Annotated in this window: 52 protein-coding genes, 2 tRNA genes, 1 other RNA gene and 1 pseudogene (2 of these 56 only partly in view); 30 read left to right on the top strand and 26 right to left on the bottom strand. The window is 49.8% G+C overall.

The genetic code is table 11. The annotated features are described in order from the left end of the window. The 3 genes from gloA to FEK42_RS04140 form a co-directional block, all read left to right on the top strand. A protein-coding gene (gene gloA / locus FEK42_RS04150; RefSeq protein ID WP_001237796.1) for a lactoylglutathione lyase crosses the window boundary here: on the top strand, positions 1-8 show its end. It extends 400 nt beyond the left edge of the window; 8 of the gene's 408 nt are visible here — the last part of the coding sequence; its start codon lies beyond the left edge, outside the window; it ends in the stop codon at positions 6-8. Positions 9-110: 102 nt separating this feature from the next. Next, positions 111-758 (top strand): ribonuclease T, encoded by a 648-nt coding sequence (gene rnt / locus FEK42_RS04145; protein ID WP_001282281.1) that lies wholly within the window; start codon positions 111-113, stop codon positions 756-758. 92 nt (positions 759-850) lie between these two features. Then, entirely contained in the window at positions 851-5,455 is a 4,605-nt protein-coding gene (locus tag FEK42_RS04140; RefSeq protein ID WP_138211745.1) for an ATP-dependent helicase, read from the top strand. A gap of 48 nt (positions 5,456-5,503) precedes the next feature. Here the strand turns inward: FEK42_RS04140 and grxD are convergent, their stop codons facing one another. After that, complete coding sequence (gene grxD / locus FEK42_RS04135; protein WP_000108172.1) at positions 5,504-5,851, bottom strand: monothiol glutaredoxin 4; 348 nt, start codon at positions 5,849-5,851, stop codon at positions 5,504-5,506. 335 nt (positions 5,852-6,186) lie between these two features. On the opposite strand from grxD, the gene mepH reads away from it, so the two are divergent. Both mepH and sodB read left to right on the top strand, forming a co-directional pair. Then, complete coding sequence (gene mepH, locus FEK42_RS04130; protein WP_130208194.1) at positions 6,187-7,017, top strand: peptidoglycan DD-endopeptidase MepH; 831 nt, start codon at positions 6,187-6,189, stop codon at positions 7,015-7,017. 127 nt (positions 7,018-7,144) lie between these two features. Next, a complete protein-coding gene (gene sodB, locus FEK42_RS04125) occupies positions 7,145-7,726 on the top strand; it encodes a superoxide dismutase [Fe] (protein WP_130208196.1) in 582 nt (193 codons plus the stop codon). 145 nt (positions 7,727-7,871) lie between these two features. Here sodB and FEK42_RS04120 read toward each other — a convergent pair whose 3' ends face one another. Together FEK42_RS04120 and cydH are read right to left on the bottom strand one after the other, a co-directional pair. Continuing rightward, positions 7,872-9,041, bottom strand: coding sequence for an MFS transporter (locus FEK42_RS04120; RefSeq protein WP_135492675.1), 1,170 nt, complete (start codon positions 9,039-9,041; stop codon positions 7,872-7,874). A 165-nt stretch (positions 9,042-9,206) separates the two neighbouring features. Further along, complete coding sequence (gene cydH / locus FEK42_RS04115) at positions 9,207-9,296, bottom strand: cytochrome bd-I accessory subunit CydH (protein WP_000102278.1); 90 nt, start codon at positions 9,294-9,296, stop codon at positions 9,207-9,209. Between the two features lie 298 nt (positions 9,297-9,594). Between cydH and purR the strand changes: the two genes are divergently transcribed. Next, on the top strand, positions 9,595-10,620 hold the full coding sequence (purR, locus tag FEK42_RS04110) for an HTH-type transcriptional repressor PurR (protein ID WP_000190978.1): 1,026 nt from the start codon (positions 9,595-9,597) through the stop codon (positions 10,618-10,620). On the opposite strand, the gene punR is transcribed toward purR, so the two are convergent. Beyond that, positions 10,617-11,549, bottom strand: coding sequence for a DNA-binding transcriptional activator PunR (gene punR / locus FEK42_RS04105; protein ID WP_130218967.1), 933 nt, complete (start codon positions 11,547-11,549; stop codon positions 10,617-10,619). The genes purR and punR overlap by 4 nt on opposite strands. A gap of 112 nt (positions 11,550-11,661) precedes the next feature. Here punR and punC point away from each other — a divergent pair, with 112 nt between their 5' ends. Further along, the gene (gene punC / locus FEK42_RS04100; RefSeq protein WP_130208202.1) at positions 11,662-12,873 is read left to right on the top strand and encodes a purine nucleoside transporter PunC; all 1,212 of its coding nucleotides are present in this window, start codon (positions 11,662-11,664) and stop codon (positions 12,871-12,873) included. 288 nt (positions 12,874-13,161) lie between these two features. Beyond that, positions 13,162-14,310 carry a cyclopropane fatty acyl phospholipid synthase gene (cfa, locus tag FEK42_RS04095; protein WP_130208204.1) on the top strand — a complete coding sequence of 383 codons (1,149 nt, stop codon included), beginning with the start codon at positions 13,162-13,164 and terminating at the stop codon, positions 14,308-14,310. 51 nt (positions 14,311-14,361) lie between these two features. Here cfa and FEK42_RS04090 read toward each other — a convergent pair whose 3' ends face one another. Then, positions 14,362-14,979: a riboflavin synthase gene (locus FEK42_RS04090; RefSeq protein ID WP_064530047.1), complete on the bottom strand. Its 618-nt coding sequence runs from the start codon at positions 14,977-14,979 to the stop codon at positions 14,362-14,364. A gap of 215 nt (positions 14,980-15,194) precedes the next feature. On the opposite strand from FEK42_RS04090, the gene mdtK reads away from it, so the two are divergent. Continuing rightward, entirely contained in the window at positions 15,195-16,568 is a 1,374-nt protein-coding gene (gene mdtK / locus FEK42_RS04085; protein ID WP_130208206.1) for a multidrug efflux MATE transporter MdtK, read from the top strand. 38 nt (positions 16,569-16,606) lie between these two features. On the opposite strand, the gene FEK42_RS04080 is transcribed toward mdtK, so the two are convergent. Beyond that, a complete protein-coding gene (locus tag FEK42_RS04080) occupies positions 16,607-17,863 on the bottom strand; it encodes an AIDA repeat-containing protein (RefSeq protein WP_138211744.1) in 1,257 nt (418 codons plus the stop codon). Between the two features lie 308 nt (positions 17,864-18,171). Here FEK42_RS04080 and FEK42_RS04075 point away from each other — a divergent pair. The 4 genes from FEK42_RS04075 to FEK42_RS04060 all read left to right on the top strand — a co-directional run bounded on the left by FEK42_RS04075 (position 18,172) and on the right by FEK42_RS04060 (position 20,478). After that, positions 18,172-18,248 (top strand) — tRNA-Val (locus tag FEK42_RS04075). A gap of 4 nt (positions 18,249-18,252) precedes the next feature. Continuing rightward, positions 18,253-18,329, top strand: a tRNA-Val gene (locus FEK42_RS04070). Positions 18,330-18,442: 113 nt separating this feature from the next. Then, positions 18,443-18,748, top strand: coding sequence for a monooxygenase (locus tag FEK42_RS04065; protein ID WP_130208210.1), 306 nt, complete (start codon positions 18,443-18,445; stop codon positions 18,746-18,748). Between the two features lie 125 nt (positions 18,749-18,873). Next, the gene (locus tag FEK42_RS04060; RefSeq protein WP_138211743.1) at positions 18,874-20,478 is read left to right on the top strand and encodes an FAD-NAD(P)-binding protein; all 1,605 of its coding nucleotides are present in this window, start codon (positions 18,874-18,876) and stop codon (positions 20,476-20,478) included. 10 nt (positions 20,479-20,488) lie between these two features. On the opposite strand, the gene ydhT is transcribed toward FEK42_RS04060, so the two are convergent. The 7 genes from ydhT to fumD form a co-directional block, all read right to left on the bottom strand. Next, complete coding sequence (ydhT, locus tag FEK42_RS04055; protein ID WP_135406792.1) at positions 20,489-21,301, bottom strand: protein YdhT; 813 nt, start codon at positions 21,299-21,301, stop codon at positions 20,489-20,491. A 3-nt stretch (positions 21,302-21,304) separates the two neighbouring features. Next, complete coding sequence (gene phsC / locus FEK42_RS04050; RefSeq protein WP_135492677.1) at positions 21,305-22,090, bottom strand: thiosulfate reductase cytochrome B subunit; 786 nt, start codon at positions 22,088-22,090, stop codon at positions 21,305-21,307. After that, the gene (locus tag FEK42_RS04045) at positions 22,087-22,755 is read right to left on the bottom strand and encodes a 4Fe-4S dicluster domain-containing protein (RefSeq protein WP_130208218.1); all 669 of its coding nucleotides are present in this window, start codon (positions 22,753-22,755) and stop codon (positions 22,087-22,089) included. Before FEK42_RS04045 ends, phsC begins: the two co-directional genes overlap by 4 nt. A 63-nt stretch (positions 22,756-22,818) precedes the next feature. Beyond that, positions 22,819-23,469 carry a YdhW family putative oxidoreductase system protein gene (locus tag FEK42_RS04040; protein ID WP_130259827.1) on the bottom strand — a complete coding sequence of 217 codons (651 nt, stop codon included), beginning with the start codon at positions 23,467-23,469 and terminating at the stop codon, positions 22,819-22,821. Positions 23,470-23,481: 12 nt separating this feature from the next. Next, positions 23,482-25,584, bottom strand: coding sequence for an aldehyde ferredoxin oxidoreductase (locus FEK42_RS04035; RefSeq protein ID WP_130208222.1), 2,103 nt, complete (start codon positions 25,582-25,584; stop codon positions 23,482-23,484). A gap of 20 nt (positions 25,585-25,604) precedes the next feature. Beyond that, positions 25,605-26,231: a ferredoxin-like protein gene (locus FEK42_RS04030; RefSeq protein WP_130208224.1), complete on the bottom strand. Its 627-nt coding sequence runs from the start codon at positions 26,229-26,231 to the stop codon at positions 25,605-25,607. A gap of 459 nt (positions 26,232-26,690) precedes the next feature. Continuing rightward, positions 26,691-26,900 carry a fumarate hydratase FumD gene (gene fumD / locus FEK42_RS04025; protein ID WP_000528337.1) on the bottom strand — a complete coding sequence of 70 codons (210 nt, stop codon included), beginning with the start codon at positions 26,898-26,900 and terminating at the stop codon, positions 26,691-26,693. Positions 26,901-27,250: 350 nt separating this feature from the next. On the opposite strand from fumD, the gene FEK42_RS23175 reads away from it, so the two are divergent. The 3 genes from FEK42_RS23175 to lpp all read left to right on the top strand — a co-directional run bounded on the left by FEK42_RS23175 (position 27,251) and on the right by lpp (position 29,412). Beyond that, the gene (locus FEK42_RS23175; RefSeq protein WP_242664678.1) at positions 27,251-27,445 is read left to right on the top strand and encodes a hypothetical protein; all 195 of its coding nucleotides are present in this window, start codon (positions 27,251-27,253) and stop codon (positions 27,443-27,445) included. A 7-nt stretch (positions 27,446-27,452) separates the two neighbouring features. Continuing rightward, positions 27,453-28,865 carry a pyruvate kinase PykF gene (pykF, locus tag FEK42_RS04020; RefSeq protein ID WP_064530058.1) on the top strand — a complete coding sequence of 471 codons (1,413 nt, stop codon included), beginning with the start codon at positions 27,453-27,455 and terminating at the stop codon, positions 28,863-28,865. Positions 28,866-29,175: 310 nt separating this feature from the next. Beyond that, on the top strand, positions 29,176-29,412 hold the full coding sequence (lpp, locus tag FEK42_RS04015; RefSeq protein WP_000648420.1) for a murein lipoprotein Lpp: 237 nt from the start codon (positions 29,176-29,178) through the stop codon (positions 29,410-29,412). A gap of 63 nt (positions 29,413-29,475) precedes the next feature. On the opposite strand, the gene ldtE is transcribed toward lpp, so the two are convergent. The 10 genes from ldtE to FEK42_RS03965 all read right to left on the bottom strand — a co-directional run bounded on the left by ldtE (position 29,476) and on the right by FEK42_RS03965 (position 40,445). After that, on the bottom strand, positions 29,476-30,480 hold the full coding sequence (gene ldtE, locus FEK42_RS04010) for a L,D-transpeptidase LdtE (RefSeq protein ID WP_135409990.1): 1,005 nt from the start codon (positions 30,478-30,480) through the stop codon (positions 29,476-29,478). 148 nt (positions 30,481-30,628) lie between these two features. Beyond that, the gene (sufE, locus tag FEK42_RS04005) at positions 30,629-31,045 is read right to left on the bottom strand and encodes a cysteine desulfuration protein SufE (protein ID WP_130208228.1); all 417 of its coding nucleotides are present in this window, start codon (positions 31,043-31,045) and stop codon (positions 30,629-30,631) included. A 12-nt stretch (positions 31,046-31,057) separates the two neighbouring features. Beyond that, positions 31,058-32,278 carry a cysteine desulfurase SufS gene (gene sufS / locus FEK42_RS04000; protein ID WP_131161188.1) on the bottom strand — a complete coding sequence of 407 codons (1,221 nt, stop codon included), beginning with the start codon at positions 32,276-32,278 and terminating at the stop codon, positions 31,058-31,060. Continuing rightward, positions 32,275-33,546 (bottom strand): Fe-S cluster assembly protein SufD, encoded by a 1,272-nt coding sequence (gene sufD / locus FEK42_RS03995; protein WP_135492678.1) that lies wholly within the window; start codon positions 33,544-33,546, stop codon positions 32,275-32,277. The genes sufS and sufD overlap by 4 nt, the downstream gene beginning before the upstream one ends. Then, entirely contained in the window at positions 33,521-34,267 is a 747-nt protein-coding gene (sufC, locus tag FEK42_RS03990; RefSeq protein ID WP_000948872.1) for a Fe-S cluster assembly ATPase SufC, read from the bottom strand. Before sufC ends, sufD begins: the two co-directional genes overlap by 26 nt. 9 nt (positions 34,268-34,276) lie before the next feature. Then, positions 34,277-35,764: a Fe-S cluster assembly protein SufB gene (sufB, locus tag FEK42_RS03985; RefSeq protein WP_001389790.1), complete on the bottom strand. Its 1,488-nt coding sequence runs from the start codon at positions 35,762-35,764 to the stop codon at positions 34,277-34,279. 8 nt (positions 35,765-35,772) lie between these two features. After that, the gene (gene sufA, locus FEK42_RS03980; protein ID WP_130208234.1) at positions 35,773-36,141 is read right to left on the bottom strand and encodes a Fe-S cluster assembly scaffold SufA; all 369 of its coding nucleotides are present in this window, start codon (positions 36,139-36,141) and stop codon (positions 35,773-35,775) included. Between the two features lie 553 nt (positions 36,142-36,694). Further along, positions 36,695-36,883, bottom strand: a complete 189-nt coding sequence (locus FEK42_RS03975) for a YdiH family protein (protein ID WP_088376204.1) — start codon at positions 36,881-36,883, stop codon at positions 36,695-36,697. A 98-nt stretch (positions 36,884-36,981) separates the two neighbouring features. Further along, complete coding sequence (gene menI / locus FEK42_RS03970; RefSeq protein WP_130208236.1) at positions 36,982-37,392, bottom strand: 1,4-dihydroxy-2-naphthoyl-CoA hydrolase; 411 nt, start codon at positions 37,390-37,392, stop codon at positions 36,982-36,984. Next, on the bottom strand, positions 37,389-40,445 hold the full coding sequence (locus tag FEK42_RS03965; protein ID WP_138211742.1) for an FAD-binding and (Fe-S)-binding domain-containing protein: 3,057 nt from the start codon (positions 40,443-40,445) through the stop codon (positions 37,389-37,391). The genes menI and FEK42_RS03965 overlap by 4 nt, the downstream gene beginning before the upstream one ends. A 388-nt stretch (positions 40,446-40,833) precedes the next feature. On the opposite strand from FEK42_RS03965, the gene ydiK reads away from it, so the two are divergent. The 9 genes and pseudogenes from ydiK (at position 40,834) to FEK42_RS03920 (ending at position 50,108) form a co-directional block, all read left to right on the top strand. Then, positions 40,834-41,946 carry an AI-2E family transporter YdiK gene (ydiK, locus tag FEK42_RS03960; protein WP_135492679.1) on the top strand — a complete coding sequence of 371 codons (1,113 nt, stop codon included), beginning with the start codon at positions 40,834-40,836 and terminating at the stop codon, positions 41,944-41,946. Positions 41,947-42,132: 186 nt separating this feature from the next. After that, an RNA gene (gene rprA / locus FEK42_RS03955) (antisense sRNA RprA) lies at positions 42,133-42,240 on the top strand. Between the two features lie 134 nt (positions 42,241-42,374). Next, entirely contained in the window at positions 42,375-42,731 is a 357-nt protein-coding gene (locus tag FEK42_RS03950) for a YdiL family protein (RefSeq protein ID WP_130208240.1), read from the top strand. Positions 42,732-42,828: 97 nt separating this feature from the next. Continuing rightward, positions 42,829-44,043, top strand: coding sequence for an MFS transporter (locus FEK42_RS03945; protein ID WP_130208242.1), 1,215 nt, complete (start codon positions 42,829-42,831; stop codon positions 44,041-44,043). Positions 44,044-44,269: 226 nt separating this feature from the next. After that, positions 44,270-45,536 (top strand): annotated as a pseudogene (locus FEK42_RS03940) (MFS transporter). A gap of 11 nt (positions 45,537-45,547) precedes the next feature. Further along, positions 45,548-46,414, top strand: a complete 867-nt coding sequence (ydiB, locus tag FEK42_RS03935; RefSeq protein WP_130208246.1) for a quinate/shikimate dehydrogenase — start codon at positions 45,548-45,550, stop codon at positions 46,412-46,414. A 30-nt stretch (positions 46,415-46,444) separates the two neighbouring features. Continuing rightward, positions 46,445-47,203: a type I 3-dehydroquinate dehydratase gene (gene aroD, locus FEK42_RS03930; protein ID WP_130218927.1), complete on the top strand. Its 759-nt coding sequence runs from the start codon at positions 46,445-46,447 to the stop codon at positions 47,201-47,203. Between the two features lie 144 nt (positions 47,204-47,347). Continuing rightward, positions 47,348-48,943, top strand: coding sequence for an acyl CoA:acetate/3-ketoacid CoA transferase (locus FEK42_RS03925; RefSeq protein WP_135492681.1), 1,596 nt, complete (start codon positions 47,348-47,350; stop codon positions 48,941-48,943). A 13-nt stretch (positions 48,944-48,956) separates the two neighbouring features. Beyond that, positions 48,957-50,108 carry an acyl-CoA dehydrogenase gene (locus FEK42_RS03920; protein WP_000347861.1) on the top strand — a complete coding sequence of 384 codons (1,152 nt, stop codon included), beginning with the start codon at positions 48,957-48,959 and terminating at the stop codon, positions 50,106-50,108. Positions 50,109-50,151: 43 nt separating this feature from the next. Here the strand turns inward: FEK42_RS03920 and FEK42_RS03915 are convergent, their stop codons facing one another. Further along, the gene (locus tag FEK42_RS03915) at positions 50,152-51,063 is read right to left on the bottom strand and encodes an AraC family transcriptional regulator (protein ID WP_130208252.1); all 912 of its coding nucleotides are present in this window, start codon (positions 51,061-51,063) and stop codon (positions 50,152-50,154) included. A 315-nt stretch (positions 51,064-51,378) separates the two neighbouring features. Here FEK42_RS03915 and FEK42_RS03910 point away from each other — a divergent pair, with 315 nt between their 5' ends. From FEK42_RS03910 to fadK, 5 genes are read left to right on the top strand one after another with little or no spacing between them, the layout of a single operon-like run. After that, positions 51,379-52,143 carry an electron transfer flavoprotein gene (locus tag FEK42_RS03910; protein WP_135491400.1) on the top strand — a complete coding sequence of 255 codons (765 nt, stop codon included), beginning with the start codon at positions 51,379-51,381 and terminating at the stop codon, positions 52,141-52,143. A gap of 19 nt (positions 52,144-52,162) precedes the next feature. Next, a complete protein-coding gene (locus FEK42_RS03905; RefSeq protein WP_135492682.1) occupies positions 52,163-53,101 on the top strand; it encodes an electron transfer flavoprotein subunit alpha in 939 nt (312 codons plus the stop codon). Between the two features lie 54 nt (positions 53,102-53,155). Beyond that, positions 53,156-54,445 (top strand): FAD-dependent oxidoreductase, encoded by a 1,290-nt coding sequence (locus FEK42_RS03900; protein ID WP_138211741.1) that lies wholly within the window; start codon positions 53,156-53,158, stop codon positions 54,443-54,445. Then, positions 54,442-54,735 carry a ferredoxin family protein gene (locus FEK42_RS03895; protein WP_000081086.1) on the top strand — a complete coding sequence of 98 codons (294 nt, stop codon included), beginning with the start codon at positions 54,442-54,444 and terminating at the stop codon, positions 54,733-54,735. The genes FEK42_RS03900 and FEK42_RS03895 overlap by 4 nt, the downstream gene beginning before the upstream one ends. 56 nt (positions 54,736-54,791) lie before the next feature. Continuing rightward, positions 54,792-56,432: a medium-chain fatty-acid--CoA ligase gene (fadK, locus tag FEK42_RS03890; protein ID WP_135492683.1), complete on the top strand. Its 1,641-nt coding sequence runs from the start codon at positions 54,792-54,794 to the stop codon at positions 56,430-56,432. A gap of 50 nt (positions 56,433-56,482) precedes the next feature. Here the strand turns inward: fadK and FEK42_RS03885 are convergent, their stop codons facing one another. After that, positions 56,483-57,226, bottom strand: a complete 744-nt coding sequence (locus FEK42_RS03885; protein WP_130218913.1) for an SDR family oxidoreductase — start codon at positions 57,224-57,226, stop codon at positions 56,483-56,485. 12 nt (positions 57,227-57,238) lie between these two features. Continuing rightward, on the bottom strand, positions 57,239-57,671 hold the 3' portion of the coding sequence (locus tag FEK42_RS03880) for a YhcH/YjgK/YiaL family protein (RefSeq protein ID WP_135492684.1). Its footprint extends 47 nt past the window's final position; the window shows 433 of its 480 coding nt (coding positions 48-480); its start codon lies beyond the right edge, outside the window; the stop codon is at positions 57,239-57,241.

Raw genomic sequence — 57,671 nt, 5'->3', positions numbered from 1 at the left:
GCAACTAATCTCCTGCCGGGCGCGAACTCATCGCGCCCGCATCTTTACTGCATCGACAACTAATATTTGTCATAATGCGCGCTGCAATTTATCCGTATTAAGAGAATCAGATGTCCGATAACGCTCAACTTACCGGTCTGTGCGACCGTTTTCGTGGTTTTTATCCTGTTGTGATCGATGTTGAAACAGCCGGATTTAACGCCAAAACCGATGCGCTGCTTGAGATTGCCGCCATCACCCTGAAAATGGATGAACAAGGCTGGCTGATGCCGGACACCACATTACATTTCCACGTCGAACCATTTGTCGGCGCAAATTTGCAGCCAGAGGCTCTCGCCTTCAACGGCATTGACCCGAACGATCCCGATCGCGGCGCGGTCAGCGAATACGAGGCGCTGCACGAAATTTTTAAAGTTGTACGTAAAGGCATTAAAGCGAGCGGCTGTAACCGTGCCATTATGGTGGCGCACAACGCCAATTTTGATCACAGCTTTATGATGGCCGCCGCAGAACGCGCCTCACTGAAACGTAACCCATTCCACCCTTTCGCCACTTTTGACACCGCGGCACTGGCCGGGCTGGCACTCGGACAAACCGTATTATCAAAAGCCTGCCAGACCGCGGGTATGGACTTCGACAGCACCCAGGCGCACTCCGCGCTGTACGACACCGAACGCACTGCTGTGCTGTTTTGTGAAATCGTCAATCGCTGGAAACGTCTGGGAGGCTGGCCGCTGCCTGCCGCCGAAGAGGTGTAATCGAGTCGATGCCTGATGACATGCAATGATTCAGGCATCTATAGTGAGGCTATTCCACGCATCATGCATGATATTCACGGGGAATAGCGTTAATGGCAGATAATCCAACCCCTTCATCGCCCCTGCCGGACGTGTTTTCACCGGCGACCCGCGACTGGTTTCTTCGCGCCTTTAAACAGCCGACCGCTGTCCAGTCGCAAACCTGGCATGTGGCGGCACGAGGTGAACATGCGCTGGTGATTGCACCGACTGGCTCAGGGAAAACGCTGGCAGCATTTCTCTACGCACTGGATCAGCTCATCCGCGAAGGTGGCGAGCATGCCAGCGAGGCGCATAAACGCAAAACCTCACGCATCCTCTACATTTCACCAATTAAAGCCTTAGGCACCGACGTTCAGCACAATTTGCAGATCCCGTTACAAGGCATTGCAGAGGAACGGCGGCGGCGCGGCGAAACGGAAGTCAACCTCCGCGTGGGCATCCGGACTGGCGATACGCCCGCGCAGGAACGCAGCAAACTGACCCGCAATCCGCCGGATATTCTGATAACCACGCCCGAATCACTCTATCTGATGCTGACCTCCCGCGCGCGCGAAACGCTACGCGGCGTCGAAACGGTAATTATTGATGAAGTCCACGCGGTAGCGGGCAGTAAACGTGGTGCGCATCTGGCGTTAAGTCTGGAGCGGCTCGATGCGCTGCTACCCACCTCAGCACAGCGAATTGGCCTTTCTGCCACTGTACGCTCAGCCAGCGATGTGGCGGAATTTCTGGGGGGCGATCGCCCGGTTACGGTGGTCAACCCGCCCGCAATGCGCCATCCGCAAATCCGTATTGTCGTTCCTGTCGCCAACATGGATGATGTCTCATCGGTCGCCAGCGGCACCGGGGAAGACAGCCATGCGGGCAGAGAAGGCTCAATCTGGCCGTATATTGAAACCGGCATTCTTGATGAAGTGTTGCGCCATCGCTCGACCATCGTCTTCACCAATTCTCGCGGCCTGGCGGAAAAACTGACGGCACGGCTGAATGAGCTTTACGCCGCACGCTTACAGCGCTCCCCGGCCATCGCCATAGACGCCACTCATTTCGAGTCTACCTCCGGCGCAACCTCTAACCACGTACAAAGTAGCGACGTTTTCATTGCCCGCTCGCACCACGGTTCCGTCTCTAAAGAACAACGGGCGTTAACCGAACAAGCACTGAAATCAGGCGAATTGCGCTGTGTGGTCGCGACTTCCAGTCTCGAACTGGGGATTGATATGGGCGCGGTGGATCTGGTGATTCAGGTGGCGACGCCGCTTTCTGTCGCCAGCGGGCTACAGCGCATTGGTCGCGCCGGACATCAGGTTGGCGGTGTATCTAAAGGGCTGTTTTTCCCCCGTACCCGGCGTGATTTAGTCGATTCCGCCGTCATTGTCGAGTGTATGTTTGCAGGCAGGCTGGAAAACCTGACGCCACCACATAATCCACTCGACGTCCTTGCGCAGCAAACCGTTGCCGCCGCGGCGATGGATGCATTACAGGTAGACGAATGGTACTCCCGCGTACGCCGTGCCGCACCGTGGAAAGATCTGCCAAGACGAGTTTTTGACGCCACGCTGGATATGCTTTCCGGGCGCTATCCTTCTGGTGATTTTTCCGCTTTCCGCCCAAAGCTGGTCTGGAATCGGGAAAGCAGAATATTAACTGCGCGCCCAGGTGCACAACTGTTAGCGGTCACCAGCGGCGGCACCATTCCGGATCGTGGCATGTACAGTGTGTTATTACCCGAAGGTGAAGAACAGTCCGGTTCGCGGCGGGTGGGCGAACTGGATGAAGAGATGGTGTATGAATCGCGAGTGAATGACATCATCACTCTCGGCGCTACCTCATGGCGGATCCAACAAATCACCCGCGATCAGGTCATTGTGACACCTGCACCAGGTCGCTCTGCCCGACTTCCCTTCTGGCGTGGCGAAGGTAATGGACGCCCCGCTGAATTGGGGGAAATGATCGGCGATTATCTCCATTTGCTGGCGGATGGAGCGTTCTTTTCCGGAAATATCCCGCCGTGGCTGGCAGAAGAAAATACACTCGCCAATATTCAGGGGCTGATTGACGAACAGCGTAACGCTACGGGCGTTGTCCCTGGAAGCCGCCACCTGGTTCTCGAACGCTGCCGTGATGAAATTGGCGACTGGCGCATTATTTTACACTCTCCCTATGGAAGACGAGTGCATGAACCGTGGGCGCTGGCGATTGCCGGACGACTGCATGCGCTATGGGGCGCTGATGCCTCGGTAGTCGCCAGCGATGACGGTATTGTCGCCCGCATTCCAGATACCGACGGCAAATTGCCTGACGCCGCGATATTTTTGTTTGAACCGGAAAAGTTGCTGCAAATTGTCCGCGAGGCGGTGGGCAGCTCAGCGCTTTTCGCAGCCCGTTTTCGCGAATGCGCCGCGCGGGCATTATTAATGCCTGGCCGAACACCGGGCCATCGCACCCCGCTCTGGCAACAACGGCTGCGTGCCAGCCAGTTACTGGAAATCGCCCAGGGATATCCGGATTTTCCTGTCATTCTCGAAACTCTGCGTGAATGCCTGCAGGATGTGTATGACCTTCCCGCGCTGGAACGTTTGATGCGTCGCCTGAACGGTGGCGAAATTCAAATATCCGATGTAACGACCGCTACGCCCTCGCCTTTCGCCGCCAGTTTATTGTTCGGTTATGTGGCGGAATTTATGTATCAGAGCGACGCCCCGCTGGCAGAACGGCGAGCTTCAGTGCTGTCTCTGGACAGCGAATTGTTGCGCAATCTACTCGGTCAGGTTGATCCTGGTGAGTTACTCGACCCGCAGGTCATTCGTCAGGTGGAAGAAGAGTTACAGCGACTGGCCCCTGGCAGAAAAGCGAAAGGTGAAGAAGGTCTTTTCGACCTGTTGCGCGAACTGGGGCCAATGACCGTTGAGGATCTGGCGCAACGGCATACAGGCAGTCGAGAAGAGATTGAGACATATGTAGAAAATCTTCTGGCGGAAAAAAGAATCTTCCCGGTGATCATGGCAGCTCAGGAGCATCTGGCCTGTATGGACGATGCGGCCAAATTACGCGATGCTCTCGGAGTGCAACTGCCGGACTCGCTGCCTGATATTTACTTGCACCGTGTCAATTACCCGCTTCGCGATCTCTTTCTGCGCTATCTCCGGGCTCATGCTCTGGTCACGGCTGAACAACTGGCTCATGAGTTTAGCCTCGGTATTGCCATTGTCGAAGAGCAACTTCATCAATTGCGCGAACAGGGGCTGGTGATGAATTTGCAACAAGACATCTGGGTGAGCGATGAAGTTTTTCGTCGTTTGCGTTTACGTTCCCTGCAGGCTGCCAGAGAAGCTACGCGTCCGGTACCCGCCATTGCCTATGCACGATTGCTGCTGGAACATCAGGGCGTGCTCCCCGCCACCGATGGTAGCCCGGCGCTCTTTGCCTCAACATCGCCAGGCGTTTATGAAGGCGTGGATGGCGTCATGCGAGTTATCGAACAGCTTGCTGGTGTCGGTTTACCCGCCTCACTGTGGGAAAGCCAGATCCTGCCCGCCCGCGTACGCGATTACTCGCCAGAAATGCTCGATGAACTGCTGGCAACCGGTACGGTTATCTGGTCGGGGCAAAAAAAGCTCGGTGAGGATGACGGTCTGGTGGCACTGCATTTACGGGAATTTGCCGCCGAATCGTTCATTCCCGCAGAACAGGATCAGGCGAAACGTTCAGCGCTTCAGCTGGCAATTATCGCGGTTCTGACTGACGGGGGCGCCTGGTTTGCGCAACAAATCAGCCAACGAACAGGCGAGATAATCGGCGAGCCAGTAGAGCCTTCAGCCCTGCAAGAGGCTCTTTGGGAACTGGCCTGGCAAGGCGTCATCACCTGTGATATTTGGGCACCGTTGCGCGCCCTCACCCGAAGCAGTCCGATCACTCGCCGCAGTAGCCGGGCTCGTCGTGGACGTCCGGTTTATGCACCGTCAGCTATGCCGTCGGTATCTTACAACACACCAAAGCTGGCTGGACGCTGGTCGTTATTGCAGGTGGAGCCACTAAACGATACCGAAAGGATGCTGGCGCTGGCGGAAAATATGCTCGACCGCTACGGAATCATCAGCCGTCAGGCGGTGATTGCTGAAAATATTCCTGGCGGATTTCCGTCGATGCAAACGCTTTGCCGTAGTATGGAAGATTCCGGGCGAATTATGCGGGGTCGATTTGTTGAAGGTTTGGGTGGTGCACAATTTGCTGATCGCCAGACCATTGACCGTCTGCGCGACCTGGCGCCCCATGCCACGCAGACGCGACAATATATGCCCGTGGCCCTTAGTGCCAACGATCCGGCCAATTTGTGGGGGAATCTACTACCCTGGCCTGCACATCCGGCGACGCTGGTTCCGACTCGTCGGGCAGGCGCGCTGGTGGTCATTTCTGGCGGCAAATTATTGATTTATCTGGCGCAAGGTGGCAAAAAAATGCTGGTCTGGCAGGAAAAAGATGAATTATTACCACCGGAGGTTTTCCTGGCGCTAACCACCGCGTTGCGGCGAGAACCACGGCTACGCTTTACGTTGACAGAAGTTAATGACCAACCGGTCCGGCAAACGCCGATGTTTACGCTACTGCGTGAAGCGGGATTTTCAAGTTCGCCACAAGGGCTGGATTGGGGATAAAAAGCACTGACGGATGCCGGTTAGCATCCGTCAGTATTGCGAAACGGATTATTCAGCATCCGGCTCTTCAGACTTGTATTTAGCAGCAGTTTCTTTGATCAGCTGCTGCAGTTCGCCACGCTGATACATTTCAATCACGATATCACAACCGCCTACCAGCTCGCCGTCAACCCACAGTTGCGGGAAAGTCGGCCAGTTAGCATATTTCGGCAGTTCCGCACGAATGTCCGGATTTTGCAGGATATCAACGTAGGCAAAACGTTCGCCACAAGCGGCAAGCGCCTGGACTGCCTGAGCAGAAAAACCGCAGCTCGGCAGTTTCGGTGAACCTTTCATGTACAGCAGGATCGGGTTTTCAGCAATCTGGCGTTGGATTTTTTCGATAGTGGTGCTCATTGTCTTGCTTCCTCAAACTTCTTTACGGCAGTAATCTGACATTGTAGCGGGTCAGTGCGGCATCGGAAAATAACATTTTCATCATGCTTTTGCTATTTTATCCCTTTGCTCTATTTGTTGCATTTCAAATATTCGTTTCTACTCTGCCACGCTGCAAGCTGGCGCATTTGCGACCATTTTTAGCTTTCACTGCTGCTTTTTTTTTGCGCTCGCCGACGAAACGTATTTTTTAACAATAAAAGCTATTAACTTTCCCTTCTTCTATGCATTAGAATCATCAAGTTTTGTAAATCAGACGCAGGCATGATAGACCTGCCTTAACAGAGGGACGCTCAGTGGCGCGGATAAACCGTATTTCGATCACGCTCTGTGCTTTACTTTTTACCACCCTGCCTTTAATGCCTATGGCCTATGCTTCCAAGCAAGCCAGGGAGAGTTCTGCTACCACTCATATCACCAAAAAAGCAGATAAAAAGAAAAGCACGGCAACCACCAAAAAGACCAATAATAAAGCCAGTCAGAAAACCGCCAAAAAAGTCGCCAGTAAAAGTACGACCAAAAGCAAAACCGCTTCTTCCGTTAAAAAATCCTCCATTACCGCTTCTAAAAACGCTAAAACTCGAAGCAAAAATGTTGTCACTAAAACGGCGTCTGCCAGCTTTACGGAAAAGTGCACCAAACGTAAGGGCAATAAGTCACATTGCGTGAAAGTCAAAAATGCCGCCCCTGGCACTATTGCCGATGCGCACAAAGCCAAAGTTCAGAAAGCCACTAAAGTGGCGATGAATAAACTGATGCAGCAAATTGGCAAGCCATATCGTTGGGGCGGGAGTTCACCGCGTACCGGTTTTGATTGCAGTGGACTGGTTTATTACGCTTATAAAGACCTGGTTAAGATCCGTATTCCGCGCACGGCCAACGAAATGTATCACCTGCGCGATGCGGCACCTATCGATCGCAGTGAACTGAAAAACGGCGACCTGGTCTTCTTCCGCACGCAAGGGCGTGGGACTGCCGATCACGTAGGCGTGTACGTTGGCAATGGTAAATTTATTCAGTCACCACGCAGTGGTCAGGAAATTCAAATCACGTCGTTAAGTGAAGATTACTGGCAACGTCACTATGTTGGCGCTCGTCGGGTAATGACCCCAAAAACACTTCGCTAAAACTTTACCCTGTTGTTACGGCAACAGGGTAAGTTCATCTTTTGTATCACCTTTTAATTTGCTACCCTATCCGTACTCACAATAAGGCTATTGTGCGTATACCAATGAATAATAAAGGAGAGTAGCAATGTCATTCGAATTACCTGCACTACCATATGCTAAAGACGCTCTGGTTCCGCACATTTCTGCGGAAACCATTGAGTATCACTACGGCAAACATCATCAGACTTATGTCACTAACCTGAACAACCTGATTAAAGGCACCGAGTTTGAAGGTAAATCACTGGAAGAGATTATTCGCAGCTCTGAAGGTGGCGTATTCAACAACGCAGCTCAGGTCTGGAACCACACTTTCTACTGGAACTGCCTGGCACCGAACGCCGGTGGCGAACCGACTGGCAAAGTCGCTGAAGCTATCGCCGCATCTTTCGGTAGCTTTGCCGATTTCAAAGCACAGTTTACTGACGCTGCGATCAAAAACTTTGGTTCTGGCTGGACCTGGCTGGTGAAAAACAGCGATGGCAAACTGGCTATCGTTTCTACCTCTAATGCTGGTACTCCGCTGACCACCGATGCGACCCCGCTGCTGACCGTTGATGTCTGGGAACACGCTTATTACATCGACTATCGCAATGCGCGTCCTGGCTATCTGGAGCACTTCTGGGCGCTGGTGAACTGGGAATTCGTAGCGAAAAATCTCGCTGCATAATAACTGATGGCAAATGCAACATTGCCTGATGCGCTACGCTTATCGGGTCTATCCGGATGAGGCGTTAACACCGCATCCGGCAAGATAAATCGCACTTTGCCTGCAAACTGTAATGCAGAAGGTATCCCCTTCTGCGTTTCGTTTATTAACTGTTGGCAACGCAAACTGCTTCAGGTTGTTTTCTGGCTGACATAAACACCAGCAACAATGCCAGTCCTGCGACAATTGCCCCCATCACCGGCACAAAACTGTACCCCAGACCACCCGAAATCACTGCGCCACCTGCCGCGGCACCCAGAGCATTGCCCAGGTTAAAGGCACCGATATTCACTGAGGAAGACAGCCCTGGCGCTTCGCTGGCAACTCGCATCACACGCATCTGTAACGGCGGTACCACCGCAAAGGTTGCTGCGCCCCACACCACCATGCTGATAGCCGCACCAAACTCATTACGCGCCAGGAACGGGATCGCCAGCATAATCACCATCAGCAGCAACAAAAAGCCTTTCAGCGTGCCGTTGACCGAACGGTCCGCCAGTTTACCGCCGAAATAGTTACCGATAGAAAACCCAACGCCAATCAGCACCAGCATGGCTGTTACGAACACCGGCGTTGCGTGGGTGATACTTTGCAGTACTGGTGAAATATAGGTGTAGAGGGTAAACATTGCGCCAGCCCCTAGTACCGTCGTCAGTAAGGCTGATAACACCTGCGGACGCATCAATACCGCCAGCTCTTTTTTCACTTCCGGTCGCGCACCTGCGCCGCCTTTCGGTAACGAGAAGAACAGGCTAACCATTGAAATCACGCCCAGCCCCGCCGTTGCCAGAAACGACATCCGCCAGCCAATAGTTTCGCCAAGCCAGGTCGCCGCAGGAACACCGCCAATATTTGCCAGAGTTAAGCCCATAAACATAGTGGCGACGGCGCTGGCCTGTTTGTGTTTAGGCACAACGCTTGCGGCCACGACTGAACCCAAACCAAAGAATGCCCCGTGATTCAGACTGGTCAAAATGCGTGAAAGCATCAACGTCATATAATCCGGCGCGATGGCGGAAAGCACGTTGCCAAGAGTGAAAATGGCCATCAGGAAAATAAGCGCACTGCGCCTGGCGCGATGAGACAGCAGTAATGTCATCAGCGGCGCGCCAACCATCACGCCAACCGCATAGGCGCTGATTAACATGCCCGCAGCAGGAATCGAGACATCCACACCGCGCGCAATGACGGGTAACAGGCCCATTGGCGAGAACTCCGTTGTCCCGATACCAAACGCGCCAACTGCCAGCGCCAACAACGGATAGTTAATTTTCATGCCTAATCTCCACCTCTTCGCGTCATTACACGATATTCATCAAAGTGGCGAAAGCATGACAGCAATCACAAAAAATTGAAAATAACAAAAAGAGAAAACACTTTTGCCATTTTGCTAACAAAAGGGAAGAGAGTGCGAGGGAGGATGCGCTCCCTCGAAGGGAAATCAGTGCAGCGCGGCAGTCAAACCTACGGCCACGATCAAACCGAGGACAATAATGGTTGTTACCAGTGAAAATTTAAGGTCGGTACTCATCAAGTTTTCTCCTTTTTTATTACCCTACAAAAAGTGATATTACGCATTTTTACACACTGTGAAGAAAAAATCTCCCGCCATTTATAATGATAAGTGTTTTTACCACTTCCCCTTTTCATCAAGATCGGCCAAAATTCCACGCTTACACTATTTGCGTACTGGCCATTGACCCCTTCCTGACGCTCTGTGTCGTTTTTCCGGCGTACCGCAACACTTTTGTTGCGCGTAAGGTGTGTAAAGGCAAACGTTTACCTTGCGATTTTGCAGGAGCTGAAGTTAGGGTCTGGAGTGAAATGGAATGGCAACAATAAAAGATGTAGCGAAGCGAGCAAACGTTTCCACTACAACTGTGTCACACGTTATAAACAAAACTCGTTTCGTCGCTGAAGAAACGCGCAACGCCGTGTGGGCAGCGATTAAAGAATTACACTACTCCCCTAGCGCGGTAGCGCGTAGCCTGAAGGTTAACCATACCAAGTCTATCGGCTTGCTGGCGACCAGCAGCGAAGCAGCCTATTTCGCGGAGATCATCGAAGCGGTTGAAAAAAATTGCTTCCAGAAAGGTTACACGCTGATCCTCGGCAACGCGTGGAACAATCTGGAGAAACAGAGAGCCTATCTGTCGATGATGGCGCAAAAACGCGTCGATGGCCTGCTGGTCATGTGTTCTGAGTATCCAGAACCGTTGCTGGCGATGCTGGAAGAGTATCGCCATATCCCGATGGTGGTAATGGACTGGGGCGAAGCAAAAGCCGACTTTACCGATGCGGTCATCGATAACGCGTTTGAAGGCGGCTACATGGCCGGACGCTATCTGATTGAACGCGGTCATCGCGAAATCGGCGTTATCCCTGGTCCTCTGGAACGTAATACCGGCGCGGGTCGTCTGGCAGGGTTTATGAAGGCGATGGAAGAAGCGATGATCAAGGTGCCAGAAAACTGGATTGTGCAGGGTGACTTTGAACCTGAATCGGGTTATCGCGCCATGCAACAAATCCTGTCGCAGCCACACCGCCCTACTGCGGTCTTCTGTGGCGGCGATATCATGGCAATGGGTGCACTTTGCGCTGCTGATGAAATGGGTCTGCGCGTACCGCAGGATGTTTCGCTGATCGGTTATGATAATGTGCGCAACGCCCGCTACTTTACCCCGGCGCTGACCACTATCCATCAGCCAAAAGATTCGCTGGGCGAAACGGCGTTCAACATGCTGTTGGACCGTATCGTCAACAAACGCGAAGAACCGCAGTCTATCGAAGTTCATCCGCGGCTTATTGAACGCCGCTCCGTGGCTGACGGTCCGTTCCGCGACTATCGTCGTTAATCATCCGTTGCGGGAGTCTCTTCCGGCTCCCGCAGCCACTCCTTATTCAGCGTCTCACTATCACCGAGATACTCCAGCAACCAGGTTAACGCTGGCGACATATCATTCTGCTGCCAGGTCAGACAACATGCCGAATCAGGGAATGGATTTTCCAGTTCTAACGCCACCCATTTTCCCTCATTAAGCCATGGTTTGGCGAAATGCGTCGGCACCATGCCAATGCATAAACCGGCCGAGATACAGGTTGCCGATGATTCCCAGTCAGGTACGACAAGTCTTTTTTGGTTATCCAGCAGCCAGGTAATTCGTTTGGGTAACGTCCGCGACGTGTCTTCGCGCACCAGCGACGGCCAGTTGCGCAACGTGTCATCGCTGAGCGGCCCATTCATCGACGCAAGCGGATGGTGGCGGGCAACAACACAACTCCAGCTCAACATCCCCATATCACGGAAGGCGTAACGGCCCCCAACCGGAATCGCTCGTGTCGCGCCAATCGCCAGTTCCACGCGCCCATCGGAAAGCGCATCCCAGACGCCGTTGAACACTTCCTGAAAAACCAGAAGTTCGACGTCATCAAAATGGCGATAGAAATCAACAATCATCTGCCGCGTGCGTTCTGGCCTGACAATATTATCTACCGCGATAGCTAATTGACCGCGCCAGCCGTTCGCTATCTGCTGACATTGTTGGCGAGTGATCTGCATTTTTTTGACAACAGAGCGCCCTTCTTTGAGAAACCACGCCCCGGCAGCGGTCAGTTCCACGTCACGATGACGCCGTTCAAAAAGCGGCACCGCCAGCCACTCTTCCAGCTGACGCACGGTATAGCTGACCGCAGAAGGAACGCGATGCAACTCCTGGGCTGCAGCGCTGAAGCTGCCATTTCGCGCCACTGCATCAACAACTTCGAGAGAATACTCAGACCACATAGTTTGCCTGCAAAATTTTTGAAACCAGTCATCAAATATTACCGTTTCACAACAGGAATTTCACTCCCTACACTTTGCGACGGTGTTTAATTGAGGAATTTAGAGAATATACATGCAACCTGGGAAAAGATTTTTAGTCTGGCTGGCGGGTTTGAGCGTACTCGGTTTTCTGGCAACCGATATGTATCTGCCCGCTTTCGCCGCCATTCAGGCCGACCTGCAAACGCCTGCGTCTGCTGTCAGTGCCAGCCTTAGTCTGTTCCTTGCCGGTTTTGCCGCTGCCCAGCTCCTGTGGGGGCCGCTCTCCGATCGTTATGGTCGTAAACCTGTGTTATTGATCGGCCTGACAATTTTTGCGCTGGGTAGTCTGGGAATGTTATGGGTGGAAAACGCTGCCACGCTGCTGGTATTGCGTTTTGTGCAAGCTGTTGGTGTCTGTGCCGCGGCCGTTATCTGGCAGGCATTGGTGACGGATTACTATCCTTCACAAAAAGTTAACCGTATTTTTGCGACCATTATGCCTTTAGTGGGGCTTTCTCCGGCGCTTGCTCCGCTGTTAGGTAGCTGGCTGCTGGTCCATTTTTCCTGGCAGGCGATTTTCGCCACTCTGTTTGCCATTGCCGTAGTGCTGATTCTGCCCATTTTCTGGCTTAAACCCACCACGAAAGCACGCAATGATAGTCAGGATGGACTGACCTTTACCGATCTGCTGCGTTCAAAAACCTATCGCGGGAATGTGCTGATTTATGCGGCCTGTTCAGCCAGTTTCTTTGCCTGGCTAACCGGTTCACCGTTTATCCTCAGCGAAATGGGCTACAGTCCGGCAGTAATCGGATTAAGTTATGTTCCGCAAACCATCGCGTTTCTTATTGGTGGTTACGGCTGTCGCGCCGCATTGCAGAAATGGCAGGGTAAGCAGTTGTTACCGTGGCTGCTGGCGCTGTTTGCCGTCAGCGTGGTAGCAACCTGGGCTGCGGGCTTCATTAGCCATGTGTCGCTGGCCGAAATTCTGATCCCATTCTGTGTGATGGCCATTGCCAACGGGGCAATCTACCCGATTGTGGTCGCCCAGGCGCTACGCCCCTTCCCGCATGCGACTGGCCGCGCTGCTGCATTGCAGAATACCCTGCAATTGGGTCTGTGCTTCCTCGCAAGCCTGGGGGTTTCCTGGCTCATCAGCGTCAGCACGCCGCTGTTCACCACCACCAGCGTGATGTTATCGACCGTGGTGCTGGTTGCTATCGGCTATAAGATGCAACATCAACCTGAATCTCACTGCCAGAATCATGGCGAGACGGAAGTCGCACATAGTGAATCACATTGATCTATAGCGATATCGTTATACTTAGGCTGCTAACAAAATTTTGTTGTATGATTGAGATTAGCAGCCTATACTGGGTTCCAGTTGTTAATATTACGATAAATATTATGTTTTTACGGGGACAGGAGCGTTCCCGGGTCACTATGGATGGTCATTTCGGCAAGGGTTCCTCCTTTCCTCTGTTTTACGTCGGATTATAGACTCGCGGTTTTCCTGCGAGATTTCTCACAAAGCCCAAAAAGCGTCTACGCTGTTTTAAGGTTCTGATCACCGACCAGTGATGGAGAAACTATGAGTTCATCGTGTATAGAAGAAGTCAGCGTACCGGATGACAACTGGTACCGTATCGCCAACGAATTACTTAGCCGTGCAGGCATCGCCATTAATGGCTCTGCCCCGGCAGATATTCGAGTTAAAAACCCCGATTTTTTTAAACGCGTTCTACAGGAAGGATCGTTGGGGTTAGGCGAAAGTTATATGGATGGCTGGTGGGAATGTGACCGACTGGATATGTTTTTTAGCAAAGTCTTACGCGCTGGGCTTGAAAACCAACTCCCCCATCATTTCAAAGACACACTACGCATTGCTGGCGCACGGCTCTTCAATCTGCAAAGTAAAAAGCGTGCCTGGATAGTAGGTAAAGAGCATTACGACCTTGGTAATGACCTGTTCAGCCGTATGCTGGATCCCTTCATGCAGTATTCCTGCGCTTACTGGAAAGATGCCTATAATCTGGAATCTGCCCAACAAGCGAAGCTCAAAATGATTTGTGAAAAATTGCAGTTAAAACCGGGCATGCGGGTTCTGGATATCGGCTGCGGTTGGGGCGGGCTGGCGCATTACATGGCGTCTAATTATGACGTAAGTGTGGTTGGTGTCACGATTTCTGCCGAACAACAGAAAATGGCCCAGGAACGCTGCGCAGGTCTGGATGTCACCATTTTGCTACAGGATTACCGTGACCTGAACGACCAGTTTGACCGTATTGTTTCGGTTGGTATGTTCGAGCACGTCGGACCGAAAAATTACGATACCTATTTTGAGGTAGTGGATCGTAATCTGAAGCCAGAAGGGATTTTCCTGCTACATACTATCGGCTCGAAAAAAACCGATCTGAATGTTGACCCGTGGATTAACAAATATATTTTCCCGAATGGTTGCCTGCCTTCTGTACGCCAGATTGCGCAATCCAGTGAACCACACTTTGTGATGGAAGACTGGCATAACTTTGGCGCTGACTATGACACTACGTTGATGGCCTGGTATGAACGATTCCTCGCCGCCTGGCCGGAAATTGCCGATAACTACAGTGAACGCTTTAAACGGATGTTTACGTATTATCTGAATGCTTGCGCTGGTGCCTTCCGCGCCCGTGATATCCAGCTCTGGCAAGTGGTGTTCTCACGTGGGGTCGAAAGCGGCCTTCGCGTGGCGCGTTAAGTATTATTTCATCGCCCCCATTTTGGGGGCGATGTCATTTCAAACGCAGCTTTATTTCTTTTCCCGTGCCGCCAACACACGTTCAACAGTATCTACCACGGCCTGAGTTTGCGGATCGATTTCGATATTGACGCGTGCACCGAGTTTTTTCTTACCGAGAGTGGTACGTTCCAGCGTTTCCGGAATTAAATGCACACAAAAGCGGGTCGCTGTCACTTCACCAACCGTCAGACTGATGCCATCAATACCAATAAACCCTTTATACAGGATATATTTCATTAACTGCTCATCCTGTACTTTGAACCAGATCTGGTGGTTATTTTCTGATGTTATTATTTTCGATACTTCTGCGGTGGTCATAATATGACCTGACATTAAATGTCCGCCGATTTCATCGCTGAATTTAGCAGCTCGTTCTACGTTTACCCAATCCCCAACGTTTAAATCGCCAAGGTTTGTTATTCGTAACGTTTCTTTCATCAGATCAAAACTGATACGGTTGCCGTTAATTTCCGTTACAGTCAGGCAGCAACCGTTATGCGCGACAGAAGCGCCTGTCTCCAGACCATCCAACATGTAATCAGGTAATTCCACTACATGGGTTCGAAAATTTGCTTTCTCGTCAATCGACACCAACTTCGCGGTGCCCTGCACTATCCCCGTAAACATACTTACAACTCCTGAAATCAGTTAGGACATACTGTTCAGCACAATAGCAGGTGGGAAACGTCCTTACCAGTAAAGGGGGTTGAGTGGTTATTTTTTCACTGGAGAATTAATAAATCCTCGCTACAATAGACTGAATTTCCCCTGCTTCTTCTTTTTGCTGCCCATTCAGGCGGTTTTTTAGTCTCTCATATAACAACAATATAAAAGGTGTTCACGTGCAGAAATACATTAGTGAAGCGCGTCTGTTATTAGCATTAGCAATCCCGGTGATTCTCGCGCAAATCGCCCAAACAGCGATGGGTTTTGTCGATACCGTCATGGCGGGCGGCTATAGCGCCACCGACATGGCGGCAGTCGCCATTGGTACTTCTATCTGGCTCCCGGCGATTCTTTTCGGTCACGGACTGCTGCTGGCAATGACGCCAGTCATCGCACAATTGAATGGTTCCGGTCGCCGTGAACGTATTGCGCATCAGGTGCGACAAGGTTTCTGGCTGGCCGGTTTCGTCTCCGTGCTTATTATGCTGGTGCTGTGGAATGCGGGTTATATCATCCGCTCCATGCAAAATATCGATCCGGCCCTCGCCGATAAAGCAGTGGGTTATCTGCGTGCACTATTGTGGGGGGCTCCGGGCTATCTGTTCTTCCAGGTCGCTCGTAACCAGTGTGAAGGTTTGGCAAAAACCAAGCCGGGCATGGTAATGGGCTTTATTGGCCTGCTGGTGAACATTCCGGTTAACTATATCTTCATTTACGGTCACTTCGGTATGCCTGAACTCGGTGGCGTCGGCTGTGGTGTGGCGACTGCGGCGGTGTACTGGGTAATGTTCCTTGCTATGGTTTCCTATATTAAGCATGCCCGTTCTATGCGCGATATCCGCAACGAAAAAGGCACCGCTAAACCAGATCCGGCGGTAATGAAAAGACTTGTGCAACTGGGTTTACCTATCGCGCTGGCCCTGTTCTTTGAAGTAACACTGTTTGCGGTGGTTGCGCTGTTGGTATCTCCGCTCGGTATTGTCGATGTGGCAGGCCACCAGATTGCCCTGAACTTTAGTTCGCTGATGTTCGTTCTTCCGATGTCGCTGGCAGCGGCTGTGACTATCCGTGTGGGTTATCGTCTGGGTCAGGGTTCCACGCTGGATGCGCAAACTGCTGCACGAACCGGGCTTATGGTTGGCGTCTGTATGGCAACGATGACGGCAATTTTTACAATCTCGCTGCGGGAGCAGATCGCTCTTCTGTATAACGATAATCCAGAAGTTGTGACACTGGCTGCACACCTGATGTTGCTGGCGGCGGTGTATCAGATTTCTGACTCGATACAGGTAATCGGTAGCGGGATTTTGCGTGGTTATAAAGATACGCGATCTATTTTTTACATTACCTTTATCGCGTATTGGGTGTTGGGCTTACCAAGTGGCTATATTCTGGCATTGACCAATCTGGTAGTTGAGCCGATGGGGCCGGCAGGTTTCTGGATAGGCTTTATTATCGGTCTGACTTCTGCTGCCATTATGATGATGCTACGTATGCGTTTCTTGCAACGTCTACCATCGGCTATCATTTTGCAACGTGCATCTCGATAAAAAAATGAGGCGCAATCCGCAAAGATTGCGCCTTAATTTTAGGCTGGCTGGAGCGTTGCGCCAATGCCATCTTCGTCCGGCTGCAATTTAAGTGCGCTGCAAATAGGCTGCCGACTGGCATCCGTTATCTCAACGTGAATATCACCGCTGACTTCCCCTTTCACACTGATGAATTCTGGAGAAATTTCTTTCGCACTGGTTTGCAGGCAAATCGTTCCTTCTCCTCGCAGACGTTTCACCTTCAACTGCACAGACGTTGCGGTTGACGTTATCAGCCACACTTTTCCACCATCGAGATTCAGGTTGCCAACATAGAAAGTGACATTGTCACCTTTAACCGTGCTGCCATCGAGGATCAACATGCCTTCCTGCTGGACCGTAATCGTTGATTGTTTCAGATCAGCGCCATAGCCAACAATCATAGAAGCGCCGTCCTGTAATGCAACGCTCCCCGTAAGTTCAACCGGAGCACAGTCTTCTTCTACGACGAATTTTTCATCCGCACTGGTGGGAGACATCACAATCACTGTCCCACTTTGTACCACTGCATTTTCCAGCGTACCGGCATGCACTTCAGCCCGCCCACCGGTTTTAACTGTCAGGTTTTTAGTCTTACCAGAACTGTAGAGTTGCAGACCATCTGTCCCCAGGCGATAAACGGCGCCATTTTCAACGATAGTATGAATGTCTTCGCCACCGAGATTATTCATGGTGCCACCCGCAATCAGCGTATCACTGGCTTTACCTGCCAGCATAAAAACGCCGCCGTGGCTTATCTCACCATTGATGGCTTCTCCGCCAGGGTAAACCAACAGTTCACCACCTTCATCGACAACAACTGCTGATGCTGTTCCGTTGACCAACAAACCACCATCCTGATCCAGAATGATTTTTTCCGCGCGATGGCCCTCCAGTACCCGCAGATTACCGCCATTCTCCAGCAATAAACCGCAGGCATAGCCCTGATCAACGCTAAATTCACCCTCGGGATGGCGGCCATTAACAGTCGCGAGCGTTGAGAGGCTAATCGCTCCACCATCTGACTGAACAATGTCAGTGGCTATTGCGCCGTCACCGACTGATAACGTGCCATTGTTGCTGTACTGTGTACATTTGGCGATTCCACCAGTTTCAACTTTCAGCCAGCCAGCGTCTGTGACCACGGTATTTTCTGCTCTTCCGCCTGCCTCAACAATCAACTCGCCATCAGTAAGTTGAGTCGCGCCGATAACGTCTCCAGCATGAACAATTTGCACTTTCCCGTCGCTAATCAAGTTTTTTGCATCAGATCCCATGACTTATTCCTATGCTGCATCTGTGTGCCTTTATCGCTACCTAAGTGTAAAGGCTACGAAGGATTTATCCACGATAGAATTGATATGGTGGCAAAGTCTCTGTTTTACATTGTGAGTCGAGGGATAATCGGCTGTATCAAATCTAAATATGATCTCTGGCCAAAAATCGCCCTTGCAAATCAACAAAATATCGCCAATTTGCTTAAAAGCTCTGCAAACGATAGAAATAGCGCAGAAAATTACGATTTGCCTCTTGCCACCTTCACGCTCTGCCGCTAATATTCGTCCCCGTTGTCACCTACAACGTTGCGTTCATAGCTCAGTTGGTTAGAGCACCACCTTGACATGGTGGGGGTCGTTGGTTCGAGTCCAATTGAACGCACCATCCTGCGTCCGTAGCTCAGTTGGTTAGAGCACCACCTTGACATGGTGGGGGTCGGTGGTTCGAGTCCACTCGGACGCACCAGATTTTCTTAATCTGGTCTTCTCTTCCCTTTTGTTTCTCCTGCTTCTTCTCTGTATCCAATACGTTAAAAGATTTACACTATCCTCGTATGCGTTATCAGAAGGAGAATAGCTATGGCAACTTTATTACAACTTCATTTTGCTTTTAATGGCCCCTTTGGCGACGAAATGGCTGAGCAACTTAAACCGCTTGCCGAGTCGATTAACCAGGAACCCGGTTTTCTGTGGAAGGTGTGGACAGAAAGTGAAAAGAACCATGAAGCCGGTGGGATCTACCTTTTTACCGATGAAAAAAGCGCCCTGGCTTATCTGGACAAACATACTGCCCGCCTGAAAAATCTTGGTGTCGCAGAAGTTATTGCCAAAGTTTTCGATGTCAATGAGTCACTGAGTCAAATCAATCAGGCAAAACTGGCCTGACAGAGATTAATGAAGGGCGATACGCGCCCTTTTCGTCCCCGTCTGAAATTTCTCCTTTTCTAAATATTTCCACCACACTTATCTGGTAACACCAAATTCAAAAAAATGCATACAGGTAAGTAACAATGAAAAAAATTGCCATTGTGGGTGCCGGACCAACAGGGATCTACACTTTCCTCTCGCTTTTGCAGCAACAAACGCCACTCTCCATTTCTCTCTTCGAGCAAGCCGACGAGGCTGGTGTCGGTATGCCGTACAATGATGAAGAAAACTCTAAAATGATGCTGGCAAATATTGCCAGCATTGAAATACCGCCGATTTATTGTACTTATCTGGAATGGTTGCAAGAGCAAGATGCCAGCCATCTGCAACGTTATGGCGTTAAAAAGGAAAGCTTGCACGATCGCCAGTTTTTGCCGAGGATTTTGTTAGGAGAATATTTCCGTGATCGCTTTTTACGGTTGGTAGAACAAGCTCGGCAGCAGCAATTTGAAATCAACGTTTATGAATCTTGCCAGGTGACTGATCTGCAAGTCACAGACTCTGGCGTGCTTATCTTCACAGTTCGGGATTTGCCAGTTGAGACGTTTGATTTAGCCGTAATAGCCACCGGTCACGTCTGGCCTGACGAAGAACAAGCAAGCCGAACATATTTCCCCAGCCCGTGGTCAGGGTTAATGGAAGCGAAAATTGAAGCCTGTCGCGTGGGCATTATGGGAACATCCTTGAGCGGGCTGGATGCCGCAATGGCGGTTGCTATCCAGCATGGTTCCTTTATCGAAAAAGATAATCAACGCATTCTGTTTCAGCGCGATAGCGACAGTGAAAAACTCAGTATTACATTGATGTCACGCACAGGCATTTTGCCAGAAGCCGATTTCTATTGCCCTATTCCCTACGAACCTCTACGCATTGTCACTGAACATTCCCTGAACGCGGAAATTGAAAAAGGTACACAGGGTCTTCTGGACCGGGTATTTAAACTTATATTGAAAGAGATTACTGCGGCTGATCCTGACTGGAGCCAACATATTGCGATAGAGGACCTGAATGTCGATACCTTCGCGCTGGCCTGGTTTGCTGACCGTAAACAGCATGACCCATTTGCCTGGGCAGAAAAAAACTTAGCAGAAGTCGAGCGAAATAAACGTGAAAAATATACCGTTCCCTGGCGTTATGTCATTCTTCGCCTGCATGAAGCCGTACAGGAAATTGTTCCGCATCTGAATGAGCACGACCATAAACGGTTCAGTAAAGGCCTTGCCAGAGTATTTATCGACAATTATGCAGCTATCCCTTCTGAATCTATAAAGCGCTTACTGGCTTTGCGCGAGGCGGGAATTATCCATATTCTCGCTCTCGGTGAGGAATACGATATGGAAATCGACAAAACGCACACAATGCTGAAAACAGCGGACAACAGCTACTCGTTTGACGTTTTTATTGATGCTCGTGGGCAACGCTCGCTCAAAGTGAAAGACATACCTTTCCCTGGACTACGTGCACAGCTACAGAAAACAGGCGATGAAATACCTGATGTCGGTGAAGATTATACGCTACAGCAACCGGAAGAAGTTCGTGGTCGCGTGGCGTTCGGCGCGTTGCCCTGGCTAATGCACGATCGGCCTTTCGTTCAGGGGCTTACGGCTTGTGCTGAAATTGGTGAGGCTATGGCGCAGGCCGTCGTTAAGCCAGCATCCCGCGCACGCCGACGTCTGTCGTTTGATTAAGGTAAAAGAGTCAGCATTCCACAAATTGATGCTGCTCATTCAGACGATAGCGAACTCCAGCGCGAATATTATTTTCACCTTCAACGGCTACGGCAAAGCGCACTCTTTCGCCGTCATGATACGCCAGCGCGGCGCTGCCTCCTGGCCCGAGAATAATTGAATCCACCACGCCCGTACTCACTACCGTTGAATTTTCACCGCTGGCGATGATATGAACGTTATCGCCGCTGTTTGCAATCCTGGCGTTTGTGCCAAAGCTGGCGATTTGCACCAGATCGCCATTACTGGCGACATGACACCGTTCACCCAATGTACAAACGCGTACTCGCATTCCGGTATTCGCAATACGACTGCTGTCTCCGGCGCTGCTTATCCGCGAGGAATTACCGGTTACAGCAACACGAGCACGTTCACCTGAGCTACCGATATGGCTGTTAAAGCCGACACTGCCAATCCGCACGCTATAACCCATGCTGGCAATTTGCGCAGCATACCCCACGGTAGCGATTCTGGCGTTATCCTCACAACAGCCGACGCGTGCGTGATCGTCGGCCCGGGCGAACTGACTGCAAAAGGGTATCTCTACGGGGCCTTTGGCCAGTTTTTGCATTGAGGAAACTTCCTGACGGGCGAAATTTTCGTCTGCCAGCCATTTTTTCCAGGCGTACTCAACCAGACTTTCCGCCCAGTCAGTAAATCCTTCGCCAATCAGGGCGTGGTGAATATCGGCATAAATTCCACCTTGCGGAAAACGGCGCAGAAACCAGCGGTACATAACCGCGCCTACACGCCACTCTCGCAGATCAGCTCGTGTAATGATCATTCGTTAATGCCGGTGATAGCCATCGACCATACATTTAAAAGTTTCGTGCGGAGTACGCCCCGTGGTGCAAAGATAGAGATGGCCGAAGATAAAAAAGAGGCTTATAACTGCCAGAGCAAAATGCGCCTGCAATAACCAGTATCTTACGCCAGGGAACACGTCCCCCACGGCTTGCGGGTAAAGGCATAACAGCCCCGTCAACAGTAACAGCGGCAGCAATCCATACATCACACCAACATAGGCGGCCTGCTGCAATGGATTGAATTTAGACTGTGTTGTTGCAGGAAAAGGATGATCTTCCCCTTGCATAATTCCAAGCAGATAAAACCGCGTTTGTTTAGCCGCTCGCCCGAGCCAGCCCTGACGACGGATAATGTAGTGATGACCATTACCCCCAACGGCATTAATGAGAACAAAGCCAAGCCAGCATGCCAGTAGCAGGAATCCACAAACTTCATGTACGGCAACCAGACTTTTGACTGCAGCAACGCCCACCAGCGCAAAGTGATTGATTAGCCCACTTGCCAGCAACAAGACAAAGAGTAACGCATTCGACCAGTGCCATAATCTCACCGCCTTGCTGTAGAGATAAACCTTCTCGCCATGACCAGTGGTGGATTTCTTTATACCACGAGCGCGAAGCAAGGCGTGAAGCCCCAACACTAACCACATCCCGACCAGCAACAGCCCGGCAATGACCAACCACACAGGCCAAAATTCGGGAGAAAACTGCGGTACATAGTTCGCCAACTGGTTATGAAATTGTTCAGCATTTTGCGACGGGTTCATACATTTTCCTTTTTAATCAAATGTTGACCGAACCGGCGATACAGATGCGGTTTCCCGGCACCAGGCAGCTGATATTGATAGTATTTATTTTCCTGTAACCACGCCTGAATTTCTGGGCTATCTTCGCGACCAAAGATCAACGCATGTTCCGGACAGGCGCTAACGCAGATGGGCGGAAAACCTTTTGCCAGCCGTGACTCAGCACAGAAATCACATTTATCCGCCACTTTGGTCAGTGGATTAAGGTAACGAACCTGATACGGGCATGCGCCGATGCAGTAGCTACAGCCAATGCATTGTGATTTTTCTACCCGCACGATCCCCTGTTCATCACGCCACGATGCCCCTGTGGGGCAAACGTCGATGCAAGGAGCATCTTCACAGTGCTGGCATGACTGGCGAAAAAAGTGATACAGCGTTTCGTTATTGTTATCGGTGACCGGGATATGCGCGATAGACAAACGACTTCCCTGTGCCGGTACATGGTTAGTTTTACGGCATGCTCTGGCGCAAATATTACAGCCATTGCACCGTGATTCATCGTGAATCATGGCATATCGAACTTCCTTTCCTTGTCTGGTGTTCGCTAACAAAGAAGGTGCTGAACCGGTAAAAAAGATTACCGTTCCCATCCCCAGAACAAATTTGCGTCGAGTGAAGGACATCTTATTATCCTCTAATGCTGTGGCTGCGACTGTCCACCCTATCCATGATATCTCCCTGAAACTTCAGGGATTCTGAAACTGCTCAACCTCGAACCATTCACATAAGCCATAAGCTTTGCCATAGCTCATAAAACGCTCGCTAAACAGGTACAACACAGCCGTCGATGACGTCACCTGACGTATATCGGCATACTCAGGAGCGATATCCATCGCGGCGAGCGCGGCTTCAATCTGCGCTTCCTGGTAGTAATATGGCGCTTGCGTCAGCATGGCGACCTTATAAGGCCGGGGATACGTCTGGCATTCGAAGCGAACGGCATGTGCAATGGCCCGACAGATGTCCTGCTCAACAACCTGCAAAGACATAGCGGCATAGTTTTCGCTCATGGTTTGCGTTGAGTAGTAATAATCATCTTTACTGCCCGTCATACAGGCGATATCTGCGAAGTCTGAACTCTGCCGTATGCTTTCCAGCAATGCAGAAAGATCCTCTTCAGCAACCGTATATGGCGGCGACAGGAACACGGCGCGTGCAACCAGTTGACCCGCCGTCGAATGCTGGCGGATAAACTCCGCCAGAATTTCAGCCGGTTCAGGCCCTGTAACCGCATCGTTCGCAGTGTCATCGGGCTGACGCATACTGTGCAGCCATTGACGCTTAGTCACGTCAATATCAGGCGCTTCCAGTTGTGTCATTTCCTCCTGCTGGCTCATTACGCCGGTTCCTTATGCTGGTAGCAGGTTATGTGTCGCCAGATCGGCGGCAATATCTTCCAGCCCGAGTCGATGAAGCGTTTCTCGCGTTGGACAACCAAGCTGTGGGTCCCAGCCCATTTCCTTGTAGAAAAGCGTGAGTGACTGGTGCATATCATCGCGATCCATTTTGTCAGTACCTTCACTGAAGACCGGAATCTGCGGATCTTTATCAAATACCCAGGAGCAGATCAGGTCATGCTCATTACGCATATCTTTGGTTCGCATCAGTTTTACCGTGTAGGCACGGTGTAACGTAAAGATACGCTCAGCAGCTAAATCTAATTTTTCCTGCGTCATATCTTCGCCAGTGATTGCTTTAAAGAATTTGGCTTCTAGCGCAAGGTCGCCACGATAATTGCGGCTTTTCAGTGGCGAAACGGTCATTGGCCAGACCCAGTTGCACAGGGTGACGGCGTTATGCAAACAAACCCGCAACAGCGACCATTTGGCATATTTAATTTTTGCGTCATTGATCGGTGTGTAGTTTTTGGTTTCATCGTAAGCATCTTCAGAGCCAAAAAGCTCTTTTGCCACTTCACGCTGCAGTTTCAACGGCAAACCGGAGCCGATAAAGTTGATGTGCGTATGCGTCATACAGTCACGGTTGAACATGCAGTTAACGATAGAGCCGACCTGCGCCGACGCTTCATTGGCATGGTGAACCGGATAACCAAACGGCGACCAGAGTTTATTTTTTGCGTAGCCCCAGTACTCTTCACCCAAATTCCAGCGTTCAGCAATGGCATACGAGCCATCAGCCAGGTGACTCAACTCACCCACGCGGTGCGCCAGACGATAGTAAAAATCTTTAATGAAATTAACGTCGCCAGCTTCCAGTTGATCCCAACGAATTTCCGCATACTCTTCAGCAGGCAGAACGCGCTTAAACACGCCTTTGCTGTAACAATAGGTAAAGTCGCGATGCAACTGCCCGTAGTTACACCACAGCCCGTAGTCATCGAACAGATTCAGACCGACCAGATTACCAATCACCCGGCCATCATCTTTATCTTCAAAATCTTTCGGCCCGTTCGGGAAGATGGTGGTGTGGACAAAGTTAGCGACACAGGTGTTGCCACCTGTACTGGGTACACCAAACTCTTTAACCCGAGGAATGTTCATCTGGGTCATACAACGAATTGGACATGAGTGGCAGCCACTCATTTTGACGGTGTATTTCTCTGCTGCCGGACCTAAATCAAAGACAGATTTATAGGTGCGGAAACCGACCGTGTTTTGATTGCCAGGCGGGATTTCTCCTGTTTCAATCGGGCCGCCTTCCGCTGCGCCCCAAAACAGCCCTTTACGAGCTGTCCAGCGCGACTTGGGATCAGAGTACTCTGCCCACGATTGCGGCGTACTTGGCACGACATGATTGTTATTAGCGCCAATAAGTTCGGTCATCATATAGTCATTGAGCCGTTTCATCTCCTGGCGATCGGCAATGTTGACTCCTTTTGTCCCTTCAACCGCAATCGCTTTCAGATTTTTGGAGCCCATTATTGCGCCAGTTCCCGCGCCGCCACTGTGGTTACGACTATTCAGCATGCCAGAGAGAGGCACAAGATTTTCACCCGCCTGACCAATAGCCGCTACACAGGTTTCAGGGCTGGTTAAACGGCAAATTTCTTCCGTGGTTGCACGCGTCCCTTTTCCCCACAAGAAATCGGCTTTCTCCAGGCTAACTTTGTCATCTTTTATATTTAGCCAGACTGGTGATTTCGCTTTACCCTCGATAATAATGACGTCGTATCCGGCGAATTTCATTTGTGCAGCAAAAAAACCGCCCATATGGGCGTCGACGACTAAATTTCCTTTGGTAAATGTGGAAAGTGATGTGATATTTACGCGAGAACTACAGGGTGCACCAGACCCTGTCAACGGCCCCGTAGCAAAAACTAATTTATTTGCTTCATCGAAAGGTTTGGTGCCTGGAGGTACTTCGTCATACATAATTTTGTAGCCAAAGCCCATACCACCGACAAAATCTTTAAACTTACTGGAATCTTCGAGGGTAATATTTCCTGTCGTAAGATTGACTCTTAATATATTACCAGTCCAACCGTTAGCCATGATTTTTTCCTTTGCAAGATTCACACAGTAATATCTTTCCACTCGATAATTTTTAACGCCCCTGTCGGGCAGGCGTTTGCGCATTCACCGCACAACACACATTTCGAGGATTTTTTAGTTTCAGTATTTACGGTGGCCATCATCCACGGACACGCAGTGGTACAGGCGCTACAACCAATGCAACGTTTATGATCGACGGTTATACATCCCTCTTCCTGCTGCCAGGTAATCGCGCCAATCGGGCAGACCTTCAGGCATTGAGGATCTTTACACTGGCGGCAGGTGTCGGCGGTATAATTCAGATCGCCGTATAAGCCGCCACCGGAACCTACGCCCTTGTCGCCAAAGAAATAATTACGATGGATTTTGATGCGGGAAAAAAAAGTACCAACGGCGCCATCGTTATAGTTGGTACAGGAGATTTCACAGCGGTGGCAGCCGGTGCAACGCGCACGCTGGGTAACTAACACTCCTTTGGGCGTGTTTATCAGCCCCACCGTGCCGCTATCGACATCTTCCTGTTTACAGCCCAAAAGTGACAATAACGCAGGGGCTATTGTTAAACCAGCAAGACCTTTTCCTGATATACGCAAGAACTCTAATCGCGTTAAGCCAATATCTAACAGTGGACGTTCAACCGGGTTCATTTATTTCGCATCCTCTTCGCAAACACAGTGCTGACAATTCAGCAGCCTGATATTAAGCATTCAACTAATACGCTGCTGACTATGCCTCCAACACCAGATATTTTTGTCCTAACCCGATAGCATATGAGACATGATTTAACGCAAGCAAACTAATCCTTTATGGTTAGGAGAAAAAATAATGTGATTATTCCTAGCCCTTAACATTGATCGTTATCAATTAAAAATGGAAAGCAGAAGATTAAAAGCGGAGTGATATTTGTTATCATTTGAAATGAATTTCATTTACTCTACAATAATTTGTGATATACATTCCAGAATATAGAAATAGTTAATTCGCTATAAAATTAAATACATATCGCAATTAATATAGTTGGCTTACATCAATTTATAAAAATAAACTTACATGTGACAATATAATAAAACAGAGGGGATAAGGCGTTACGCGCTATCCCCGAACAATTATTTCACCAGTGCATTAATGACTGTTTCCATCGCCTGCTTTTCTAATTCGCTGCGTTGGATACGTTTATTTGCTAATGCTGTACGCAGCACACCAGCGATGACGATGTGTTTTGGCTCCTGGCCCAGGTCACGCATCTCCAACACCACTTTCCCTACCACTCTGCACATTTCGCGGTACAGTTCATCATCTTTTGTCCGGTTGCCCATTATTCACACCCATTTATCATGCCAGTTATCAGCATATATCAATCTCATTACTTAAACAAAAAACAAACAAAATCAAACAAATAACTCGATAAATTATTATATTTGCATCTGTTGTGTAACGAGGGTACGCACTCTGTCTTTACTCCAGTTATCCTCCACCTTCCAGCCATCGCCTTCCCGTTGCGCAAGCAGCGATGATTTTGCGTAATCTGCTATCGAGGACGTTAAATCTTTGATAACAGTTTATTGTGTATATGCATGAATGTTTTTGAAACGCTGTTTTTGTTTTCCTTTTTGATTAAATTCAGCGTATAATCCGCGCCAATTGACTCTTGAATGGTTTCAGCACTTTGGACTGTAGAACTCAACGACTCAAAAACAGGCACTCACGTTGGGCTGAGACACAAGCACACATTCCTCTGCACGCTTTTTCGATGTCACCTATCCTTAGAGCGAGGCACCATCACTTTCGTAATACCGGATTCGCTTTCCGGCAGTGCGCCCAGAAAGCAAGTTTCTCCTATCCTTCTCAACTTAAAGACTAAGACTGTCATGAAAAAGACCAAAATTGTTTGCACCATCGGCCCAAAAACCGAATCTGAAGAGATGTTAGCTAAAATGCTGGACGCGGGCATGAACGTCATGCGTCTGAACTTCTCTCATGGTGACTATGCAGAACACGGTCAGCGCATTCAGAACCTGCGCAACGTGATGAGCAAAACCGGTAAAACTGCCGCTATCCTGCTCGATACCAAAGGTCCGGAAATCCGCACCATGAAACTGGAAGGCGGTAACGACGTTTCTCTGAAAGCAGGCCAGACCTTTACTTTCACCACTGACAAATCTGTTATCGGCAACAGCGAAATGGTTGCGGTAACTTATGAAGGTTTCACCACCGACCTGTCCGTCGGCAACACCGTACTGGTTGACGATGGTCTGATCGGTATGGAAGTTACCGCTATCGAAGGTAACAAAGTTATCTGTAAAGTACTGAACAACGGTGACCTGGGCGAGAACAAAGGTGTGAACCTGCCTGGCGTTTCCATCGCCCTGCCGGCACTGGCAGAAAAAGACAAACAGGACCTGATCTTCGGTTGCGAACAAGGTGTAGACTTTGTTGCTGCTTCCTTTATCCGTAAACGTTCTGACGTTGTCGAAATCCGTGAGCACCTGAAAGCGCACGGCGGCGAAAACATCCAAATCATCTCCAAAATCGAAAACCAGGAAGGCCTCAATAACTTCGACGAAATCCTCGAGGCATCTGATGGCATCATGGTTGCACGTGGCGACCTGGGTGTAGAAATTCCGGTTGAAGAAGTTATCTTCGCCCAGAAGATGATGATCGAAAAATGTATCCGTGCACGTAAAGTCGTTATCACTGCGACCCAGATGCTGGATTCCATGATCAAAAACCCACGTCCGACTCGCGCAGAAGCCGGTGACGTAGCCAACGCCATCCTCGACGGCACCGACGCAGTAATGCTGTCTGGTGAATCCGCAAAAGGTAAATATCCGCTGGAAGCTGTTTCTATCATGGCGACCATCTGTGAACGTACCGACCGCGTGATGAACAGCCGTCTCGAGTTCAACAACGACAACCGTAAACTGCGTATCACCGAAGCGGTTTGCCGTGGCGCAGTTGAAACTGCTGAAAAACTGGATGCTCCGCTGATCGTCGTAGCGACCCAGGGCGGTAAATCTGCTCGTGCAGTACGTAAATACTTCCCGGATGCAACCATTCTGGCGCTGACCACCAACGAAAAAACGGCTCATCAGCTGGTACTGAGCAAAGGCGTTGTACCGCAGCTGGTTAAAGAAATTACCTCTACTGATGATTTCTATCGTCTGGGTAAAGAACTGGCGCTGCAGAGCGGTCTGGCGCACAAAGGCGACGTCGTAGTCATGGTTTCTGGCGCGCTGGTACCGAGCGGCACGACTAACACCGCATCTGTTCACGTCCTGTAATATTGCTTTTGTGAATTAATTTGTATATCGAAGCGCCCTGATGGGCGCTTTTTTTATTTAATCGATAACCAGAAGCAATAAAAAATCAAATCGGATTTCACTATATAATCTCACTTTATCTAAGATGAATCCGATGGAACCATCCTGTTTTCTCTCATTTTTTTTATCTAAAACCAAGCGTTCGATGTTTCTTTGAGCGAACGATCAAAAATAAGTGCCTTCCCATCAAAAAAATATTCTCAACATAAAAAACTTTGTGTAATACTTGTAACGCTACATGGAGATTAACTCAATCTAGAGGGTATTAATAATGAAAGCTACTAAACTGGTACTGGGCGCGGTAATCCTGGGTTCTACTCTGCTGGCAGGTTGCTCCAGCAACGCTAAAATCGATCAGCTGTCTTCTGACGTTCAGACTCTGAACGCTAAAGTTGACCAGCTGAGCAACGACGTGAACGCAATGCGTTCCGACGTTCAGGCTGCTAAAGATGACGCAGCTCGTGCTAACCAGCGTCTGGACAACATGGCTACTAAATACCGCAAGTAATAGTACCTGTGAAGTGAAAAATGGCGCACATTGTGCGCCATTTTTTTTGCCTGCTCATTACGCCTATTGCGTCGCGCGTAACATATTTCCTTGCTCTGGTTCACCATTCTGCGCTGACTCTACTGCAGACGCATTGCTGGCTACTGGAGTTGCTCCACTGCCTACCGCAACCGGATACCCTGCCCGACGATACAATGCTTTATCGACTAACTTCTGATCTACAGCCTTATTGTCTTTAAATTGCGTGAAGCCTGCAGGCAGTGCGTACGGCATTGTCTGAACGTTCTGCTGTTCTTCTGCCGATAGCGGTCGATGCACTTCAACATAACGCATCCCGTTCGGTTCTACAGAGTATTTTACCGGTTCGTTGATCACTCTTACCGGCGTTCCCGTTCTCACACTGGAGAACAGTGCTTTAATGTCCGGAGCGTTCATACGCATACAGCCTGAACTGACGCGCAAACCGACACTGTCCGGCGCACTGGTGCCATGAATGAGGTATTCGCCGTTGCCGTGCGCCAGGCGCAGTGCGTAGCGTCCCAGAGGGTTATTCGGCCCGGCTGGAACAACTGGCGGTAATTTGATGCCTCGCTCCAGTGAACGCTGACGAATACCCGCCGTGGGCGTCCAGGTAGGATTGGGGATTTTCTGCCCTACCCGTGTTTCCATCACTGGCGTTTCCAGCCCCTGCAAGCCAATACCTATCGGGTAGACCTGCACGATATTTTCTCCCGGCGGATAATAATAAAGACGCAGTTCCGCAAGGTTCACAATTATCCCCTGGCGCGGTGCATCAGGTAATAACAGTTGCGAAGGAATGGTTATTGTCGTGCCTGGTTTTGGCACCGGAGCAATTGTGTTATTGGCTTCAAGGATCAACATTGCCGCAGTATCAAAACGACGGGCAATAGCCTGAAGGTTTTTATCCCCCTCTTGCACCGTATAGGTTTGATTTTGCCCAACCAGTCGGCTTCCGGTTGGTGGGAGCGGGTAATCTACCGCCCAGGCTGCCTGAATGGCGCTGAAAGCGCCGATAAGAGTCAGTGTTAGTAAAGACGCGCGTTTCATTGTAAACCTCCTGTATTTGCCGGTGGCTCACGCTGAAACGACGGATGGCGCTTATGTTTACCTGAAACCGAAACACTCCTGTGCAGGCCAGTGTAAACATCGACCACCCGGCAAAGTGAGCCTACCGGATGAAAGCTGTTCCTTTAGTTTAGCTAAGTGCAGCGGCTTTGGCGCGAATTGCGCGAATCATCGCTTCCAGACCTTGTGAACGAGATGGGGTGAGATGTTGGGTGAGCGCCATTTTTTCAAACCACGGACGTACATCGAAATTGACAATATCCTGCGGCGTCATTTGATCGTAGAGAATAAAAACGACCGCAATAAGCCCTTTCACAATGGCCGCATCGCTGTCGCCCTGCAATTCAATAATTCCCTGCGCATTCTGACGCATCACAATCCACACCTGACTCTGACAGCCCTGAATGCTATTTTGCGGACTTCTTTCTTCATCGCCTAATTCCGGCAGACGCTGTCCCAGTTCAATAATGTAGAGATATTTCTCTTCCCAGTTGGTGCAGCGTAAAAAGTTACGCAGCAATTTTTCTTTATCCGGCAATACAGCCATAGAGCCTCCCTTTTACCCCAATAGACGATGAATACGTTGCAATCCAGTTACCAGACGATCCACTTCTTCATGGGTGTTGTACATTGCCAGCGACGCCCGACACATCGCGGGGACGTTGTAATAGGCCATTAATGGCATTGCGCAGTGATGTCCGGTACGCACAGCAATACCGTAGTTATCAAGAAAACTGCCGACGTCATAGGCGTGGTGTTTACCGAGATTAAAGGCAATAACGCCAAGTCTGTCCGGCGGACCATAGAGCGTAAGATCCGGCACCGCTGCCAACTGCGACAATGCGTAATGCATCAGATTTTGTTCATACTCGGCAATGTTGTTAAGCCCCAGCGCCGACACATACTCCAGCGCCGCGCCAAGGCCAATAATACCGCCCGTATTGGGCGTACCGGCTTCAAACCGCCACGGCGCTTTGGTCCAGGTAGTGCCTTCACTCAGGCTGACGGTGGCGATCATAGAACCGCCACCTTCCCACGGCGGCATCTCCTGCAACAAGGCTTCTTTGACATACAGCACGCCAATTCCGGTGGGACCATACAGTTTATGCCCGGAGAAAACGTAGAAATCGCAATCCAGTGCCTGAACATCCACCGGATGATGCATCACTGCCTGAGCGCCATCCACCAGCACTTTTGCGCCATGCTGGTGCGCAAGCGTGATCATCTCCGCCAGCGGATTTTCCGTCCCCAGCACGTTGGAGACATGGGTAATTGCCAGCAGGCGAGTTTTCTCGTCGAACAGATTGGGCAGTGTATCCAGTTGCAGTGTGCCGTCCGGGTTAAGCGGGATCACACGCAACTCTGCGCCAACACGCGCGCAAAGCATTTGCCAGGGAACAATATTGGCATGATGTTCCATTTGACTAATGATGATATTGTCGCCTGATCTCACGTTGCTGTTGCCCCAGCTATTGGCGACCAGGTTAATCCCTTCCGTCGTGCCGCGGACAAACACCAGCTCTTCCGCCGAACGGGCGTTGATAAACAACGATGCCCGCTTGCGCACGTTCTCCATTTTCTCGGTCGCCTGGGCGCTTAACGTATGAATACCGCGATGCACCGCCGCGTAGCCGTGACGATAAAACTCAGCCTCGGCGTCAATCACCTGGCTCGGTTTCTGCGCACTGGCGGCGCTGTCGAGATAAGCCAGTGGCAGACCGTTCACTTCACGCGAAAGCACCGGAAAATCGGCCCGCACTTTGTCGACGGAAAAAGTCATCTTGCACCTCCCGGCAGTCGTTGACCGATTCGGGCCAGCACCTGCTGTTTAAGCCCTTCATCACGCAGTGCTTCCGTCAGTTCGGCGGCAAAGGCGTAAATGATCATCTGCTGGGCATCCTGTTGATTGATCCCGCGCGAACGCAGATAGAACATCTGTTCGTTATCAATACGCCCCACCGTCGCACCGTGGCTGCATTTCACATCATCAGCATAGATTTCCAGCTGTGGTTTGGTATCCACTTCCGCCAGTTTACCCATCAGCAGATTATTGTTGGTCATCTGGCCGTCAGTCTTGATGGCATGCTGCGCGACGTTGATCAAACCGTTAAACACCGCGCGACCTTTGTCGCTGACGATAGTTTTGTGCAACTGGCGGCTATTACAAAAACCTTTATTGTGTTCCAGCCAGGTACGGGTATCACACACCTCGTTTTTCACCGGCATCGCCAGGCTATTGATCCGTAGCGTACTGTTTTCGCCATTGAGTTGCGTACTGGTGTTGTGCCGTAACACAGCGCCACCCAGCAGGAAACTGTGGCTAAATGCGGTGGCATCGTCAGCCAGCAACAAATCGTTATGGGCAAAGTGGTGACTGACCGGGTTTTCAAACGCCAGCTTGATATGCTGCAAGTGGCCGTTCGCTGCGACGTTGATGGTGAACCGCGCGCCGGTGAAATGACGAGCATCATTAAGACTGACAAAATGTTCAATCACCGTTGCTTCGGCACCTTCCGCCAGATCCAGATGATGCCGGTAATGGACGGTGTTCACCTCTTCACCTGCCACGCCCTGGGTAATATGCATTAACAGCAATGGCTTTGCAGGCCGTTGACCGCGCTTGACGGCAATATGCGTAACGCTTTGCGCCAGACTTTCCGTCAAATGTAAAAAGACTTCTGCCTGAATGGCATCGGGCAATCCCTGACGGTTGTCGTTAATGCTCACTTCATATCCGCTGCCTTCAGTTGCATCGCTAAGCGCTGGCATGTAACGTCCATCGACAAACACCAGCCGCACGGCGTCTAACGTTAACGCTAAGGCATCGCGTTGTTGCGGGGATATCTCACCCGCAATGCTGACGAACTGGCTATTGGTCAGCCCTTCCAGCGGCGTATATTTCCAGTGCTCATGTTTACGTGTCGGCAGGCCGGTACGCAGCAATTGTTGTAAATGCTGCTGTGCTTCTGGAGAACGTTTCGCCCCTTCAGCTTCAAACAAGTGATGCCACTGTTGCAGCGCGTTACTGCTGTTCGGTAAGCCAGCCATAACCCTGCTCCTCCAGTTGTTTGACCAACGTGAAATCACCGGATTTCACAATTCGCCCCTGATACAGAACATGGACGTAATCAGGCTTGATGTAGTCAAGAATGCGTTGGTAGTGCGTAACAATGATGAATGAACGCTTGCCGTCACGCAGCGAGTTCACGCCATCGGCGACCACTTTTAATGCGTCAATATCCAGCCCGGAGTCCGACTCATCAAGAATGCATAACTCCGGTTCCAGCACCGCCATTTGCAAAATATCGTTGCGCTTTTTCTCACCACCAGAAAAACCAACGTTTACCGAACGGGTTAGTAAATCTTCCGGCATCTTCAGAAGAGCAATTTTTTCTTCCATCAAATCCTGAAAATCAAAGCGGTCGAGCGTTTCCTGGCCGCGATAGCTGCGCACCGCATTAAGTGCCGTTTGCAGGAAAAACTGGTTACTGACGCCGGGAATTTCCACCGGATACTGGAAGGCCATAAAAATGCCTTCGCCTGCACGATCTTCCGGCGACAGCGCAAGTAAATCTTTGCCTTTAAACTCAACCGTGCCGCCCGTCACTTCATAATCTTCGCGCCCGGCAAGCGTTGCCGATAAGGTACTTTTGCCAGAACCGTTTGGCCCCATAATGGCGTGAACTTCGCCGGGACGAACGTCGAGGCTTAATCCACGCAGGATAGCTTTATCTTCCACGCTGACGTGTAAATCTTTAATACTTAACATGTTTATTCCTTATCCGACGCTGTGTTCAAGGCTGATGGCGAGGAGTTTTTGTGCTTCAACGGCAAATTCCAGCGGCAGTTCTGAGAACACGTCTTTACAGAAACCGTTAACAATCATCGAGATGGCGTCTTCTTCGCTGATCCCGCGTTGCAGGCAGTAAAACAGTTGATCTTCACCAATACGTGATGTCGTTGCCTCGTGCTCCAGTTGTGCGCTGTTATTGCGACATTCGACATACGGGAAGGTATGCGCCCCACAATTAGCGCCAATCAGCATTGAGTCGCACTGAGTGAAATTGCGCGCATTGGTTGCCGTCGGCATAATTTTCACTAAGCCGCGATAACTGTTCTGACTATGTCCGGCAGAGATCCCTTTCGAGATAATGGTTGATTTGGTGTTTTTACCGATGTGGATCATCTTCGTGCCGGTATCCGCTTGCTGATGACCGCTGGTCAGTGCCACTGAGTAAAACTCACCAATGGAGTTATCGCCGCGCAGAATGCAGCTGGGATATTTCCACGTAATGGCTGAACCGGTTTCTGATTGCGTCCATGACATTTTGCTGTTTTCGCCTTCGCACAAAGCACGCTTGGTGACGAAATTGAGAATACCGCCGGTGTTGTTATCGCCAGGAAACCAGTTTTGTACCGTGGAATATTTCACCTCGGCGTTCTTATGGATGATGACTTCCACCACCGCAGCGTGTAGCTGATAGCTGTCACGCACCGGAGCGGAACAGCCTTCAATGTAGCTGACGTAGCTGTCTTCATCGGCCACCAGAATGGTGCGCTCAAACTGCCCGGTTTTTTCCGCGTTAATGCGGAAATAGGTGGAGAGTTCCATCGGGCAGCGCACGCCTTTAGGCACATAAATAAACGTACCGTCAGAGGCCACTGCCGCATTAAGCGCGGCAAAGAAGTTGTCATTCCCCGGCACCACGGTGCCGAGATATTTACGCACCAGTTCCGGGTGATCGTGAATCGCCTCGCCAAAGGAACAGAAGATAATTCCCTGCTCCGCCAGCTTTTCGCGATAAGTGGTGGCAACCGAAACAGAGTCGAAAATGGCATCCACCGCCACCTCTTTGCCTTCCCGCACGGGAACGCCCAACTGCTCAAACGCCGCCTCCACCTCTTTACTTAAAAAGGCGTTCGCGCCAGTTTGCTGCACCACGCCGGGTTCAGACGCACAGGTATCGTCACAATTACCGCACGACGGTGCCGAATAATAGCTGTAATCCTGATAATTCAGCTTGTCGTAGTGCGCTTTCAGCCAGTGTGGTTCTTCCATCTCCAGCCATGCGCGATAGGCGTTAAGACGAAACTCCAGCATCCACTCCGGCTCATTACGCTTCGCCGAAATTGCGCGCACCACCTCTTCGTTTATCCCCTTTGCCAGCTCATCGGTGGCTAACTGGGTGAAGAATCCTTCTTTATAATTCAGCGGGCCGCCGGTCCATGTTTTGACATCGTCAGTTGCTTCAGTATTACGAGACATAGTACCGCCTATACCCCAAAGCTTTCGCCACAGCCACATTCATTCTGGGCTTTCGGGTTGTGAAATTTGAATATCTGATTGAGTCCTTCGCGAACGAAATCGACTTCCGTGCCATCAATAAACGGCATCGCTTGCAGCGGGACGAACAGCTTCGCGCCGTCGAGTTCAAACTGCAGATCATCTTTCTCTGGCTCGCTGACGCTGTCGAGCACATAGCCAAAGCCCGCGCAGCCTGTTTGTTTGACGCCTAAACGCACGCCAACCATGCCCGACTGCTTCGCGACTAACTCACGTATATGCGCCGCGGCTGCGGGTGTTAACGTTAAGCCTTGCCAGGCGAAATCCTGTGGATTAAACGTTCCTGAATGCATGTCCATCGATTTACCTCACTTCATCGCTTTCAGCGGATAACAGCATGTTAGTGATAATGATTATCAGTTCAACCCAGCAAACGCAGGGGCTTTAGCGTAAAACATGCTTTTTGCCTGTATTTAATAAGCATAGACCCTGATGAGAGGGTTAACAGGCATGCTAAGAATTAGGTATCTCATTGTTAGATAATGATTATTATCGAGTGGGTGTTAAGGCTGTGATGGAAAAGAAAAAGTTGTATCGAAAATGACTATTTAAGAGATAGGTAAAAAAGTGGCGAGTTCTGAAATAAGAAAACCCTTAAGTCTGTGCATCACAGGCTTAAGGGTTTCTACCCCATCCGGCGCTTATCTCCGGCACTCAAAGTGGCTTAGCTCTTGAAGGGGCGATAAGAATAATCTCATAAGACTGCATCGCCGTTTTAACACAAACTGCGATTTGTATTATTTTTGAGCAAAATCAGGCAGGTAACAACAGGAGGACGGTCAGAAAATAATCGCCAGACCTGGACAGATGTTAATCCAGGTCGATGGGCGTTCAGACTATGTTCAGTAGAGATTAATGCACGCCCAGACGCCAGGCGAAGTAGATTTCTTCTTTCAGCTCCGTAGAAGAGAGGGTAAGCAGGTCAGCAAATTCAAGTTCGAGTTGTTTCAGACGCTTGAGATATTGAGCGGGTGAAAGATTGCTTTGGTCACGGCGTAAAAATTCGATGGCCAGCTGGGTGGGATTAAGTTGAGTAGACATAGCATCCTCGCTTTAGACAAGACCTGCACAGTATACCACCGTTTACTGTGCAGATAATAACCAAAAGCAATATGCATCACACTTTTCTGGTGACAACGTCACAAAATGGCGGTCGTCAATCGTGATGAACAACACAAACGCCCTTTCTCATCGAAGATTTCGATCTGCCAGACCTGATGCCGTGAACCGAGATGCAGCGGTTTACAAACGCCGCGTACCCGCCCTTCTCGTGCTGAGCGAACATGGTTAGCATTGACTTCCAGGCCAACCACTTTTTGCTCGCCTTCGGTACATAAATAACCGGCAACGGAGCCGATACTCTCAGCCAATACTACGGACGCCCCGCCATGTAGCAGCCCAAAAGGCTGCTTTGTCCGCGAGTCTACCGGCATTGTTGCTTCCAGCGTTTCATCACCAATATGTTCAAAACGAATATCCAGCAGCCCCACCATGTTTCCTTCACCCATGGCATTCAGTGCTTCAAGGGTGATTTTACGTTTCCATATCATTTAATAATCTCCAGTAATGCCTGCACGGGATGGCGTACCCCCGTCCCTTCAACCCGTTTAACCTGGCTGCGGCAAGAATACCCGGTCGCCAGACAGCGATTACGCGGCAGACGCTGCATTGCCTGATGCCAGGATAACTCATAGATCCCGAGCGAGTGTTTATGGTTTTTCGCCTCATGTCCGTAAGTTCCTGCCATGCCGCAGCAACCCACGCTGACATTTTCCAGTTTCGCGCCAAAACGGGCAAATATCGCGGCCCATTGTGCTGGCGCGCCCGGCAGAGCAGTGACCTCAGTACAGTGACCAAAGAAATACCATGATTCACCGCTGACTGCTGTCACTGGCTGTGACTGAAGCGCGCTTGCCAGCCATTCATTCGCCAGTAAGACGTTAAACTCGCCACGCGCCTCGCCCAGAGCCAGTTTATATTCATCGCGATAACAAAGTACCAGCGCCGGATCGACACCCACCATTGGCATCCCCAGTTTCGCCATGCGGTTAAGGAAATCCGCCGTTTTTTTCGCCGTCTTCGCAAACCGATTAAGAAAGCCTTTGATATGCTGCGCTTTACCATTCGGTGAGAATGGCAACAGCACCGGCTGGAAACCTAATTTTTCGACCAGACGAACAAAATCCGCCACCACGTGCGCATCGTAATAACTGGTGAAAGGATCCTGCACTACCAGCACCGTGCGTGCTTTCTGCTCTGAACTGAGCGCTTCAAGCTGTTCCAGCGTCATGTTTGCCGAGCGATGCCCCACCATTTGTTGTTGCAGCGACGGCACTGAAAGCAGCGGCAAATCGACCATACCGATGTGTTTTTCCGAGAGTTTTCGCACCAGCGGCTGGTTAATGAAGAAGTTAAAAGTCTTTGGCGCACGCGCCATCAGCGGTGCGTAACTTTCGACCGTTGCCACCAGATGATCGCGCAATGGGCGTAGATAACGCGTGTGATAGAGTTGCAAGAAACGAGAGCGAAACTCCGGTACGTCAATTTTGATCGGACACTGAGTCGAACACGCTTTACAGGCCAGGCAGCCCGACATTGCCTCTTTGACTTCGTGCGAGAAGTCATATTCGCCTTTATTTGCATGCCAGCTATTGCGCATACGGGCAATTAACGTGCGCAAGCTGACGCCAGACTCTGGTAGCTCTTGCTCCAGTTTTAGAGGATCAACGCCGCGATCCGCCAGCAAACGTAACCATTCACGCACCAGCGTTGCACGCCCTTTCGGTGAATGAATCCGGTTCTGAGTAATCTTCATTGACGGACACATCGGGCTGCGGGCATCAAAGTTGAAGCACAAACCGTTGCCATTACATTCCATAGCGCCGCGCCACTGCTGGCGTACCGCGATGGGGATTTGTCGGTCATACGTGCCACGCTTTACCGCGTCCACTTTCATCATTGGCGCGTCAATACCTTCTGGCGGGCAGATTTTCCCAGGGTTTAGTCGGTTATGCGGATCAAACGCCGCTTTAACCTTGCGTAACTCTGCGAAAAGCTCTTCACCGAAAAACGCCGGACTGTATTCGGCACGAAAACCTTTACCGTGCTCGCCCCACAACAAGCCACCGTATTTTGCAGTCAGCGCCACCACGTCATCAGAGATTTGCTTCATCAACATCTCTTGTTGCGGATCGCACATATCCAGTGCCGGACGGACGTGCAAAACACCAGCGTCGACGTGGCCAAACATGCCATAACTTAAACCGTGGCTATCGAGCAGTGCGCGAAATTCAGCAATATAATCTGCCAGATGTTCCGGCGGCACGCAGGTATCTTCGGCAAATGGAATCGGTTTGGCTGCACCTTTGGCATTGCCGAGCAGGCCGACGGCTTTTTTGCGCATTGCATAAATACGTTCAACACCTGCCAGCTCACTGCACACCTGCCAGCCGATCACCCCTGCCTGCTGGCTGGCAATCAGTTCATCTAGCCGCGCACAGAGTGAATTTACCCGCTCGTCAATCAGCGCCTCATCATCTCCGGCAAATTCAACAATGTTCAGCCCAAGCATCTCTTTGTCAGGCACATTGGTAATCAGTTCGCTGACGGAATGCCAGACAATATCTTCCCGCGCCAGATTCAGCACTTTTGAGTCTACCGTCTCTACCGAAAGCGCACGCGCCTCAACCATAAACGGCGCATTACGCAGCGCGGAGTCAAAAGAGTCATATTTGACGTTCACCAGACGGCGTACTTTAGGCAAGCGCGTAATATCCAGCTGCGCTTCGGTAATAAAGGCCAGCGTCCCTTCTGATCCGGTCAGAATGCGCGTCAGGTCAAACTCGGTCATTTCATCGTTAAAGACATGGCGCAGATCGTAACCGGTAAGAAAACGGTTAAGTTTGGGGAATTTGTCGATGATTAACTGGCGTTGCTGGCGGCAACGTTGATAGACAGTATTGTAGATCCGCCCGATAGCGGTATTGGTTTTACCCAACGTTTCCGCAAGTTCGACGGGTAAAGGTTGGGTATCGAGAATATCACCCCCCAACAACACCGCCCGCACGCCCAACACGTGATCTGACGTTTTCCCATAGACCAGCGATCCCTGGCCGGAAGCATCAGTATTAATCATCCCGCCGAGCGTTGCCCGGTTACTGGTCGAAAGTTCTGGCGCAAAAAAGTAGCCGAACGGTTTCAGGTACTGATTGAGTTGGTCTTTTATCACCCCGGCCTCAACGCGCACCCAACCCTCTTCAGGGTTAATTTCGATGATGCGGTTCATATGGCGGGACATATCAACAATAATCCCCTGGTTGAGCGCCTGACCGTTAGTGCCAGTACCGCCGCCGCGGGGGGTAAAGATCAGCGATGAATAGCGTTCCTGCGCGGCCAGACGGGCAATTAACGCCACATCTGCGGTTGAACGCGGAAATACCACCGCATCGGGGAGAAGTTGGTAAATACTGTTGTCGGTCGACATTGTCAGACGATCGGCATAACTTGTCGCCGTATCGCCAGTAAAACCCTGTTGCTCCAGCTCTTGCAAAAAATTAAGCACCAGTTGAACGACGCCGGGTGCCTGGGAAATCTGTGGAATCATTATATTGACCCTTTCCTGCGGTCTGTGATGTAGGTCGATACACTGTTCTTTCAGGCTGCTGCAATAGCGCACTGAAAGGTGATGTCTGTTTACTCTATGGATTTCGAGTTGCAGGAAGGCGGCAAGCGAGTGAACTCCAGGAGCTTACAAAAGTAAGTGACTGGGGTGAACGAACGTAGCCGCAGCACATGCAACTTGAAATACGCCGAGTAAATCGTTTGCGTGTTGCCTGAGTTGTTGTACCACATTTTTTTCTAACACGCCCATTAGAATTAAGGGCAGAATCGGCCTGTTAAAAACCGCTGAAATTGCTCATCATTATGCAGGTGAGTTTCGCGTGTTCACGTCGCGTCGACGATTTGACGCACAAAAAAGGTGAAAAGTAGTTATGGTAAATGTTCGTCAGCCCAGGGATGTCGCACAAATTCTGCTTTCGGTGCTGTTTTTAGCCATCATGATTGTGGCATGTCTGTGGATCGTTCAACCCTTTATTCTCGGCTTCGCATGGGCCGGTACGGTGGTTATCGCCACCTGGCCGGTATTGCTACGTTTGCAAAAGATCATGTTTGGCCGCCGCTCTCTCGCCGTTCTGGTAATGACGTTGCTCCTGGTGATGGTGTTTATCATCCCTATCGCCTTACTGGTTAACAGTATCGTCGACGGCAGTGGCCCGTTAATTAAGGCCATCTCCAGTGGCGATATGACATTACCGGATTTAGCGTGGCTTAATACCATTCCGGTGATTGGCGCGAAGCTGTACGCAGGCTGGCACAATTTGCTGGATATGGGCGGCACGGCAATTATGGCGAAAGTCCGTCCTTATATTGGCACCACTACCACCTGGTTCGTCGGGCAAGCCGCGCATATCGGGCGCTTTATGGTGCATTGTGCCTTGATGCTGCTCTTCAGTGCCCTGTTGTACTGGCGCGGTGAACAGGTGGCGCAAGGCATCCGCCATTTTGCGACCCGTCTGGCGGGCGTTCGCGGTGATGCTGCTGTACTGCTGGCGGCACAAGCTATCCGCGCAGTGGCGCTGGGCGTTGTGGTGACTGCGTTAGTGCAGGCAGTGCTTGGTGGTATCGGTCTGGCCGTTTCTGGTGTGCCTTACGCAACGCTGCTAACGGTATTAATGATCCTCTCCTGCCTTGTTCAGCTAGGCCCGCTGCCAGTGTTGATTCCGGCGATTATCTGGCTCTACTGGACCGGCGATACCACCTGGGGAACGGTATTGTTAGTGTGGAGTGGTGTGGTTGGCACTCTGGATAACGTCATCCGCCCAATGCTAATTCGCATGGGCGCAGATTTACCGCTGATCCTGATCCTCTCCGGGGTTATTGGTGGTTTGATTGCTTTCGGTATGATCGGTCTGTTTATTGGTCCGGTACTACTGGCTGTTTCCTGGCGTCTGTTTGCCGCGTGGGTTGAAGAAGTTCCGCCGCCAACTGACCAGCCGGAGGACATTCTCGAAGAGCTGGGCGAAATCGAGAAACCGAATAAGTAAATCACTTATCAGGCGGCTTTGCCGCCTGATTGTTAATCACTGCTAATTGATATTTCATTCCACCAGTCCGTATTTTCCTGCTTACCGCCATTCAGCTGGTAGTTCCTGTCGCAAATCCTTTACAGTTTTTAAACTAATGAGACGAATCTGATCGACGCAAAAAGTCCGTATGCCTACTATTAGCACACGGTTATAAATCAACATATTGATTTATAAGCATGGAAATCCCCTGAGTGAAACAACGAATTGCTGTGTGTAGTCTTTGCCCATCTCCCACGATGGGCTTTTTTTTAACATTTTTTGCTTCATTACCCCGCCTCTCGTTCTTTCCAATAATGTTGCACAAGATACTGTGACTCTCTTCAAGCCGTAAGCAGGCTGATAATGTTATTTATATTTTATTCTTTTTTTCATGCAGCCATTACACGATGAACGCTTATGAACTCCAGGCACTACGCCATATTTTTGCTATGACCATTGATGAATGCGCGACCTGGATTGCCCTGACGGGCGACAGTGAAAGCTGGCAACAATGGGAGAAAGGCAAAACGGATATTCCTGACGAGATAGTTGAAAAACTTCTGGCAATGCGCCAGCAAAGAAAAAGGCATCTTCACGCCATCATAGAAAAAATAAACAACCGCATCGGCAACAACACCATGCGTTTTTTCCCCAATTTAATCGCATTTCAACATATCTACCCTGAAGGTAATTTTATTGACTGGAAGATTTACCAGTCGGTCGCAGCTGAATTATATGCTCACGATCTGGAACGCCTGTGTTGATATTTTAACGGGATACAACGGACGTCATGACAAAAATAATAAACGGATGCTGACATAACAACAGCAACTTTTTAAGCAATATTGCTAAGTAGATCTTATGAAAAATCCCTACCTCCCTACCGCGCTTGGGTTGTATCTCAATTACCTGGTGCATGGTATGGGTGTCATTTTGATGACTTTAAATATGGCCTCGCTGGAGACGCTCTGGCAGACCAATGCTGCGGGCGTCTCAATTGTCATCTCATCATTAGGCATTGGTCGATTAAGTGTCTTATTTTTTGCAGGATTACTATCCGATCGTTTTGGCCGACGTCCTTTTATCATCATGGGGATATGCTGCTATCTGATGTTCTTTTTTGGCATTCTGCATGCAAATAACATTATCATCGCGTATGTATTTGGTTTTCTCGCCGGTATGGCAAATAGTTTTCTTGATGCAGGCACCTACCCCAGCCTGATGGAAGCTTTTCCTCGCTCGCCTGGCACAGCCAATATTTTAATTAAAGCCTTTGTCTCCAGCGGACAATTTTTATTGCCGCTAATTATCAGCCTGTTAGTGTGGGCTGAACTGTGGTTCGGTTGGTCTTTTATGATTGCCGCAGCAATTATGATCGTTAACGGTCTGTTTTTATATCGCTGTACCTTTCCACCACATCCGGGACGTCGCTTACCTGAAGTAAAGAAACCCACCACCGCCGCGAAGCATCGTTGCTCAATTATCGATTTAGCCAGCTATACCTTATATGGCTATATCTCAATGGCAACCTTTTATCTGGTAAGTCAGTGGCTGGCACAATACGGACAATTTGTCGCCGGTATGTCTTACACAATGTCGATCAAATTACTCAGTATCTATACCGTAGGGTCGCTACTTTGTGTATTTATTACCGCGCCACTCATTAGCAAAGCGGTTCGTTCAACAACATTGTTGATGCTGTACACTTTTATCTCATTTATCGCCCTGCTCACCGTCTGCCTGCATCCCACATTTTATGTGGTGATAATATTTGCTTTCGTCATCGGTTTTACCTCCGCAGGTGGTGTTGTACAAATTGGCCTGACGTTAATGGCGGAACGTTTTCCCCATGCCAAAGGAAAAGCAACGGGGATCTATTACAGTGCGGGCAGCATTGCAACATTTACCATTCCGTTGATTACGGCTCATCTTTCGCAAAGAAGTATTGCCGATATTATGTGGTTCGATACCGCCATCGCTGCTATCGGCTTTTTACTGGCGCTGTTTATTGGCGTACGCAGTCGAAAAGAAGCACAACATCCATCATTAACGGAAAATGTCGCTACTGGTGCGTAATGCAATATTCTTATAAGGTCATGCAAGATATTACGGATAAATTATTCTTCCTGCGCTAATTAAGGAAAATCGCGATCAAAAACAAACTATTACATGCAATATTCCTGGAAACATAAACTTTATGCCATGTACCCAGAGAAAATCATCTTCAGTATAGTGATTATGAAAACCGTCGAAATACAACACGGACGGTAACAAAATTATCTTTCAGCAAGGAGCTGTGAAAATGTCTCAAAATAAGGCTTTCAGCACGCCATTTATCCTGGCTGTCCTTTGTGTATACTTCAGCTATTTCCTACATGGCATTAGTGTTATTACGCTTGCACAAAACATGTCATCTCTGGCAGAAAAGTTTTCTACCGATAACGCCGGTATCGCCTATTTAATTTCTGGTATCGGTCTGGGCCGTCTGATAAGTATTTTATTCTTCGGTGTAATCTCCGATAAATTTGGTCGACGAGCAGTAATATTCATGGCCGTTGCCATGTATATGCTGTTTTTCTTTGGTATTCCGGCCTGCCCAAGTTTAGCTCTCGCTTACGGTCTGGCAGTGTGCGTTGGTATCGCCAACTCAGCCCTGGATACCGGTGGATATCCGGCGTTGATGGAATGCTTCCCGAAAGCCTCGGGGTCAGCCGTAATATTGGTTAAGGCGATGATATCGTTCGGGCAAATGCTCTATCCGATGCTGGTGAGTTATATGCTGTTGAATAACATCTGGTACGGTTATGGGCTGATTATTCCAGGCATCGTATTTGTGCTGATCACGCTGATGCTATTGAAAAGTAAATTCCCAGGCCAGTTGGTGGATGCCAGCGTAGCTGGTGAACTACCGCAAATGAACAGTAAGCCGTTAGTCTGGCTGGAAGGTGTTTCATCGGTGTTGTTCGGTGTTGCCGCATTCTCGACCTTTTATGTAATTGTCGTGTGGATGCCCAAATATGCGATGGCGTTTTCCGGTATGTCGGAAGCTGAGGCATTAAAAACCATCTCTTATTACAGTATGGGTTCGCTGGTCTGTGTCTTTATTTTTGCCGCACTATTGAAAAAAATGGTGCGTCCCATCTGGGCTAACGTGTTTAACTCAGCACTGGCAACGGTAACCGCCGCTATCATTTACCTGTACCCTTCTCCACTAGTCTGTAATGCCGGGGCTTTTGTTATCGGTTTCTCTGCTGCTGGCGGTATTTTACAGCTTGGTGTTTCAGTCATGTCCGAGTTTTTTCCAAAAAGCAAAGCCAAAGTCACCAGTATTTATATGATGATGGGTGGTCTGGCCAACTTTGTTATTCCGTTGATTACCGGTTATCTGTCGAATATCGGCCTGCAATACATCATCGTTCTCGATTTTACTTTCGCGCTTCTGGCCCTGATTACCGCAATTATTGTTTTCATCCGCTATTACCGCGTTTTCATTATTCCTGAAAATGATGTCCGGTTTGGCGAACGCAATCTTAGCACCCCGGTTAAACACAATTAAGCAAAGAAATTAGAGGAGTTAATTATGGATGTTACCGCTAAATACGAATTGATTGGCCTGATGGCCTATCCTATCCGCCACAGTTTATCGCCTGAAATGCAAAACAAAGCCTTAGAAAAAGCGGGATTGCCATTTACCTATATGGCCTTTGAAGTGGATAACGATAGCTTTGCCGGAGCAATTGAAGGCTTAAAAGCCTTAAAAATGCGCGGAACCGGTGTGTCGATGCCTAACAAACAACTGGCGTGTGAATATGTTGATGAATTAACACCAGCGGCCAAACTGGTTGGCGCTATCAATACCATCGTCAATGATGACGGCTACCTGCGCGGCTATAACACCGACGGCACGGGCCATATTCGCGCCATTAAAGAGAGCGGTTTTGATATCAAAGGCAAAACGATGGTGCTGCTAGGTGCCGGTGGTGCCTCAACGGCGATTGGCGCGCAAGGCGCGATTGAAGGTTTAAAAGAGATTAAAATCTTCAACCGTCGGGATGAATTCTTCGACAAAGCCCTCGCCTTCGCACAACGGGTCAACGAAAACACCGATTGTGTCGTCACCGTGACCGATCTCGCCGATCAGCAAGCCTTTGCTGAAGCCCTGGCTTCCGCCGACATTTTAACCAACGGCACAAAAGTGGGTATGAAGCCTCTTGAAAATGAATCATTAGTTAACGATATCAGTTTGTTACATCCAGGACTGCTGGTCACTGAATGCGTGTATAACCCGCATATGACGAAGTTATTGCAGCAGGCGCAACAAGCAGGTTGCAAAACGATTGATGGATACGGCATGTTGTTGTGGCAAGGGGCTGAACAGTTCACGTTATGGACTGGCAAAGATTTCCCTCTGGAATACGTTAAACAGGTCATGGGGTTCGGCGCCTGACAGGCTGACCGCGTGCAGAAAGGGTAAAAAATGAAAACCGTAACTGTAAAAGATCTCGTCATTGGTACGGGCGCACCAAAAATCATCGTCTCGCTGATGGCGAAAGATATCGCCAGCGTGAAATCCGAAGCTCTCGCCTATCGTGAAGCGGACTTTGATATTCTGGAATGGCGTGTGGACCACTTTGCCGACCTCTCCAGCGTGGAGTCTGTCATGGCCGCGGCAAAAATCCTCCGTGAGGTAATGCCAGAAAAACCGCTGCTGTTTACCTTCCGTAGCGCTAAAGAAGGCGGCGAACAGGCGATTTCTACTGAGGCTTATATTGCACTCAATCGTGCAGCCATCGACAGCGGTCTGGTCGATATGATCGATCTGGAGTTATTTACCGGCGACGATCAGGTTAAAGAAACCGTCGCCTATGCACATGCGCATGATGTGAAGGTTGTCATGTCCAACCATGACTTCCATAAAACGCCGGAAGCCGAAGAGATTATTGCCCGTTTGCGTAAAATGCAGTCCTTCGACGCCGATATTCCTAAAATTGCGTTGATGCCGCAAAGCACCAGCGATGTCCTGACGTTGCTTGCCGCTACCCTGGAGATGCAGGAGCAGTATGCCGATCGTCCAATCATCACGATGTCGATGGCAAAAACTGGCGTAATTTCCCGTCTGGCTGGTGAAGTATTTGGTTCGGCGGCAACCTTTGGCGCAGTAAAAAAAGCCTCTGCGCCTGGGCAAATATCGGTGAATGATCTGCGCACAGTATTAACTATTTTGCACCAGGCGTAATAAATAACGTACCGGCGGGAGTAACCTTCCCCGCCGTATTAAAACAATATTTTTAAAGAGTATTTGATAAAATATTCTGTGGGTATCTATGCGCTATTTTTAATGCTTGCGCAGAGAAATCCACACCTGAATCAGGAAAAAATAATGAAACCTGTAAAACCACCTCGTATTAATGGACGCGTGCCGGTCCTGTCGGCACAGGAAGCGGTAAATTATATTCCCGACGAAGCAACGCTTTGTGTATTAGGTGCAGGTGGCGGTATTCTGGAAGCCACCACATTAATTACCGCACTTGCTGATAAATATAAACAAACCCAGACACCGCGTAATTTATCGATTATTAGCCCTACAGGGCTTGGCGATCGCGCCGATCGTGGTATTAGTCCGCTGGCGCAAGAAGGTCTGGTAAAATGGGCATTATGCGGCCATTGGGGACAATCACCGCGTATTTCTGAACTCGCAGAACAAAATAAAATTGTTGCCTATAACTATCCACAAGGTGTGCTCACTCAAACATTGCGCGCTGCTGCTGCCCACCAGCCAGGAATTATTAGCGATATTGGTATCGGAACGTTTGTCGACCCTCGCCAACAAGGCGGCAAACTGAATGAAGTGACTAAAGAAGATCTGATTAAACTGGTCGAGTTTGATAATAAAGAATATCTCTATTACAAAGCGATCGCGCCAGATATTGCTTTTATTCGCGCTACAACCTGCGACAGCGAAGGCTACGCAACCTTTGAAGATGAAGTGATGTATCTCGACGCATTGGTTATTGCCCAGGCGGTGCACAATAACGGCGGTATCGTGATGATGCAGGTGCAGAAGATGGTTAAGAAAGCCACGCTGCATCCTAAAGCTGTCCGTATTCCAGGTTATCTTATCGATATTGTGGTGGTCGATCCGGACCAAACCCAACTGTATGGCGGTGCGCCAGTTAATCGTTTTATTTCTGGTGACTTCACCCTGGATGACAGTACCCAACTTAGCTTGCCTCTTAATCAGCGTAAATTAGTCGCGCGGCGCGCATTGTTTGAAATGCGCAAAGGTGCAGTGGGTAATGTCGGTGTCGGTATTGCCGACGGTATTGGTCTGGTCGCCCGGGAAGAAGGTTGTGCTGATGACTTTATTCTGACGGTGGAAACAGGCCCAATTGGCGGTATTACTTCGCAAGGTATCGCCTTTGGCGCGAACGTGAATACCCGCGCCATTCTGGATATGACTTCCCAGTTCGATTTTTACCACGGCGGTGGTCTGGATGTCTGTTATTTGAGTTTTGCCGAAGTAGACCAGCACGGTAACGTCGGGGTGCATAAATTCAATGGCAAAATCATGGGTACAGGTGGATTTATTGATATCAGTGCCACCTCGAAGAAAATCATTTTCTGCGGCACGTTAACTGCGGGCAGTTTAAAAACAGAAATTACCGATGGTAAATTAAATATCGTCCAGGAAGGACGGGTAAATAAATTTATCCGTGAACTTCCGGAAATTACTTTTAGCGGAAAAATCGCGCTCGAACGGGGACTGGATGTTCGTTACATCACCGAACGCGCTGTATTCACCCTGAAAGAAGACGGCCTGCATTTAATCGAAATTGCCCCTGGCGTCGATTTGCAAAAAGATATTCTCGACAAAATGGATTTCACCCCAGTTATTTCGCCAGAACTGAAACTGATGGACGAAAGATTATTTATCGATGCGGCGATGGGTTTTGTCCTGCCTGAAGCGGCTCATTAACAGGAGTATCACGATGGATTTTTCTTTAACTGAAGAACAAGAACTGCTGCTGGCCAGTATTCGCGAACTGATTACAACTAACTTTCCGGAAGAGTATTTCCGCACCTGCGATCAAAACGGTACATATCCGCGTGAGTTTATGCGGGCGCTGGCAGATAACGGCATTTCTATGCTTGGCGTGCCGGAAGAGTTCGGCGGCATCCCTGCGGATTACGTCACCCAGATGCTGGCGCTGATGGAAGTGTCAAAATGCGGTGCTCCGGCGTTTTTGATTACCAACGGTCAGTGTATTCACAGCATGCGCCGTTTCGGTTCTGAGGAGCAGCTACGTAAAACGGCAGAAAGCACCCTGGAAACCGGCGACCCCGCCTATGCCCTGGCGTTGACGGAACCAGGCGCTGGCTCAGATAACAACAGCGCCACCACCACTTACACGCGTAAAAATGGCAAGGTTTACATCAACGGACAGAAAACCTTCATCACTGGCGCGAAAGAGTACCCGTATATGCTGGTGTTGGCGCGCGATCCGGAACCGAAAGATCCGAAAAAAGCCTTCACCCTGTGGTGGGTTGAGTCCAGTAAGCCCGGCATTAAGATCAATCCGCTGCATAAAATCGGCTGGCATATGCTTAGCACCTGCGAAGTTTATCTCGACAACGTGGAAGTTGAAGAGAGCGACATGGTAGGCGAAGAAGGAATGGGTTTCCTCAATGTGATGTACAACTTTGAGATGGAGCGCCTGATCAACGCCGCGCGCAGCACTGGCTTTGCCGAATGCGCATTCGAAGATGCCGCCCGCTATGCCAACCAGCGTATCGCTTTTGGTAAGCCAATTGGTCATAACCAGATGATCCAGGAAAAACTGGCGCTGATGGCGATTAAGATCGACAACATGCGCAACATGGTGTTGAAAGTGGCATGGCAAGCCGATCAGCATCAGTCACTGCGCACCAGCGCGGCGCTGGCAAAACTGTACTGCGCACGCACTGCAATGGAAGTCATTGATGATGCAATTCAAATCATGGGCGGGTTGGGCTACACCGATGAGGCACGCGTCTCCCGCTTCTGGCGTGATGTCCGCTGTGAACGGATTGGCGGTGGTACTGACGAGATTATGATTTACGTTGCAGGTCGGCAGATCCTGAAAGATTACCAGAATAAATAATCTTCAGGCGGCGCAGCTTCTGACAAAAACTGCGCCGTCAGATTTATCCGGCAAGACTTACAGGTTCAGAAAATTCAGATAAGATTTCTTGTTCAGCAAAACAATTTTTAAATTGTTTGCGGTAATCACTGGGAGAACAGCCAACATGGCGCAAAAACAGTTTGGCAAAATGATCGACATTTTCATAACCCACGCGCCAGGAGATTTCTGCCTGCGACAAATCGGTATTGGTCAGCAACCATTTCGCTTCCGTCATACGCCGTTGAATGACGTAGTTAATGGGAGAAATTCGATACTCTTTAGTAAATTCATGACAAATATAACTGACACTGGCACGAAATTTTTTCGATAACTGTTCTAAAGTGATTTTTTCGCGGTAATTATTATTAAGATAAAAGAGAATATCTTTTATTAGGACATCTTTTTTAATATACCCCTGCTCCGAACGATAGGCATTTTTAAAGTTTTCGTAATAGAGAATCGCTAACGTATAGGAAAATGCATCCCACACTGAAGATGTGTTGCCATTTTTACTTTGCGGTAAAATCACACTTAATTCATTAAAAAGTGTTTTGATGACCTCTTTTCCCTGCCCTGCGGCAATTACCGGACAAGAATGCGGTTGCAGTAACTGATTTTCTTCTGCGCCCTGAAACTGAAAACCGTAAAGCGCACAGGTACAGGTCGTTGCCGGGTCGTTAGCATCTGAGGCCACCGCGTGCAGTCTGCCACGCTCTATCACCACAATGTCATCGGCATGTGCCACATAGAGCGAAGAATCAATGGTAAACCTTGCCACCCCTTTCTTAACATAAATCAGCTCGGTTTCATTATCATGAACGTGATGTCCCGACTCCCATTTAGGATCGTCACTAAACGCAAAGCGCGAAAGTCGTGGCGTTTTACCGGCGACAAACAGCGTTTCGCTGGCATTATCAAAACAGCGTTGATACATGACAACCTCCCTATTCCATGAGCAAGCAAAAACAATATATGCCGGATAAAATACGGCGTGTATTGCGGTTATACAACCGCATTTAGCGAGAGCTAAACAAGATTATTTACATTGAATGCAAGATAGTACGTAAACGATGGCATAATATTGCCACTTATTGTGCTTTTGTTTTAACGATCTCATTTTTTTTGCAAGATTGTTTGCAAGGAAAACAGATTGCTCCGTCGAAAACCCCGCCCTGCTATCGCACACTATTTTCAGGCCATTTTTACCTTCCATCGGAGATGGTTCCGTATGCGACCCACAGGAGAAATCATGAAAATAATAACCTGCTTTAAGCTGGTGCCTGAAGAACAGGACATTGTTGTCACTCCCGAGTACACCCTCAATTTCGACAATGCCGACGCCAAAATTAGCCAGTTCGATCTCAATGCCATTGAAGCCGCAAGCCAGCTTGCAACGGATGATGATGAGATAGCCGCGCTGACCGTTGGCGGTTCATTGTTGCTGAACTCAAAAGTGCGTAAAGACGTGTTATCCCGCGGACCGCACTGTCTGTATATGGTGCAGGATGCCCAGCTTGAGCATGCACTGCCTCTCGATACCGCAAAGGCGCTGGCGGCAGCAGTTGAAAAAATCGGCTTCGATTTACTGATCTTTGGTGAAGGTTCCGGCGATCTTTATGCCCAGCAGGTTGGCTTGCTGGTCGGAGAAATTCTGCAACTTCCGGTGATTAATGCTGTGAGTGCTATTCAGCGTCAGGGCAATACACTGGTGATTGAACGCACGCTTGAAGATGAAGTTGAAGTGATCGAACTCTCTGTTCCAGCCGTGCTGTGCGTCACGTCAGATATTAACGTGCCACGCATTCCATCGATGAAAGCCATTCTCGGCGCGGGCAAAAAAACGGTACATCAGTGGCAGGCGAGTGATATCGGCTGGAGCCAGGCCACGCCGCTTGCTGAACTGTTCGGCGTTCGCGTACCGCCGCAAACAGAACGCAAACACATCATTCTCGATAACGATTCGCCGGAAGCCATTGCCGAGCTGGCGGAACATCTGAAGAAAGCCCTGAACTAAAGCCTACGGAGAAGAAACGATGAGTCAATTAAACAACGTCTGGGTCTTTAGCGATAATCCTGAACGTTATGCCGAACTGTTTGGCGGCGCGCAGCAATGGGGCCAACAGGTGTATGCCATTGTACAAAATACCGACCAGGCACAGGCCATTATGCCTTATGGTCCAAAATGTATTTATGTTCTTGAGCAAAACGATGCACTGCAACGCACTGAAAATTACGCTGAAAGCATTGCTGTCCTGCTGAAAGATAAACACCCCTCTATGTTGCTGCTGGCCGCGACAAAACGCGGTAAAGCGCTGGCTGCACGGTTAAGTGTGCAACTGAATGCGGCGCTAGTGAACGATGCCACTGCGGTTGATGTGGTCGATGGTCACGTTTGCGCCGAGCACCGTATGTATGGCGGGCTCGCGTTCGCCCAAGAAAAGATCAATAGCCCGCTGGCGATCATTACCCTTGCGCCCGGTGTTCAGGAACCTTGCACCAGTGACGCCTCGCATCAGTGTCCGATTGAAACTGTGCCTTACGTTGCTCCGCGTCATGAAATTCTTAGTCGCGAACGCCGTGCGAAAGCGGCAAGCAGCGTGGACCTGAGCAAAGCAAAACGCGTGGTCGGCGTCGGTCGTGGTCTGGCAGCACAGGATGACCTGAAAATGGTCCACGAACTGGCAGCGGCACTCAATGCTGAAGTCGGTTGTTCACGCCCGATTGCCGAAGGCGAGAACTGGATGGAGCGTGAACGTTATATCGGTGTCTCCGGCGTGTTGCTGAAATCCGACCTCTACCTGACGCTGGGGATCTCCGGGCAGATCCAACATATGGTTGGCGGCAATGGCGCAAAAGTGATTGTCGCCATCAATAAAGATAAAAATGCGCCAATCTTCAACTATGCCGACTACGGTCTGGTGGGCGATATCTACAAAGTCGTCCCTGCCCTGATCAGCCAGTTGAGCCACTAATCCCCTTTCAACCACATCTCCCGCTGTGAAGACAGCGGGAAGGGAGCATAACGCATGTCGGATGACAAATTTGATGCCATTGTGGTCGGTGCGGGCGTTGCCGGTAGCGTTGCCGCATTGGTCATGGCGCAAGCCGGACTGGATGTCCTGGTGATCGAACGCGGCGACAGTGCCGGATGCAAAAATATGACCGGCGGGCGTCTTTATGCCCACACGCTTGAAGCGATCATTCCTGGCTTTGCTGCATCAGCGCCGGTAGAACGCAAAGTCACACGCGAGAAAATCTCCTTCTTAACCGAAGAGAGCGCCGTTACCCTCGATTTTCACCGCGAACAGCCAGATGTTCCGCAACACGCTTCTTATACCGTATTGCGCAATCGTCTCGACCCGTGGTTGATGGAACAAGCCGAACAGGCGGGTGCGCAGTTTATCCCGGGCGTTCGCGTCGATGCGCTGGTTCGTGAAGGTAACAAGGTCACTGGCGTCCAGGCCGGGGATGATATTCTCGAAGCCAATGTGGTGATTCTGGCTGATGGCGTTAATTCAATGCTTGGCCGTTCGCTGGGAATGGTTCCCGCCTCCGATCCGCATCATTACGCTGTTGGCGTTAAAGAAGTCATTGGCCTCACGCCGGAGCAAATCAACGATCGCTTTAACGTCACTGACGATGAAGGTGCCGCCTGGCTGTTTGCCGGTTCCCCTTCTGACGGTCTGATGGGCGGCGGATTCATCTACACCAATCACGATTCCGTATCGTTGGGTCTGGTTTGTGGATTGGGTGATATCGCCCATGCGCAAAAAAGCGTGCCGCAAATGCTGGAGGATTTTAAACAGCACCCCGCCATTCGCCCACTGATTAGCGGTGGCAAACTGCTTGAATATTCCGCGCATATGGTGCCGGAAGGCGGTCTGGCAATGGTGCCGCAACTGGTTAACGATGGTGTGATGATCGTTGGTGACGCCGCAGGCTTCTGCCTCAATCTGGGCTTTACGGTTCGCGGAATGGATTTAGCCATCGCATCGGCCCAGGCGGCTGCCACAACGGTGATTGCCGCCAAAGAACGCGCGGATTTTTCTGCCACTAGTCTGGCGCAATACAAACGCGAGCTGGAACAAAGCTGTGTTATGCGTGATATGCAGCATTTTCGCAAGATCCCAGCGCTGATGGAAAACCCGCGCCTGTTTAGTCAGTATCCGCGCATGGTCGCCGATATCATGAACGATATGTTCACTATTGACGGCAAACCAAACCAGCCGGTACGAAAAATGATTCTCGGACATGCGAAAAAAATCGGACTGATTAATCTGCTGAAAGATGGCATTAAGGGGGCAACCGCGCTATGAGCCAGAACGCTACGGTCAACGTTGACGTCAAATTAGGCGTCAACAAATTCCATGTTGATGAGGGCCACCCACATATCATTCTGGCGGCAAATCCCGACATCAATGAATTTCAAAAATTAATGAAAGCCTGCCCTGCCGGGCTGTATAAGCAGGATGACGCGGGAAACATTCATTTTGATTCCGCCGGTTGTCTGGAGTGCGGCACCTGTCGGGTGCTGTGCGGCAACACTATTCTCGAACAATGGCAATACCCCGCAGGCACCTTCGGTATTGATTTCCGTTACGGCTAATTACGCTTCCCACAGGCCCGCACATCGGGCCTGACGTTCTGTTTCGAGAGTTCAAAATGAAAGTGACATTAACGTTTAACGCGCAGCGTCGTGCAGCCTATCGACAACAAGGATTGTGGGGCGATGCTTCGCTGGCCGACTACTGGCGGCAGACTGCATGCGCGATGCCAGACAAAATAGCCGTTGTCGATAATCATGGCGAATCGTACACCTATAGCGCACTCGATCACGCTGCGAACTGTCTGGCAAGCTGGTTACTGGCTAACGGTATTGAATCGGGCGATCGTATCGCTTTTCAATTGCCTGGCTGGTGTGAATTTACCGTTATCTATCTTGCCTGCCTGAAAACCGGTGCAGTTTCCGTGCCGTTGTTGCCTTCCTGGCGAGAAGCTGAACTGGTGTGGGTGCTCAATAAGTGTCAGGCAAAAATGTTTTTTGCACCGACATTGTTTAAACAAACGCGTCCGGTAGATTTAATCCTGCCACTGCAAAATCAGCTTCCACAACTACAACAGATCGTCGGCGTGGATAAGCTGGCCCCCGCCACCTCGTCTCTCTCGTTAAGTCAGATTATTGCCGACAATCCCCCGCTGGCCGTCGCAACATCGGTCCACGGCGATGAATTAGCGGCGGTGCTATTTACCTCCGGAACTGAGGGTATGCCAAAGGGCGTGATGCTAACGCATAATAATATTCTCGCCAGCGAGCGGGCTTATTGCGCGCGGCTGAATCTGACCTGGCTGGATGTCTTTATGATGCCTGCACCACTCGGTCACGCGACGGGGTTTCTGCATGGTGTAACAGCGCCGTTTTTGATTGGCGCCCGCAGCGTGTTGTTAGATATTTTTACCCCGGAAGCCTGTCTCTCGCTGCTTGAGCAACAACGTTGTACCTGTATGCTCGGCGCAACGCCGTTTGTTTATGACCTTTTAAATCTACTTGAGAAACAGCCTGCCGACCTTTCTGCGCTGCGTTTCTTTCTTTGCGGCGGCACCACGATCCCCAAAAAAGTGGCGCGTGAATGCCAGCAACGCGGCATTAAATTATTAAGCGTTTATGGTTCCACGGAAAGCTCGCCACATGCAGTGGTGAATCTCGACGATCCTTTGTCGCGCTTTATGCACACCGATGGTTACGCTGCCGCTGGGGTGGAAATTAAAGTGGTCGATGATGCACGCAAGACCTTACCGCCAGGTTGCGAAGGTGAAGAGGCTTCGCGTGGCCCTAATGTGTTTATGGGTTATTTTGATGAACCTGAATTAACCGCTCGCGCGCTGGATGAAGAGGGCTGGTATTACAGTGGCGATCTCTGCCGCATGGATGAGGCTGGTTATATAAAAATTACCGGACGCAAGAAAGATATTATTGTTCGCGGCGGCGAAAATATTAGCAGCCGTGAGGTGGAAGATATTCTATTGCAGCATCCTAAAATTCACGATGCCTGTGTGGTTGCGATGCCCGATGAACGTTTAGGTGAACGTTCATGCGCTTATGTCGTGCTGAAAGCGCCGCATCATTCATTATCGCTGGAAGATGTAGTGGCATTTTTTAGCCGTAAACGGGTCGCGAAATATAAATACCCTGAACATATCGTGGTGATCGAAAAACTGCCGCGCACGGCCTCCGGTAAAATACAAAAATTTTTGTTACGCAAAGATATTCTTCAACGGCTGGAACAAACATGCGTTGAGGCATAATTCATAAATAATAAAGCACCTTATACGCAAGGTGCTTTATTAAATCCCGATTAACCACGTCCGACATATGGCATATTATTTGCCATAATCGTTATTTCCAGCACATTCGTGGTTACTGGCAACTGGGCCATCATCTGAATGGCTGCTGCAACATCAGCAACATTCATCATATCTTCCGCTTTAATAGCGCCATCTGCCTGATAAACGCCCTTACGCATCCGATTCGATAATGTCGTTTCCGCATTGCCGATATTAATTTGCCCGCAAGCGATATTAAATTTGCGACAATCAAGGGAAATGGCCTTGGTCAACCCGGTAACAGCATGTTTCGACGCCGTGTATGCCGCAGTATAAAGGCGCGGTGTCAGTGCGGAAATCGACGCATTGTTAATAATGCGTCCTCCCATTGGCTGCTGCGCTTTCATGATTTTAATCGCTTCTTTCGAACACAAAAATGTCGAGTGAATATTGGCGTTAAACACGCGTGTCCACTCAGTAAACTCAACCTCTTCAATACTTTTTGCCGGACTATTATTGCCCGCATTATTGAACAAGAGATCCAGTCGACCAAAACGAACCTTAATCTCGGCAAATAGTGCAACGACAGCGGACTCATCCGTGACATCAGCAACCAGAGGAATAAAGCGTTCCTTGGCTAAACCTTGTGCACATTGCTGTAAGGTTTCTTCGTTACGCGCGGCAACAATAACAGTATATCCAATGTCATAGAGTGCCTTTGCTGCCGCGTAGCCGATACCTTTACTTCCCCCTGTCACCAGGGCAATTTTTGTCATAGCCAGCTCCGCCTATAATAAACTCATGTCGATTTTCACGACTGTTTTTTTGATTTTCTCCACGTTATCGACTTTATAACATGCCCGATGTACCTCTTCCGGGAAGACCACCACAAACTGTCCTGGTGTCAACGTGATTATCCGATCATTAATACGTTCATCAGCATAAAAAATAACGTCACGGTCGCCCAGGTGGCTTTCTACAACCGAGTTTTTTCCATCATCAAAATCCACACAAATCCGCTCTTCTCCGGCAATTAAGAAATGGACATCAAGATATTTGCGATGAACTTCTGGTCGGCATTCATGTAGTGGTTTAGTCATCGGTTCAACCACGGTATAAAAAATTGAGTCATCCTGAATAAAAACCTTCTCCCCCACAGGAACACTATTCAGATCATGTTGTGAAAGATACTCAATGACACGAGCGATGACAGGATGAAAT

Source organism: Escherichia sp. E2748 (assembly GCF_005781125.1).
In the GTDB taxonomy this organism is placed as follows: Bacteria; Pseudomonadota; Gammaproteobacteria; order Enterobacterales; family Enterobacteriaceae; genus Escherichia.
The sequence above is the reverse complement of the archived record's forward strand: the minus strand, read 5'-3'. Positions and strand labels throughout refer to the sequence as shown.

Bases quoted from the DNA above. Each gene is read 5' to 3' on its own strand.
- cfa (WP_130208204.1), top strand. From the start codon at position 13,162: ATGAGTTCATCGTGTATAGAAGAAGTCAGCGTACCGGATGACAACTGG.
- FEK42_RS04120 (WP_135492675.1), bottom strand. From the start codon at position 9,041: ATGAAAATTAACTATCCGTTGTTGGCGCTGGCAGTTGGCGCGTTTGGT.
- FEK42_RS04060 (WP_138211743.1), top strand. From the start codon at position 18,874: ATGAAAAAAATTGCCATTGTGGGTGCCGGACCAACAGGGATCTACACT.
- sufS (WP_131161188.1), bottom strand. From the start codon at position 32,278: ATGACTTTTTCCGTCGACAAAGTGCGGGCCGATTTTCCGGTGCTTTCG.
- ydhT (WP_135406792.1), bottom strand. From the start codon at position 21,301: ATGATCATTACACGAGCTGATCTGCGAGAGTGGCGTGTAGGCGCGGTT.
- pykF (WP_064530058.1), top strand. From the start codon at position 27,453: ATGAAAAAGACCAAAATTGTTTGCACCATCGGCCCAAAAACCGAATCT.
- FEK42_RS03900 (WP_138211741.1), top strand. From the start codon at position 53,156: ATGTCGGATGACAAATTTGATGCCATTGTGGTCGGTGCGGGCGTTGCC.
- purR (WP_000190978.1), top strand. From the start codon at position 9,595: ATGGCAACAATAAAAGATGTAGCGAAGCGAGCAAACGTTTCCACTACA.
- rnt (WP_001282281.1), top strand. From the start codon at position 111: ATGTCCGATAACGCTCAACTTACCGGTCTGTGCGACCGTTTTCGTGGT.
- FEK42_RS03920 (WP_000347861.1), top strand. From the start codon at position 48,957: ATGGATTTTTCTTTAACTGAAGAACAAGAACTGCTGCTGGCCAGTATT.
- ydiK (WP_135492679.1), top strand. From the start codon at position 40,834: ATGGTAAATGTTCGTCAGCCCAGGGATGTCGCACAAATTCTGCTTTCG.
- punR (WP_130218967.1), bottom strand. From the start codon at position 11,549: ATGTGGTCTGAGTATTCTCTCGAAGTTGTTGATGCAGTGGCGCGAAAT.
- sufA (WP_130208234.1), bottom strand. From the start codon at position 36,141: ATGGACATGCATTCAGGAACGTTTAATCCACAGGATTTCGCCTGGCAA.
- punC (WP_130208202.1), top strand. From the start codon at position 11,662: ATGCAACCTGGGAAAAGATTTTTAGTCTGGCTGGCGGGTTTGAGCGTA.
- FEK42_RS03925 (WP_135492681.1), top strand. From the start codon at position 47,348: ATGAAACCTGTAAAACCACCTCGTATTAATGGACGCGTGCCGGTCCTG.
- FEK42_RS04080 (WP_138211744.1), bottom strand. From the start codon at position 17,863: ATGGGATCTGATGCAAAAAACTTGATTAGCGACGGGAAAGTGCAAATT.
- FEK42_RS03945 (WP_130208242.1), top strand. From the start codon at position 42,829: ATGAAAAATCCCTACCTCCCTACCGCGCTTGGGTTGTATCTCAATTAC.
- FEK42_RS04030 (WP_130208224.1), bottom strand. From the start codon at position 26,231: ATGAACCCGGTTGAACGTCCACTGTTAGATATTGGCTTAACGCGATTA.
- FEK42_RS03975 (WP_088376204.1), bottom strand. From the start codon at position 36,883: ATGTCTACTCAACTTAATCCCACCCAGCTGGCCATCGAATTTTTACGC.
- sufE (WP_130208228.1), bottom strand. From the start codon at position 31,045: ATGGCTGTATTGCCGGATAAAGAAAAATTGCTGCGTAACTTTTTACGC.
- cydH (WP_000102278.1), bottom strand. From the start codon at position 9,296: ATGAGTACCGACCTTAAATTTTCACTGGTAACAACCATTATTGTCCTC.
- grxD (WP_000108172.1), bottom strand. From the start codon at position 5,851: ATGAGCACCACTATCGAAAAAATCCAACGCCAGATTGCTGAAAACCCG.
- menI (WP_130208236.1), bottom strand. From the start codon at position 37,392: ATGATATGGAAACGTAAAATCACCCTTGAAGCACTGAATGCCATGGGT.
- FEK42_RS03910 (WP_135491400.1), top strand. From the start codon at position 51,379: ATGAAAATAATAACCTGCTTTAAGCTGGTGCCTGAAGAACAGGACATT.
- FEK42_RS04045 (WP_130208218.1), bottom strand. From the start codon at position 22,755: ATGTCCTTCACTCGACGCAAATTTGTTCTGGGGATGGGAACGGTAATC.
- FEK42_RS04140 (WP_138211745.1), top strand. From the start codon at position 851: ATGGCAGATAATCCAACCCCTTCATCGCCCCTGCCGGACGTGTTTTCA.
- FEK42_RS04065 (WP_130208210.1), top strand. From the start codon at position 18,443: ATGGCAACTTTATTACAACTTCATTTTGCTTTTAATGGCCCCTTTGGC.
- sufC (WP_000948872.1), bottom strand. From the start codon at position 34,267: ATGTTAAGTATTAAAGATTTACACGTCAGCGTGGAAGATAAAGCTATC.
- lpp (WP_000648420.1), top strand. From the start codon at position 29,176: ATGAAAGCTACTAAACTGGTACTGGGCGCGGTAATCCTGGGTTCTACT.
- FEK42_RS03885 (WP_130218913.1), bottom strand. From the start codon at position 57,226: ATGACAAAAATTGCCCTGGTGACAGGGGGAAGTAAAGGTATCGGCTAC.
- FEK42_RS03915 (WP_130208252.1), bottom strand. From the start codon at position 51,063: ATGTATCAACGCTGTTTTGATAATGCCAGCGAAACGCTGTTTGTCGCC.
- FEK42_RS03905 (WP_135492682.1), top strand. From the start codon at position 52,163: ATGAGTCAATTAAACAACGTCTGGGTCTTTAGCGATAATCCTGAACGT.
- aroD (WP_130218927.1), top strand. From the start codon at position 46,445: ATGAAAACCGTAACTGTAAAAGATCTCGTCATTGGTACGGGCGCACCA.
- ydiB (WP_130208246.1), top strand. From the start codon at position 45,548: ATGGATGTTACCGCTAAATACGAATTGATTGGCCTGATGGCCTATCCT.
- FEK42_RS04090 (WP_064530047.1), bottom strand. From the start codon at position 14,979: ATGTTTACGGGGATAGTGCAGGGCACCGCGAAGTTGGTGTCGATTGAC.
- FEK42_RS04035 (WP_130208222.1), bottom strand. From the start codon at position 25,584: ATGGCTAACGGTTGGACTGGTAATATATTAAGAGTCAATCTTACGACA.
- ldtE (WP_135409990.1), bottom strand. From the start codon at position 30,480: ATGAAACGCGCGTCTTTACTAACACTGACTCTTATCGGCGCTTTCAGC.
- fadK (WP_135492683.1), top strand. From the start codon at position 54,792: ATGAAAGTGACATTAACGTTTAACGCGCAGCGTCGTGCAGCCTATCGA.
- phsC (WP_135492677.1), bottom strand. From the start codon at position 22,090: ATGAACCCGTCGCAAAATGCTGAACAATTTCATAACCAGTTGGCGAAC.
- sufD (WP_135492678.1), bottom strand. From the start codon at position 33,546: ATGGCTGGCTTACCGAACAGCAGTAACGCGCTGCAACAGTGGCATCAC.
- FEK42_RS03950 (WP_130208240.1), top strand. From the start codon at position 42,375: ATGAACGCTTATGAACTCCAGGCACTACGCCATATTTTTGCTATGACC.
- FEK42_RS03895 (WP_000081086.1), top strand. From the start codon at position 54,442: ATGAGCCAGAACGCTACGGTCAACGTTGACGTCAAATTAGGCGTCAAC.
- sufB (WP_001389790.1), bottom strand. From the start codon at position 35,764: ATGTCTCGTAATACTGAAGCAACTGACGATGTCAAAACATGGACCGGC.
- fumD (WP_000528337.1), bottom strand. From the start codon at position 26,900: ATGGGCAACCGGACAAAAGATGATGAACTGTACCGCGAAATGTGCAGA.
- sodB (WP_130208196.1), top strand. From the start codon at position 7,145: ATGTCATTCGAATTACCTGCACTACCATATGCTAAAGACGCTCTGGTT.
- FEK42_RS03965 (WP_138211742.1), bottom strand. From the start codon at position 40,445: ATGATTCCACAGATTTCCCAGGCACCCGGCGTCGTTCAACTGGTGCTT.
- FEK42_RS04040 (WP_130259827.1), bottom strand. From the start codon at position 23,469: ATGAGCCAGCAGGAGGAAATGACACAACTGGAAGCGCCTGATATTGAC.